Source organism: Acetobacterium sp., from assembly GCF_041752335.1.
Lineage (GTDB): Bacteria > Bacillota > Clostridia > Eubacteriales > Eubacteriaceae > Acetobacterium.
Genome location: NZ_JBGSHG010000079.1, coordinates 1 through 57,671, shown reverse-complemented (window position 1 = coordinate 57,671; position 57,671 = coordinate 1). Strand labels below are relative to the sequence as shown.

Genomic DNA, 57,671 nt, shown 5'->3' with positions numbered 1-57,671 from the left:
TGTCTTCAAAATGCGAGAAGGCATACCCGGCCTGATTTCCCTGAGAGATGGTAACCAGGGTTCCATAAGGATAATATCCCGATGGGGCGGCCTGGCCGCTGCCTTTGGGATTGACATTCAAGGTCAGGTAACAGGCCTCCGGCGAATAGTTAGCCTGGATCGGGGCTGCATCTACTCCCGGTGTTCCAGCTACCGTATAGACAAAGCTGGTTTTTTTACTCAGGGTCGTATTGCCCTGAGTCCAATTTTCAAAATTGTAATTTCCATCCACGGTGCTACTGATATTAAAGGATTCCCCAACATTTCGATAGCCGCTGCCGGACACCTCGCCGCCGTTTAAATCCACGCCGGGAATGGTTTGATCAGTAACGTAGGCATTTTCCACCAGAATTCCAATGTCTTTTAAATGCAGCCTGGCCACCAGCGGGGTAGTATCCAATAACTGATAGCTAAATGAGGGTTCGCTGCTGACTAAAACCGGGGTTTCCTCATCAGTATACCAGCCATCAAAAACCAGATTGGCGTCCACTGTTCCGTAGTTAAGGGGAATGGCGTCCTTAAAATTCCCACTCACCTGTTGGTTGGGAAATTGGGTTACCTGGGGAACCACGCCGGGCAGCAGATTCCGTTGATAATTATCTGTCCATTCGGCGGAAACAGGAACTGTTACCGTGTATTCCTGGACAAAGTCATACTGAATTGCCAGCGGCTCGGTGATGGCGTCAATGGTATAAACCGAATCATAGGAAATCAATGCGCCGGTGCCATCCAGATAATCTTTAAAAATCGCATTCGGCATGGTTTGATTGGCGGTGGCGGTTAAGACCACCTTGTCGCCATATTCCGGGATGGTTCCAGCCGCAGCCAGGACCCCATTTTCATAAACAGCCATGGCCACGCTGCCATAAACAGCCCGTCCTGGATCCACCGGGGTCAGGGTCACCGGGCATTGTAAGACATCAAAATTGGCCGTGTAAATGACATCATTTGCCACATTCACCTCCAGATCCGGAGTGGTGATAACTGTGTCATCCAGATTATTGGTCCAGTTAACAAATTCAAATCCGGTATTGGGGATAGCGGTGAGGGTTGTCTGAGTCTGATAGTTAAAGGTTCCCCCACCGGTGACGGTGCCCATGGTCGTCGGGTTGGCCACGGCACCAATGTTATTCTGGCTGGTATGGAATTGAGCGGTTAACGTATCATTTCCTGTCACCGTAACATCATAGGAGCTGTCCATTGAGACCACATCTCCGGCGGTATTGACCCAGCCATCAAAAACGTAATTGGGATCAGGCGTGGCTACGGCCGTGATCACCTCCCCATAAAAGGGACCAGTGGGCGGGTAATTGGCCCAGGCGGCGGTTCCGCCGCCGCTGGCAGCCACATTAATGCCCACGGTATAGGCAATCGGTGCAAAATTTGCCTGGAGTGACATGTTGGCATCCGGTTGCAAAATCCAGTTGGCGTCGGTACTTAAAACGGCTCCGGGCTGGGGATCTGCCAGGGCATCCGTCCAGTTCACAAAGGCATAGCCGCTATCCGGGGTTGCCGTTACCGTCAGCGATTGGCCGTAGAGTACCGAATCCTGGGATTGGCTCACGGTTCCGCCCGGGGTTTGGCCGGTCACTGCCACGGTATATGTTTTAGGAGTATAATTTGCTACATAGGTTTCCACCGGATCCGGTCCAAAGGTCACGTCAAAGGTGACATCAGGATAGACGGTTCCGGCAGCATCGGTCCAATTAACAAAATCATAATTAACCGAGGTTTCGGCCGAAATGGTTTTGGTCGTATTTTTGGGCCCCACCAGGATATCTGTCTTTTTCGCCGCCGCGGGATCACCTTTGGTAATAATCACGCCGTAATCCGTGACAAAAACAGCCACCAGACTGGTCGCTTTAGTTACCGTATAATTAAAATCTGCGGTTTTACTGATCAGTTTACCATCCTCAAACCAGCCAAGAAACAGAATTGCTGTATTGGTGGTATTGGCCGCCATATTAAGCACGGTTCCATAGCTGTAAATGTCCTTTGCGGGACTGACTGATACCTGATCTTCAATGGATTCCTGAGCGACCATCGAAATATTCACCAGATAAGTTTCCGGCTCAAAAATCGCCGTGTACTGTCCCTGGCTGGCTTCGCTGGCAGTAAAGGTATATTGGGGATTGGTACTCACGGCTAAATCCGAATCACCCTGGGTCCAACGAATAAAATTATAATTGGCATTGGGAATGGCCGTTAAGGTTACACTTGCGCCCTCCTCAAAGGAACCGCCGCCAGTGACGGTTCCGTCTGCTGCAGGAGAAGGCGTAACCGTAATGGGATATTGCACCACCGCAAAGTTGGCTGTCAACGCCATATTCCCGTTAATCGTGATGCTGGCATTGGGGCTGCTGGACACGGTGTTCCCTGATCCATCCACCCAACCCGTAAAAACATAGCCATCCGCCGGAGTGGCCTGGATATTTACCTGCTGACCGTAACTTAGGTTTGTTCCCCCGCTGCCCACGGTTCCGCCATTGGTTGGATTGGCTGTCAGACTCAGGCTATACGCTACCTGAGAAAAATTGGCAATCAGACGGGTATTCTTGCTGGGCTCAAAGGAGTAGGTTTGATCAGTACTGACGCTTTGACCGGTATCCCCATCGGTCCAGCCGGTAAAACTGTAGCCATTAGCTGGGGTCGCCACCACGGTGGCGGTTTTGCCATAGGTTATGGAAGTTGCCGAGGTTACCTGGGCGGTTCCTCCCGGAGTTGGGGTGGCTCCCACCGAGATGGTGAATGTTTTGGGGGTAACGTTGGCAATATAGGTCTGTAACCCTTTTTGCACTTGTACGGTTAGGTTCGGATTGGTACTCACCACCGTCCCGGCACTGTTGGTCCAATTCACAAAATCATAGGTATCTGATTGCCCGTTAAAACTCAGGGTGGTTCCAATCGGTTGCACTTCGATATCCACATCTCTTGATGAAAACGGATTTCCCAGAACAATCACCGAACCCCAATTAGTCCCAAAAACAGCGTTAATCAGTACCGGTTCTGTAACTGTATAGGCGAAGGTCGGCGATTTGGATAATAACACCCCATTTGCATACCAGCCTGAGAATGTCACGCCGGAATCAGTACTGCTGGCGTTCAAAGACAACACCGTTCCGCTGGCATAGGTTCCCGATACCGGGGTCACGGTAATGGTCTTAAGGGCTGCCGGTGAAGCAATGGTTGAAATTTTTACTGGCATCTGGGTCGCTTCAAACACCGCTGTATATTCCCCCGCGGCAGCATCGCTGGCGGTAAATGCATAGCTGGCATCATTACTGACAACCGCCTGGGATTCGGTATTGATCCAATTGACAAAGGTAAAACCCGCGGCCGGGGTGGCCGTAAGCGTCACCGCGTCACCACTGATATAGGTGCCAGCACCACTTACGGTGCCGCCACCGGTGGGAGTCGCTGAAACCTGAATCTCCACGGTATCCGGAACAAAACTGGCCGTATAGTTGACATTGTCCGTCACTGTGACATTCAGAGTTGCGCTGGTTCCCACCACCGCATTGTTTTGATCGGTCCATTGGCTGAACTTATAGCCGGCATTTGGCGTGGCCGTAAGCGTTACCTGTGTTCCATTGGCAACGTTACCGCCACCGCTGACGGTTCCGTTGCCGTCACTGGCCACGGCAACACTACACATGATCGGCTCAAACATCATTTGATAGGTGCCGGATTCCGTTACCATCACATTTACCGGCTGGGTATAGGCGGTGTATGAGCTGTGATTATTCGCATCGATAAAATAATAACCATTGCATTCATAGCCGGGATTTGGAGTGGCAACTAAATAGATACTATCAAGCAAACTATAGGAACCTGTTTCATCAAACACGGATCCTCTGGTTGGGTCGGAGCTTTCGACGATGATATTAATAGCCCCATCAAAAGTAAAGGTCAAACCGACATCATCATGTAAAATAAAATCAGCGGTAGCAGCATTGTTAGCTACCTGGGTGGTGCCATCCGCAAAGGTTGCTAAAATGCTGGTAACCTTATAACCATTAATGGGGGTTACATTAACACTGAGCGTTGATCCGGTGGGATAAGCGCCGTTACCCGTCTGTCCACCTGTTCCGCTAACAGCGACACTGCCAAAGATGGGATTGAGGTCTTCCACCTGAACCTGTACGGTACTGACCGGCGGTGGTGTCACCGCATAAAAGCTAACTGTAATCACGGTATCGGCAGTTAAGTTAAAAGTAGTGGGTGTCAGTGGGGTTTCGTAGATCAGTCCCCCCATTGATGCCGAAATCAGATAAACCGCATAGCCCGGGTTGGCCACGGCATTTACTTTCAGGGTGGAACCCTGGGGGTAGGCTCCCGGGCCGGTTTGACCGCTGCCACTGAGGGTAACCGTCCCGAAAGCCGGGTCAACATCGGCCAGGGTCACATTAACGGTGGACCCGTTAGTTTCTATACTGTTATTCGCCGCTTGCGCGAAAACCGCGGCCTGGGGTAGGATGGTATTTAATACCAATACCAATGCAAGCACGACTGCCAGGTTCTTAAATTTTTTCATTTGCTCTCCTCTGTTTCTGATCGACTGATTTGGGGGATAACAGGACTGACATTGAACCTTTCTTTTTTTTCTGCATTTTCTTTCTTTGTTAGCGACTTGGTCAAGACCGGTGTTGATCCTGCCAGATCAATTTAATTTGTAAATTTTTTTGCCCAGTTTCAAAAACTGGAAACACCTTTAATCAATAGACTTCATAAATCTGCAAAATATAGCTTATTTTTATTTCATCGACATAACGTTACCCTTACTTTAGTATTTTACAACCTGTTTTAAATAATATTGAATTTCTCCCTGTCCATAGCGATTCTTCTTCTCTGGATTGCAACACAGATAAACATTGTCATAAAAAAAGTTATAAATCAAACACAAATAGCCACCTCTCATTTTTGACAGGTGGCTATTTGTGTTTAAATTTATTTTTTTTACAATGCTGTCTGAATGATCTAGACTAATGGGGGTTCAATGATCACATTGGTATTATTAACACCCATTTCAGTTTTAGATCTTAAATTCATCTCATGAACATCTGCTGTTTCAAACAATGATATTTTTTTAATCACTTTTACCCAGATCACTGAGTAGGCAATCAATACGGCAAACAATCCAAAGAATATTTTATAGACCAGAATTCTGGTATCACCTTCGGCAATATGCCAGATCATATAGACGTTGCCAACAATACATAAAATCTGCGGTATCCCAAAGAAGGTCAACTTTTTATTGCGTCCCGGCATGTCCGGATATTTCTTTCGCAGCACCAGCACCGAAATATTAACCAGAATATACGAGGTTAACCAGAAACATGATGCCGCCAGCAGAATCGTCGCCAAACCTGAAGACTGGGTAAATCCGGTGATCAGCATCACCAGATCGCCACCAAAAATCAGCACCAGGCCAGCTACCGGGATATTGCTTTTATTTTTTTTGGTAAAAATCTTTGGCATCATATCATCCTGTGCCATGCCCGACAGTATTTTACTGACACTGCCCAGTACTGTATTGGCGGTACTGATCCCTGCCAGCAGGGTCACAATTCCCATCCAGTAAAGACCGAGATCTCCCAACAGATTTTCAGCAAATAGCATATGCGGCATCGGTGAACTTGCCAGTGCTTCCAGGGTGACATAATGGGTCATCCCAACGCCGAGCATAGCCTGAACACCAAACAACAAAATTAGACCAAGAATCATTGACAGGGTCACATCACGCTTGGGATTCCTCAAATCCTTAGCCATCGGAATAACAAATTCAATGCCAATAAATAACCAAAACGCTAAAGCAGCCAGTGAAGCATAACCGCTGATCCCGGTTACTGGCGGTGGCGTTTGCTGGGCAGCGGTAATCACTGTTCCTGTCCCCAGATTAAAGAAACTGATAATCCCCAGGGCAATTAATGAACCAATTAGTAACACGACCACCACATTCTGAACCTTGGCAAAAATATCCACCCCATTGAAATTAACTAAAAACAGAATGGCCAGTAACAAAACACTGAGAATGGGGGCCGGGATCATTGGCAGGAAGATCTGATTGATGACCATCCCACACATCGCCATTTCGACCGAAGATGCCAGAATCATGGTAATAACATAGGCTGATAAGTTTGAAATAATCGATGCCACTGGCCCAAGTCCTGCTAATGTATATTGACCAAGTCCGCCTTCTACATCTGGCATGATTGCATGAAGCTCTCCAAATGTCAGCGACAGCATCACATTTAAGAATAGTACAATCCCTAACGAAACGATAAATCCTGAACCTGCCAAACCCATTCCCTGCCCGAGTAACAGCAAACAGCTTGTTGCCACAATCAGACCAACACAGACTGATACTGCAGAACCTAATCCTAATTTTTTTTGATTCTCCATAATAATCTCCTTCTAATTTTTTTCTTTACACTTTCTTTCTTCATTGAATAAAGTGTCTGGGGATGTTTATTGCCTATAAAAAAGATGCCCAAATATCCCATCCGGATATCTGAGCATCTTTGCTCCCGCTATAATTTTGATAACAATTTGCTAAATATGAAGAGAAATACCATCGTATTTCTCTTCAATTCCCGGAAAACCACCGCCCACACGCAAGCTCAGTTTTCCGATGAAAATAAAAAGACAAAACAGTTGATTTCCCAACGGAAAATCAGACTGCTTTGTCTTTCTGACCTTACTATACTTTATTTCTTGCGGCTTTTATTGTAAAAATCGGAACACTTTAAAGATTCGCGCGTTTTTTATTCTATTGGAACGGTAATCTGAGCAATCGCTTTTCCTTTTCCTCGGATAAAGGTGACAGTGATATTTTTACTATCCGTTTCCAGGCCGTAGGCAAGGCTTGCCGAACAGCTGCCACCAATAGTTGTTTCCTGAATCATCCGGTTGGGGTCTTTGATATTATACGTCTCCAGAATATTCCCTTCCTCGTCTGTTACAACAAAGTCTCCTTGGGCTAAGAAGAACTCCATATTATTTCTTTTTTCATAACTGATGTTTTCGTAAGTAAAATCCAGAAACACCACCTGTTTAGGATCAGACTCTGAGTTTGCATTTCTTTCCGGGGTTGATCTTGCCCCGTTAATGGTGACACTATAATCGCCATTGACAGTGGTTACCAAAAAAGGTTCGTTTAAGACCATTTCCGGCAGTTTTTTTTCGGCAACCGTGGTCTCATTCCCTTTATTATTGAAGTACGCTTCTATTCCACAGCCGGTGAGTCCAAAAACCATTAAACCCAAAACTAAAAGCATTAAACCTATCTTTTTCATCCTCGACCTCCGTATGACTAAATTATAGCCCCGTTGAAAGCGGAAGGCAAGGAGAAAACAGCCATTGCCACTGCGTTGAAACTAAAATAACACCCTTGGCAACGATGATTTTTCGTTATCAAGGGTGTTTTTATTTTTATTCCATTAAGTGCTTCGTTACTGATCTTTTCTTACTTTGGCAACGATCCGATTTTTCCAGCCCGGTACGCTTTACTGTATTTGCGGCAATGTTTATCCCATCCTAGTAATGCTTCGATGGCAAAAATAGTTCCCATCATGTCGCGGTTCATGGGATCCATCACAGCCGAGTCCATCCCGGCCTGAATGGCAAAAGCCATGGCATTTTTATTAATCAGTGATCGAACCGGCAAGCCAAAAGAAATATTGCTGATGGCACCAGTGACATGAATGGTCGGGTACAGTGTTTTGATAGCGCGAATTTCCGCAACAAAATTCAACAGGGACTGATTATCAGTTGACAATGCCATCACACAGGGATCAATATGAATTCGATCCTGGGTAATGCCATATTTAGCCGCTTTTTCGACCATACTTGTGGTGATGTCCAGCTTTGTCTGCAAATCAGTGGGGATTCCGTTATTATCGCAGGTCAGTCCCACCACTTCCCAGCTATTGCCTTCCATCAACGGCAGTAATACTGCACACTTATCGCCTTCTTCGGAGATGGAATTAAGCATCCCCGGTTTGTTGGCATATTTGAAAACAGCCTCTATAACCCGGGGATTAGGGCTATCAATACACAAAGGTGTATCGGTAACATCCTGAACAACTTCCATCAGCCATTTGAGGGTTTCAATTTCATATTCCGGTGCCGTACTGGCGCATACGTCGATAAAATCAGCTCCAGCCTCGGTCTGTTTCACGGCCCGAGTGGCGATAAATGCCGCATCTCTTTTTTCGATGGCTTCCTTCACTGCTGGAATGGTGCCATTAATTTTTTCTCCAATAATAATCATCTGTGTCTCCTTGTCTTTGTTATCAAAATCTATCGTTACGCTAAAATCCTGGTTTTAAATACTCACCGGGGTGTCTTCAAAATACTTTTTCCAGCTTCTCAGCAAATCGCTGATCATCCGGATACCCACCGCAGAAATCAGGACAACTTCTGTTTGTTCAACGGGTTTGTTCCAGGGCTTCAGGACCGCCAACTCATTGACGCTGCTCACTTCAAAAACTCCCTGATCCGTTCTCACAAAACCTTTAATCCGATGAGTCGAACCTTTTATTTCATTCAGGAATTGCTCAAATGCGTTATAATTGAGTAATGCTTCGGTCCTTAAAATCCGGGCATGGGGACGACTTTCCCAGGTATTTTCCGAAGGCCTGGCTGCTAACTCTACGCTTTTCATCGTCTTAACCAGCTCAGCCAAGGGCACCTCGCAAAAAGAGGTCTGATAGATTTCCGCCGCTGAATTGATGCCGTTAATTTTATCTTCAATGGCTTGCAGGGTTTCGACGTTTTGCAGATCAGCCTTGTTGATAATGACCTTGCTGGCATAAATGATCTGTTTTTCCAGGGCGGCGATCACTTCAAACTGTTTGAGAAAATAGACCCCATCCACAATACAAATGGAACCGGCATAATCATAGGCTTTACCGGAAATTTTTGTCACCGTCTCGAGGATAACCCCCATATTGGAAGGATCGGCAACTCCGGAGGATTCTACAAACACCACTTCCAATTGATGGTTTAAAAATTCCGCCAGCCCTTTAATGAAATTTTCTTTCAGGCAGGCACAAAAAACCGATCCGTTATTTAATTCAATCAGATCAAAAGCTTCATTGTTGATCAATTTTCCATCAATTCCGGTCTCCCCAAATTCATTCATCAGCACACCGATTTTTCGGCCTTCATATTCGGTCAAAAGCTTTTTTAACATCGTGGTTTTTCCGGCGCCCAAAAATCCGGTCAATAGGATAAGCTTCATTCCATTTCTCCTTATATTCAGAAGGGCGGCATTGGCTGCCGCCACTTCAGGCAAGATTCAGCCTACAGATATTTACCAACGACTTCAATCAATTCCTGCTTGCTGGGGATAATCGATGACCATTGGAGTTTCCCATTGATATAGGTGGATGGCAAATGCTGAACTCCCATTTTTTTGGTCCGGGCAATATCAACTTTGTTGGTGTATTTATATTCTTTAATCTCGATCTGATCACCAAACTCTTCTTCGGCCAGGGTAATTCCCTTGACCATATAGGTACAGGCCGCACAGGTAGCTGAATCCAGGGTGAAGATTTCAATCAGTGGTTTTTCCAGTTTGTCATAATCCGGAAGATCGACGGGAATATCTTCATCGACGGCCTCATAGTTTTCGATCATTTTGCGAACCGTTTCCGTTTGTTTAATCGCCTGAACAGTAGCCACCGTATTATCAATGGGGACATTATAGGGCATATCACAGCCGGGGCTGACAATCAGATTATGATGGTCGATCTGATCCAACATCTCCACAACAAATTTCATATTGTCCTGCTGATTACCGAACAGCAAGGTAGTTGTCAGGGGGATATTCCCGCCAATGGTGATATTATATTGATCGGTGACTTTTTTTGCTTCGTAAATGTTGACATTCTCATCAATGGAGATCCCGTCAGGATTGGTTCGGCACATCACATCCATCTGAACCGTCGCATCACCACAGACAAAGAAACTGCTTAATGCTCCCCTGCTGCGGATAAAATCAAAGGCTGCCTGGAAGGGTTCCAAAAACAGGGCCTCAATTGATTTCGGTGAAATCTGGCTGATCAACGGATCAACCAGGGCAATCACATCCATCCCGGCATCAATGTAATAGGCTGACATGGCATTACAAACTTCCACGCAGAATCCCACCAGTTCTTTGACATACTCCGGATACATGACAATATCCATAAAAAACTCGCTGCCACGGATATGGGATGCCAGGGTCACCGGTCCGCAAATTAAACCGTAGAGAGCAGTGTCATCACCCACTGCCGCTTTGACCCGTTTCATCACATCCACCACCATCGGAATTCGACCATCGGTAGCTTTGGGAATCTTGCATTTACAGGGTACCGTCAATTCACCGGCATAGGGATGACTCATTACCGATGGCGGATTATCTTCCGCCCATAACAGCTCGCAGCCCAATATTTCTGCTTCAATTTGAAGATCGAAGATCACGGGCATCCCGTCAGGGGTATAAAGCTTATGGACTTCCATCAGTGAATCAAATAGTTTATCGCCGTCGGTTAATACTTCCCGGGCGGAATAGCCTTTTAGAAAACCGGCATGAACCCCGCTGAAAGGAACCCATGGCACCTCATTGACCGTTTCGTGTCTTAATGTCTTTAAAATTAGATCTTTTCCCATTTTTTACCTCATTTTGAATTTTTTAGTTTATTTTTAATTGACTTGCTTCGTTACTGCTGTTGCTTCATTTTAATAGTTTTACTGCTGCTACCAATCAGCCTCTCAATCTCGGACTGACAAAGAATCGGTATTAGCATTCCGACTGACCAGGATTACCGCAACCAGCATCAGTCCAGCCCCGGCAACCGTATTGCCATTCCATGGTTCGCCATATAATAAAATGCCCAGTATTAAGGTTACCACCGCCTCAAAGGCAATAATCAGTGAGGTTTGCGTTGATCCGATTTTCTTGATCGCGAAGGTGACCATCTGCAAAACAAAGATGGTAATTCCTCCCAACGCCAGAGTGAAGAGAATTCCTTTAGCCGGTAATGCTAAAAAGTCTGGATTTCCTGAAACAATCCAGCCCTGAATCCCGAAAATCGCGGCACTGATTCCTCCCAGATAAAATATAATGACCGCATTTTTAAGTTCTTTAAGGCTGCTTTTCTGGAGACTGACCAGATAAATACCATATGTCAGTCCTGACCCCAGCGCTAAGATGCTGCCCAAATTAACAAGATCAAAATTGAAATTCATCAGAAATAAGATCCCGGCAATGGCAATGATCAACGCAATGATCTTTGTCTGGTTGGGCTTTTCTTTGAAAACCAGGCCCATAATGACCACCACAAAAAGTGGGTAAGAGAAATACAACATGGTGGCCAATCCCATCGGCATGTAATTAAAGGACTGGGCCAATAAAAAGGTCGCTCCGCCATATCCGAACACCGAAAAAATAAAAAGTTCCAGCGCCTGTCTTGAGGTTACTCTGATCTTTTCTTTTTTTAAGATAAAGCTTATTCCCAAGCCGATAAAAACAAATGCATAGCGATAAAATAAAATGGTGGTGGCATCCAATCCATCCAGCATTAACGCCTTGGTGAATACCGGAATGAGACCTGCGGCTAATGCGGCTGCAACGGCAGCAATGATTCCCGTTGACATGGTTTGCCTCGTTTTCTAAATTTGTATTTTTAAAAAGCACTCCTGAGTCGGAGTGCTTTATCTGTCCTAATCTTTAATGTCTCTCCGTCTATTTTAACGCTTAGCTATGCTGTTAACGCTTTAGCGGTATCCACCGCTCCCGATGCATCGGCAGCGTAAATGGCTCCTAATTTTTCGCTGTATGCTGGTGATAACGGTGCTCCACCAACCAGATATTGAACGGTTAAGCCTTCGTCCTGACAGGCTTTGATGACTTCCTGCATATAGGTCATGGTCGTCGTCAGCATCGCTGACATCCCGACGATATCGGCATTATGTTCTTTGACAGCGGCTACGAATTGCTCTACTTTGGCATCAATCCCCAGATCGATGACCTTGAAACCAGCGCTTTCCAGCATCATCACCACCAGATTTTTACCTATATCATGCAAATCCCCTTTGACGGTTCCGATGACGATGGTTCCCAGGCTGGGCATGTCTTTATCGGCAATCAGTGGCTTGACAATATCCATTCCAGCATTCATGGCCCGGGCTGCCATCAGCACTTCGGGAACAAACATTTCCCCGCTTTTGAATTTTTCTCCGACCACATTCATCCCACTTAACAAACCGTCATTAATAATCGCAATCGGATCGGCTTTAGCTTCAACCAGAAGATTAACATTTTCAATAATCCCTGGTTCATTTCCATCAATTACAAATTGTCCTAAATCGGCTATATTCAACATATCTTTTCACCCTTTTCCGTTTTCTTTATTTAATTTCTGCTAGCAGTTTTTCCAGTTCAGCCGCTTCTTCATCGGCAATCACATAGGTGTGGACACCATCATCTGGAAATGCGCCATTTCGCACTTCTTCACAAAATGCGGTAAATCCTTTTAATAGCTCAGCACCCACATTAGCGTATTTTTTTACAAACTTTGGAGTAAAGTCATCATAATATCCCACCATATCGGCATAGATCAGTAATTGACCATCGGTAAAGGAACCGGCACCAATTCCCAGAACCGGAATATTAAGGCGTTCGGTAATGGCTTTGCCAACTACCGCCGGAACCCCTTCAACCAGGATAAAAGATGCGCCGGCAGCTTCAATAGCTAGAGCCTGTCGCAATAATTCCATCGCCGCCCCGGCACTTTTGCCCTGGGCCTTATAGCCACCCATTTGAGCGGCAAACTGAGGTGTCAGACCAATATGTCCCATTACCAGAATACCGACATCTGAGATTGCTTTAATCCGCTGACAAACCGATTCGGTTCCGCCTTCCAGTTTAATGGCGTCGACCAGCGATTCTTTGGTAAAACGTCCGGCATTGAAAACCGCTTCTTCATTGGAAATTTGATAGGACATGTAGGGCATATCGCCAACGATAAAGGTATTTGGCGCCCCACGTCTGACGGCTGATGAATGGGCAATCATATCATCCATCGTTACCGGGAAGGTCGTTTCGTAACCTAAGGTTACCATTCCCAGGGAATCCCCAACCAGGATCATATCCACGCCGGCCCGTTCTTCATATTTGGCTGTTAAATAATCGTAGCCGGTAATGTATACAATTTTCTCTTTCTTTTCTGCCATTTCTCTAAAATTAATAATACTTTTTTTCATCATACGCTCCTTAGTGTTTTTATTATTTTATCTTCAGACCAGTCTTCTTAAAAGACCATCCACCATCGCACGCTGTTAAAGCGTGCGAAAGGTTGAGGGTCTTGGTTTATATTATTTTAAGGGGTGTCTGAGGGATATAGATTAGATAACTATTTGAGTTTACCGGTTCTTAAATAATCATTGAGTTCTTCTTTGGTCATGTTATCAATACCAATGTATTCCAAGGTATAGCCATTTTCGGTCAGGTCTCTGCCGAGAATGGCACAGGCCAGACTGATCATTGAGTCAACAACCGGGGTCTTAACGCCATAGACATCACCCAGTTGCTGATACACATAACAACCAACGGGAATATCTTCGGTGATGTAGCGGTTTTCCATGGTAAATGGACCGGTACCGTATTGGATCGGATCCTGTTTGTCAAAAGGAATCAGGTAATCCAGTCCCATGTATTCCTGGCCCAGGACGTTTTCCCGGGAGAAGAAGTGTTCTTTTTCATAGGGTTGAATGCCTACTCCAATGGTATCTGCCAGGGTACATTCTTCCTGATAGAAGGTGTATTGAACCTGGGAAATCGAAGGACAGTAAGCATGGGAATAAATTGAGAATTTGAATTTATCTTCCCCGAAAATAGTCCCAAAGTTTTCCATGGTAGAAACCCCGAGGATTGCGCCCGGACAGTGGAGCACGGGATTAACATTTGAGAAACCGGTATCTAAGACAGTATCTCCGGCCACAGCGCCTTCGCCTTCAGTCACAGCATCCATTGATGGCAGGTATTTAGAGCTTTCGATAAAGGCTTCAGTATCAGTGGCTGGCATTGCTGCACCCCGCAGAGTAATAGCCCGGTAATAGACTCGGATTTTATGAGTAATCACGCCACCTGGCATTTCCACCCGGCTGCCATAGGTTGAGCTTGACCAGCCGCCGATGATAACATTCTTGGTACAGCCGGCTTCACGCATCATTTTACGCAGGATTAAGGTACCAAAATTGTCGGGGAAAATATGAATGACCTGTCCATCTTCCAGACAGGGAATCAGTTTTTCAAAAAAAGGTTTATGTCCAAAAGTGGGGGTGGCAATAACAATGATACCAGCGCCCTTAACTGCTTCAGCGACATCGGTGGTAACCTTGTCCATTTTGGCAAAGCCTTCCCGTTCAAAACCATATAGATTAACTTGTTCGCCAAAAAATTTGATCCCGACTTTTTCAACATTTTTTAATGTTTTTTCAGCGAAAGGTTCAAAGTCACAAATTCTGACCTTGGCTCCGCCCAATGCACAGTCTCCGGCGATCGCCTTGCCAACTGCACCAGCCCCTAGTACTGCAATGGGCTTGTCTTTTAAATAACTCATGTCTGCCATATTTTTTCTCCTTTTAATCATCTCAATTAGGAATAATTGATTGTTTATTTACTCACTGCTGATTTAAAGCAAAGAACGTGCCAACTTGCATCTAGGATTAGAATTGCTTTAATCACTCATTTATCCTTTAAAAAATTCTTACACAAAAAAACGCAGTGCAAAATTCTATAACACCTCCCTTTGTTTTCACTGTTCATTCAATCATTTTTTATCATTAAACCGTCTTCTATCGACATTCTTTCAATATGCTTCTTTTTTTTGCATGGTATCAATTTTTGCATATGAAATCGATTATTCAAGTATTTTTCAACCGCATCCAACTGGATAAGTTAAATACTCTTTAAAATTTGACTCCAGAACAACTGAGCAGAATATAACATGCAAAAAAAGAAAGTGGCGGCTTAAAACCACTCACTCTCTTTCCCATATTATGCTATTTATGCTTTGTCGTTTTTGTCCAGATTAAACCATTTTTTATGAATTTTGGGATCAGCCAGCTCTGCGGCGGCTTCCTCGGCAGCGGCAACTGCCTCCTGCTCCATAAAATCGGCATATTCAACTTCATCTCGTTTAAGCTTGCCTGAGAATAAATGATACAGGAAGCCGAGGATCATTGCCAATTCGATAAAGAGAATTGGGAAACCGGCAATGGTTTTAACAATCTTAATTCCGTCGATCCCACCGCTGATAACAAATACCAGGGAAATTAGACCGATGAAGATACCCCAAAATACTTTGATTGGTAGAGGTGCTTCTTTAACACCTTTGGATTGTTTTAATGACATGGTCGAAATCGTCGATGTCATTGAATCCGCCAGGGTAATAAATGATAAACCAATGGTTACCAACATGATGATTCGAATTAATTCAGTAAATGGCAGGAATTCAAAGATATACATCATAAACGCCTGAGCGCCATTGTCAGTCAGGAATCCTGACATATCAGCAACGCCTCGGAGTTGCAGGTCTAATGCCAATCCACCAAAAATACTGAACCACAGAATCCCGAACATCGCCGGCAAAATAATATTCACCGTAATAAACTGACGAATGGTTCGGCCATAGGATAATTTAACCAGGAATAAACCAACGATTGGTCCAAAGGATAACCAGTCAACCATCCAGTACATATCCCACCATTGCGGCCATAGATCACTGTCAATGAGTGGTTGGGTGAATAAACTTAAATCAATAAAATTATTAACAAAGAATCCAAATGATTGGGTAAACAGATTGAAAACATAGGCCGTTGGTCCGGTGATCAAGACAAAGATCATCAGGGCAATAAAGATCCAGGCATTCTTATCACTGAGCCAGGAAATCCCACGATCCAAACCGGTTGCACTGGAAATCGTATAGGATGCAATAATGACACAGGCGATCACCGTCCATACCACCGGCCCTGGTTCGATGCCAAAAACGAAATTCAGCCCGCTACCGATCTGGAGTAATCCGTAACCCAGAGAACCGGCAACACCACCACAGATAGCAAATAAGATAATCCCGTCGATAACGGTATTAATCTTGGAATTCAATTCTTTGCCATCATTTAAATAAACAAGACCGGCACTGGCGGTATAGCTTTTATTCATATTATAGTAAGCATAACCAATGGTGATTCCAGCTACTGCATAGATAGAGTAGGGTGAAAACGACCAATGCAAGAAGGACTTGCTCATCCCCCAGATAACGGCATCCAGACTTCCTGCTTCCAGACCAACGGATGGCGGCGGAGCAAAGGTGTGCATTAACGGTTCGGTAGCGCCCCAGAAAACGATTCCGGTTCCGATCCCGGCACAAAGTGAGATGGCCCACCAGATCCAGGTTTTATATTTGGGTTTGGCATTTGCTCCCCCAAATTTAATGCTGCCAAAGGGATGAATGAATAACAGAACCATACAACCGACAAAAATTAAAACCCCGATGGAAACCATCCAGCCGGCATTTTCCATTAATGCGATAAAGAAATCCGTCATAATGGTGGTAAACTGATCGGGAGCAATGAACCCGATAATGAGAATAATTCCCATTAGTACGATTGGAATCGCAATTGGAACAATACGTAATCTTTTTAACATAAATTCTCTCCTTCTAAATTTTTTCTGTTTTAAACCTGTAAACACTTAAGAATAATGATTTCCTGAAAATTACAGTTTTTGCCATAAAACTCATCTTTTTTTCTTGACACCTCCCACAGATATTTAGCCATTGTTATATATCAGGTATCTATAGCAAGCTTTATGCCAATTCGTAAAATGCAAAATTATTTAAATTTCCATGATTTTAAGCCTGTTTTAAGACGCCTTTTCTAGTATAGATTAAAAAAACTGCAAAACATTATGCACCCCATAGGATCAAATATTGAAAACCATTACAAAAATCTCTCTAAAACAGGGATTCTTGTTGACCGTCGTTTATTTTTGCATGACATTCTTTTTTGCATGTTATTTAGTATTTCTCTCAACATCGACCCATCGTTCTGTTGTTTTGTCTTTTTTTTCTTTTCTTTGTTTTTTTTATCTTCTATTATAATGGTAATTCAGCTTTTTTTTCATTAACATTCCTCGTGAAAAATCATGGTCGCTCAGGCCGGGAAAGTCCAGCTGTTGATCTTTTACCAGCGAAGGATAAAGATAATCATTTTTTTCTTTGCATAAAAAAACAGCTTATCTTGGCACAATACTTGCTTGATATAAAATAACAAATAGCAAAACTCTATTAAATAATTATTAAATATTCAGGAGGAAAAAATGCAAAGAGATTTAGGAATTAATTACATGACCACCCGGAAAAATCACACATGTTATGGAATGGGTATCGGAATTATGGTATTGGATGATGCCTATCCCGGTTTTCCTGGCGATGTCCGTAATGCCAGTGCCTGGGGTTTTCCAATCCAGTATGAAATCGCTCACGGGGTAGACAACTACACCCTGGTCTGGGAACAGGATAAAACCCCCTGCCGCGCCCCCATTGTCCAAGCTGCGAAAAACCTGGAGCGAATGGGTTGTAAGGCGATTGCTGCCGAATGTGGCTACTTCGCTTATTTCCAACAGGATGTGGCCGCTGCCGTTGATATCCCGGTTTTTATGTCCAGTCTGCTGCAGGTTCCCTTTATTCAGCAAACCATCGGACCTAATAACGCCGTTGGTATCATCTGTGCCCAAAAACGTTTCCTGACCGATACCCATCTGGAAAAGGTCGGTATTGACCTGAACAGTAATTTCCATATTGCTGGTGCCCAGGATGAATACGGCTGTCCACAGTTTGACACCCTGTGGGATCACGAAAAGCGACCTGAAATTCCGGAAAGCTATTATGACGAATCGGAAAAGGATATGATTCGCATTACCAAAGAATTTATCGCCAAGCATCCCGATATTAAAGCAATTATGTTAGAATGTACTGGTATGCAGCCATTTGCCCGGGCCATCCAACGGGCTGTTGATTTACCAGTATTCAGCTGGGGAACCTTGCTCGACTATGCTTACTCCTGTGTTTCTCATCGTGATTACTATGGTGATATCTAAACCTTGTCCGAAATGCTGAATCTGTAAAGAAAAAACTCAATTAAGGGGATTAAAACAATGAAACCATATGAAAAATATGTATCAAAAGAAGATGTCCAAATCATCCACGCCGAATCGCTAAGAATTCTCAATGAAATTGGCATTAAATTCGAGCACCCGGAAATTCTGGAAATCTTTAAAAATCACGGTGCCCGGATTGATGGCGATACCGTCTTTCTCGATGAAAAACTAATCATGGATGCTATTTCAACCATTCCGGAAACCTTTACCATTGAAAACTCCAAAGGTAACCATACCCTTGGCGGCGGCAGCCTGATTTTGATGCCTGGCGTCGGCAATATTTTCCGTCTGGATAATGGTCATTTGCATAAAATGACTAATGATGATGCCGTCGATCAGTTTAAGCTGTCCGACACCAGCGACGTCATCAATTGCAACTATTTCAATATCTTCCTGGATGACAAGAGCCTGTCCCTGGATGAACGGGTATTTAGTCCGATCGCCATGATTTTGAAATATTCCAATAAAACGGCCTTGCATTTACAGGCCAACACCTTCCCGTTAAAATCAAAGATGCGTGAATCCTTTAAAAAAGGTTTGGAACTGATCGAAAAATTTGAAGGCCGCAGTGGTGTTTACAATAATATTGTCCACGTCAATTCCTTGTCACCCTTATGTTTTGACCATGATCCACTGGAAAAATTCCTGATTGCCGCTGAAATGAATCAGCCGGTCTGGTTCAGTCCCTGCGCCATGCCGGTCCTCACCGGACCACCTTCAGTCGCCGGACTAATTGCGATGACAAATGCTGAAGTCCTGGCCGGGATGGTCATGTCACAGCTGGTCAAACCCGGTTTACCGGTGGTTTATGGACAGACCTCGGCCTCCACTAACCTGCGCACCGTCCAGCTGAGCATCGGTGCTCCTGAAACTGCTTTGATTTCTTATGCCACCCGGGGACTGGCTGATTTATATAAGCTGCCCTGCCGTACCGGCGGCGGTTTAAGTGACGCCAAAGATTTTGATATGCAGGCCGGGATTGAATCGGATATGATGATTCGCTCGACCCTTGAAGCAGCACCGGATCTGGTTCTGCACTCCTGTGGAATTATGGGCAGCTTTAACATCTTGAGTTTTGAAAAATTCCTGATGGATGAAGATACATATCGGATGAATCGCCGTCTGTTAAAAGGAATCAAAACCGAAGAAAGCTATCTCTGCCATGATCTCATTGCCAAAATCGGACCCCGGGGTAACTTCCTCCAGGGTCGAACCCCCAAAATGTTTAAAGAGGAATTCTTTGTTCCCAAATACTTTAACAAAGAAGATCCCAACCAATGGCAGGAAAACGGCAGTAAACCAGTTCTAACCGATGTTCAGGCCGCCGTTAAAGAACGTCTGGCTTCATATACGCCACCAGATATCACCAAAGAACAGGCCGACCTGCTGAACGATTATATCCCGGTTTGCTATCGCGAACGTATTTAATAGTTATCATTTATAGACTTAAGGAGACATTATGGAAACCACACAAAGAAATATTGAATTTAATGTATTAAATAAAAACAAAATCGAAACCATTCACGAAAAAAGCATGGACCTGCTGGAAAATTTCGGGATGCGAGTCGTTGGGGCACGAACCATCGAATTACTGAAAAAATATGGCTGTACCGTTGATGGCGATATGGTTAAATTTCCCAAAGCCGTTGTTGATAAGGCCCTGAACACCATTCCCAAAGAATTGACCTTGTACACCCGGGATGGCAAACCTAATATGGTCATCAACAGCAAAAACAATGTCTATTTCGGAACCCATTCCGATCAGCTGGAGATCCTTGATCACAAAACCAATATGGCCCGCCCCTACCTGAAATCGGACATTAAAAATATGTGTAAACTGGGCAGCTACCTATCCAATATCAGTTTTATTCTGTCGGTAGGCATGTGTGCTGATGTGGATCCGTTGGTCCAATCTCAGGTTACTTTTATTGAAACCCTTAAAAACTTTGACAAAACCATCAATTTTTCGACCAATGACATTGAATCGCTTCAGGAAATCATTGACATCGCCGCTGTTGTTGCCGGTGGACACAAAGAACTGGCTGAAAAACCCTTTATCTTTAACTACTGTGAGCCGATTCCGCCACTCACTCACCCGGTCGAAAGTACTGAAAAACTATTTATCAGTGCCACTAATAAAATCCCTGTGGTTTACATGCCTTACAGCATGATGGGCGGCACTTCGCCGATTACCATCGCCGGTGCTTTAACCCAGAACAACGCTGAAATTTTAGCCGGTGTGGTTATTACCCAGGCCGTTAATGAAGGCGCACCGCTGATTTACGGTTCGATGCCAACTGTCTTTGATATGCAAACCACCATCGGTTCCTATGGTGCACCGGAATTTCATAAGTCGGTGGCGGCCGCTTCTGAGCTGGCTGACTATTACAACCTGCCCTTCTACGGTACAGCTGGCTGCAGTGACGCCAAAACCGTCGATCCCCAATCCGTTGCTGAAGTCCAAATGGAACTTTTCTCTTCCATTTTAAGCAAGGCCAATATTGTTCACGATATCGGCGTATTGGATCATTGCAACTCAGTGGCACCCGCCATGGTGGTCCTGGCCAATGAAATGATCAATGAGCTGTCCGCCTACTCCAGTGGTGTCGAAGTTAATGAGGAAACCCTGGCCATGGATGTCATCAAAGGTGTCGGCCACGGCGGACACTATTTGAATGAAATGCACACTCTCAGCAATTTCAGAAGCATCTGGTATCCTGAATTCTTTAAACGCCGGATGGTCAATCCGGATCAGTCGGATATTCTTGAAATGGTCAATGCTAAAATTGATACCATTCTGGAAACCCATGAGGTTCCCGCACTGGAAGCTTCAATCCTGGCGGAGATTGAAAAGATCGAAAAAAATTATCAGTAAACTGTTGTCTAATCCCCTTCAATAATCAGACAGACAACCCTGCTTCAGGGTTGTCTCTATGATTTTTTTGGATTTCATGTTATCATACTGTTTTAGTCAGTAAACCCGAAACGGAGAATACAAGTGAAAGTAAAAGACCAACTCATTTTGGAGGCTTTTGGCGAAAGTTCTTTCCCTATTCAGGATGTTGAACGGATCGAAGATGTGTGTATTCATGTTGTTGATGCCAGTGGAAAAATTATCTGCTACTCCAAAGGCTGTGAAATAATCGAAAATATGAAACATGAAGACGTCATCGGCAAAAACATGTCGGATATTTATGATTATCTTGAAAACGAATCCATGGAATCCCTGGTATTAAAAACCGGAAAAAAAGTCCAGGATGTCCATGTCAAATATACATCCCCTTCCGGAAAGGTGGCGGATGTCATCAGCAGCACTTACCCGGTTTTTTCAAAAAATGATCCCAAAAAAGTTGATGCTGCCATTTGTATCTACCGGGATATTTCCGACTATATTCACATGGCCAATACCATCAATAAACTACAGAACGATTTAAAGTCTCAACAGCTGAAAAACAATGGTACGCAATTTACATTTAAGGATATTATTGGTACCAGCACCCATATGGCTGAATGCGTTCGCCATGCCGAAATCGCCGCTCAGACCACCGCACCGATCCTGATTGCCGGGCCGACGGGGACAGGAAAAGAAGTTTTTGCCCAAAGCATTCACAATGCCAGTCCCCAGGCCAATAAACTTTTCGTGGCCATCAATTGCAGTGCGATCCCTGAAAACCTTCTCGAGAGCACCTTGTTTGGCACCGTTAAAGGTTCTTTTACCGGTGCGGTGGATTCTGTAGGCCTTTTGGAAACGGCTGAAGGCGGCACCATTTTTCTGGATGAAATCAATTCCATGCACATGGGGCTGCAATCCAAACTGCTACGGGTACTGGAAACCGGCAAATATCGGAAGGTCGGCGGTCACAAAGAAATAACCGCCAATATCCGCTTGCTTAGCGCCTTAAACCAGGATCCCTTAAAAGCCATCGAAGAAAAACGGCTGCGGTCAGATTTATATTATCGGCTGGCAGTCTTCTCAATTCACTTGCCACCACTAAAAGACCGTAAACAGGATATTCTGGATCTGGTCCCGTCATTCCTTTCCACCGAAGGATCCGCCATGGGAAAGCAGCTGTTTAAAGTTTCTGATGAAGCCCAGGAAATTCTGCTCAGCCATGACTGGCCCGGAAATATTCGGGAGTTAAAACACGCTGTAACCCACGCCATTTATATTGCCCAATATCAGGATACGATTCTGACTCCGGATTTACTACCGGCTTATTTAAGGAAAAATATTGCCGATAAAAAAATCTATGAAAAATATTTATCTGCCAGTATGGATGATAAAAATCTAAAAAATACCCTGAATAAAATTGAGAAACAAATGATCATCGACGTTTTGCAGGCCAATGATCATAACATCTCAAAAAGCTCCCGTGACCTGGGCATATCACGCCAGAATTTACAGTATAAGATCCGGTTGCATGGTATTAAAAGTTCCGATGATGAACTGTAAAAAAAGGTTTCCGCCAAATTTCAGGCGGAAACCTTTTTTTATTTGATTTTTTATTTAATGAGCGGTTCCAATGCGGACAGCAGTTCTTCCCGGCTGGGAATAAGCGAAGACCATTTTAGTTCGCCATTGATATATAATGATGGCAAGTGCTCAACACCCATTTTCCTGGTTCTGGCAATATCCGCTTTGATGGTGTATTTGTATTCCCTTACGTCAACCTTATCCCCATATGCTTCTTTCGCCAGCATCGCACTCTTGACCATATAAGTACAGGCTGCACAGGTTGCTGAATCAAGGGTAAATGCTTCTACCAGGGGCCGTTCCAGATTACTGTAATCCGGTAAATCGACATCAATGGATTCATCAACGGCTTCATAATTTTTGATCATTTCCCGAACATCGTCGGTGTGTTTAACTGCCTGGACGCAGGCAATGGTGTTTTCAACTGGGACACTGTAGGGCATATCACAGCCCGGGCTGACAATTAAATGATCATGACTGATGTTATCCAGCATATCGACTACATATTTCATGTTATCCTGTTGATTTCCAAATAACATCACCGTTGTCAGGGGAATATTTCCACCTATCACAATGCCATATTTGTCGGTTATTTTTTTAGCTTCATAGATATTGACATTTTCATCCACTGAGATACTGTCGGTATGGGTTTTACACATCACTTCCAGTTGAATGGTGGCATCACCGCAAACAAAAAAAGAATTGAGGGCGCCTCGGCTCTTGATATGATCAAAAATTGCCGTAAAGGGGTTTAAGAATAATTTTTCGATGGCTTTGGGCGAAATCTGACTGATTATTGGATCCACCACCCCGATCACATCCATGCCCGCTTCAATATAATAGTCTGACATCGCCATACAAACCTCGGCACAAAATTCAACCAGCGCTGCAGCGTATTTCTGATCTTTGATGATGTCCATAAAAAACTCACTGCCGCGAATGTGGGATGCCAGGGTTACTGGACCGCAAACGAGTCCGTATAAGGCGACTTCCTCACCGATTTCAGTTTTTAACCGACGCATGACATCGAGGGTCATCGGGATCCGTCCATCGCTTTTCTTAGGAATTTTGGATTTGCCGGGAGTTACTTTTTCACCAGCGTAGGGATGGGCCACTACCGAGGGGGGATTATCCTCCGCCCACAACAATTCACAGCCCATAATTTCTGCTTCAATTTGCAGATCAAACATTACCGGCATTCCATCAGGGGTATACATTTTTTTAACTTCCATCAGGGATTCGTAGAGTTTGTCGCCATCAAGCAAGACCTCTTTGGCGGTATAACCTTTCAGAATACCGGCATGGGCCCCGGCAAATGGAACCCAGGGAATCCCCTCCACCGGTTCATGCTGCAATGTTTTTAAAATTAAATCTTTTCCCATCATTTAACCTCCATTAATTTTCATTGATTTATATTAATACCGTGCTGACAATAGCAGCTGTATCATTCTCATTATTTTATATTTTTCCTGCAAAATACTTATCGTTGGCGGCCATCATAAAAAACGGTTGTTGCATATTTTGACAGCTTCCATTCCGGAATCCCGCATTTAGGACAGGCCTTCTGATACCACCGGTTTCTCAGCCAGCGTGAACTGCGGCTGTTTTTTGAATCCCAAACGGTAAAAGTTTCTCCGCAAAAGGTTGTAATCACCACGATCTTTCCATTCCGCTCAACCGACTTGATACTATGAAGGGTCCCTGACCGTGATGGCCACAGTTTTATTTTATCAATCACCTTGAGCAAACTGTGATTTTTGGAAATATAACGTTTTGTCAGTTTTTCCCGATTGACTGAATTTTCTTTCAGCACCGGGTTAGCATTGATTAATCTTTCCATTTCGCCTCCTTTAAGAAATAGCACTTAGCATTGTTGCCACGCCAAGTTCCAGGAGATTGTGAATAATCTGATCAGCTTTCTTAGCTGCCGCCGGTGCTACCCCAAAGGGGACGCCTGGCGCCGCAATAATTGACTGGTCGGTAATATTTTTAGTTTTTATCAGATCAGCTATCGGTGTGGCTTCGACAATATAATGATACCGTCCAGCGGTCCAGTCCGCAGCAACTTTGATGTTCTGGTACTTTTCGCCACAGGCCCGGGCTTTATCCTGATCGATTTCTCCAAGAACAACCGAAATATTCTTTTCCAAAAGAAATTCAATCGCAGCCTGACCAACCGCTCCGGCTCCCAAAACAAGAACTTCCATTTGTGCTTGTGCCTTTGCGGCCAGGTAGAGCGCTGCGGCAAATCCTCTGCCGGTGGCATCGCCATTATCTGACCAACTACCATTTTTGAAATGAAAAGCACTGAATGTCTGATCATCTGCCATAAACACCACCTCAGCGCCTCTGGAAAAAGCTTCCTGGAGGCCCCTGACATCGGTTTTTTCCGTCGTAAAAGCATCGGCTCCTAAATAAACAAGAATGGCTGTAACTGTTTCGCTAAATCCCTGGATAATCCCTAATCCGGTGGTAATCGGCACAACTGCAATTCGCGTTGGTATCAATGGTAGTGCTTTCCCCATTGCAAAGGCACCAATTTCCAGCAACGATTTCCCGGTTACCGCTTCCAGCAGGCGATCCAGATGATTTAAATTTTTATCCATCGCAGCGATATCTTTTTTTACCAGCCGGGTCATTGTAACGCCTCCGTCAACAAATTATCCGCTGCGATCTGATTGGTAATATTAGTCAGCACCCGATCAAATTTTAAATAGGCGTTCTTTTCCGTCAGGGCCGTCACAATAATCGTCGCGACCCAGTCTTTTTTATCCTGATCATAATTTGTAATGGCTTCGTCGGCTCCAAATAAACCTTCAATCAATTCCAACGGGCCGCCGGTTCCCATGATTTTTTCGCCCAGAACGGTACACCCCTGAGCATTAACCGCAATCTGCTGGTAAAGACAGACCCGCTGACTGATGACCTCAACTTTTTTGACCTGCTGCAAAACGGCTTCGGCCATCAGCTCCAGCATATTGATTCCGGTCGAGTGGTAAACCGCAATCGGTGTCTGACTGGGTAGTCTGGCATCGATCTCCAGCACCTTAAACTGTCCATTATGAAGGATTACTTCAATGTCAAACATCCCCCTAATCTTAAGAATTTCGGCAATCTGTTGGGCAATGATACACAATTCATTTTCCAGGTTGTTGGAAATAGCAGCCGGAGCCACAACCCGTTTGCAGTCATAATCATCATCAATGATGATTTCGGTCACTTGTAAAATATTGTATTCCATACCATTGCCAACGACTTCAACGGAATAAGAACGCCCGTCCAGGTATTCCTGGATCACATAGGTCCCGTTAAAATATTCGGCTTTTTCTTCCAGTGCTTTTCGGGAATTGATTTTTACGACCCCCTCACTACCGCTGCGGTTGCTTGGTTTGACAATCACCGGGTAGTTGCAGGTAGGGTAATAGCGCGGCGCCGGAATTTTTTTTGTCCGGAAAATGCGATCCGACTTTATTTTCGATGAGGCAATATCATAGGCATTTTGGTCATAAACCAGGGGCGTTCCCGTTGTTTCTTTATAAGCCAACAGTTTTTCCAGAACTGCGCTATTTTCCATGGCGGGGATCACCAGATCAACCTTGTGAAAAAGCTGGATCATCAGCTCTTCATTGGTAGCATCCGTGCATAGAAATTTGTCGCATATCTTCGCTGCCGGAGCCTGGTCATTTTTGTCGACCAAGATACTGCTCCATCCCGCTTTTCGGGCTAAATAGGCGGCTTCAACACCCTGCAGCTTACCGCCCACGATTAGTATTTTCATGGCTATGCTCCTCGCTTTATTTTTTCTTTTTTGAGAAAATTCTCATAGTCAGCATTTGTGGCCAGGGTTAACCCCGCTGCTTCCAGGGTTGGGATAATCATCGGCAGCGAGCGGCTACCATCATCAATGTCCAGTGAGCTTTGAGATACTCCGGCCAGGCCCTCCCGGGGCGGGATAATCGATGTAATGACATTGGCCCCTGCCATCAAGCGCCCTTGAAGTCCGCTCAAACCTTCCACATCGAGGGATGCCGGAATCAGTTTATCGGGATAAAGAAGACGCATCACACTGATATTCAATAGCTCATTACCACAATCCTGAGGGGTGACATTTTCCAGCGGTGTTCCTTTTTGAGGCACAAAGGTCATGGTTCTGACCTGGGAAACACCCAGACTCCCCATGGCCAGCATCGCCTGAGCCCGGTCTTCAATGGTATCACCAATGCCGGTCAGCAAACCTTCTTCCAGCAGAAAGCCCTTGTCCCGGGCCTGTATTTTGGTGCTCATTCGCTGATCGTAATCCTGATCCAGCCGCATTTTGCGGTAAAGCTGACGATTATAGGTTTCCTGATACAACGCATACCAGTCAACACCTGATTTGATTAGCTTATCCAGCAGCGGCTCACTGACTTTTCCGGGGGAAATCATCAGCGCTAACCCGGTAGCTGCTTTGACGGCATCGACCAACTCGATCAGCCGCTCTTCATCTTCTAAAAAAACCGCGTCTTCACCCATAGTCAGATCGATGAGATGCACCCCGGAAGCTGCCAGCGCCTTCGACAAGTCGACAATCTCATCGCGATTTTTTCGATATCGCAATGACTGATCATTCGACTTTCGATAAAAGCAAAACGAACATTCATTGTGGCAGTAAGTTGAAAAATACACAAAGCCATAGGCGAAAATTTTATTCCCAAAGTATTCGGTTCTGGTATTTCTGGCCGCTTCATAAATCCTGTTCAGCGTTGCTTCTTCGCGTTGAGATAACAGAAAAATAACCTCATCATGATTTAATTTGACGCCATTTTGCGCCTTATCTAGAATATCTGTTGTTTTTTTCATTTACTTCCTCCCGCCTCTCCTATTTGATATTGAGTCGGACACCGTCAAGATAGGCAATGCTCCTGGCCAGCGCCTGAATATTGTTTTTCTTTTCCCGAATCATCAACAGCCGTTCCAATCCAAAACCGATCCCAACCCAGGAATCCGTAATACCCCAGGCCGGGTCCAGGGGATGAGGGCCTTTTGAACTTGAACCCAGTTCAAGTCCATCTTTGACAACATCAATGGTTGTGCCATAGACCACCGATTCTTCTGCTTCAAATTGATATGCCGTGAGGCCCGTGGCATTCATGACCAGATCCGCTAATTCCCGGATCCGCTGATCCCGCTCGCCGATGGGCGTGCCCCATTCGACCAGGTTCAGCATGGTGAATTCATTAAGATGGCAATGCCCCTGAGATTCCTTTCTAAAACATGAGCCAATTTCAAAAATCCGCACTGGTTTTTCCCAAATCTTAAGTAGCTCTCTGGAAACCGAATACAGGTTGGGAGCCAGCATCGGTCTCAGGCATTTGTTTTTATCCACCCAGAAAACCTGGGCATAAAGATCATGGCTCTCATCAATCGTCATTTGTTCCAGAAATTTTTTTGAAATAATCGTCGGCGTTACCACCTGGACAAAACCTTCCTGGGTTAATCGATTAACCAAAGATTCTTGCACCCTCGCAAGCAGCGGTTTTCTTTCGTCCTGGCGTAATTTATTTAAATGCTTTTTGGCGTTTAAAACCAATGTTTTCTCCAACTCTTTAAATTGGCTCTCTCTTTGCGCCGTCGTTTCAAAACACATCTCCCGACTTAAATCACTTCCCAATGATTTTAAGCGGTCAATTTGGCTTGAGGTGAATTCAATTTTCATTATTCTTACCTCTTTCATTGATGCATAGGTGATTTGCTGTATAATCGATCTGCTACAAAAACGGCCAATAGAAATGGCTATTTTGAAGGCGTAATCGATCTAGTGGCGATGCTTTGCTTTTTTTGGCGGAGAGTTCGGGAGTTGCACCCGACTGCACGGATTTAGAGTCCACGTAATCACTCCGATTCACCCTCCATAATTGCTGCGTCTTCAGCCGATTGGCAGACTGGAAGTTCATCTTGTCTGCCAATCCGGCTTTGATGCATGTCTAATTTTTTAGCTCCAGTAGGTTAAGCCCAAATCCGTCAGGATCTTAACAGCTTCATCATAAATGTCCAAGTACTCCTGGGTTGGTTCAATTTTTAAGGTGTCATAACATTCCGAAAATGATTTTCCAGCGGGTGCTGTTTTATAATCTTTTTCATAAAGACTGATCAACTTATCGAGTAAAGTATTGACCTCTGCAACAGCCATTCCGGCTACGGCGTGGGCTGCTTCACCCATCATCCGGGCTTCCAGTCCGGTGAAGAAGTCAGTTGATACACCTTTGGCGGCAGCAACCCCTGACAGCACTTCGCGACCACTGACGGTATCCGTAATGGCCTGGGCTGCTGTTTCCAGCAGACACATAACCGTACAAGGACCGGCGGCGGTATAGTATTGATTACCTAACATCAAGTGAGAATTTGCTTCCACTGCCATGGCTGCATGGGCGGCAACGGCAAGGGTTTCTCTGGCTGTTGTGATGCCCCAACGGACATGGACCGGACCATCCAGATGCCAGGTCGCTTGCATCATTACGAAAGAATTAATGGTGGTTGCTACGTCAACAATGGCCGTCTCTTCAAGACCACCGGCGTATCCACCGAATATCGGCATCTGTTCAACCATAACCGTATCACCAGCTAATGCATAGTGAGCAGCAACAACCAACGCACCTACGTCGATTTTGAGCTCGTTTAGCTGGGATACTTCATGGCTGTCAGATGGCCTCATCCCGCCTGGAAAATCTGCTGCGATTACTCCTGCGGGGGACAAAGAAGTTTCGTTGCCCTATAAACCCATCCCTGGACGTCCTGCTCTCATTTGAGCATCGCGTACAAAAACTGCTTCTGACTTTACCGCCATAATTTCCCAGGGACTGTTGGGAACCGGATCTTTACCCATGATGGTTTGCAATACGCCATCAACAATGGTATCGACAATCGGTTCCTGGGCATAGGATTGATGAATTGTGACAAACAACTGTTCCGAACAGGGTGCCCCGGTTGGTCCGCCTTGAATGATCGGCGCCTTTGCCTCACTGTATCGTCGTGGTGTCAACATCACAGCATCTTTTCCCTCTCCATAAGGAACGTCCCGTGGCGCATTCTTGATCGCGATCATGACCTCATCTTCTGTATATTTAATGACTCGGCCGGTGTCGATACAATAGATACCGCACTCAACTAACATTTCGACGCCTGCTTTAAAGAGATTATTCATCATTTCAGGATCGTCGGGGATAATCTTGGTTTTATCAATTTTTATTCCGTATTTCTTTTTGAGCTTTGTTGCTGTTGTTGGTATCAGTTTATAATCCCAGTCATTCTCAGCCATTTTAGGGCCGATCTTGGCACGGTCATAAACATCAAAAACAGTCACTCTTTTTGGAATTGCTCCCATTTGTGGTACCACCTTTCTTTAATTTCTTTGACCAACTAAGGGATTAGCTGACCTTTTGAGCTAATAATTTTTTTGCGACTTCAACGGCTCCGGCAGCGGTATCGGCATAACCATCGGCCCCAATTTTGTCACACCAGTCCTGAAAAACAGGTGCTCCGCCATACATGACAATGTAGTTTTCGCGAATACCTTCTTCTTCAAGCAGGCGCAGAATATCTTTTTGCGCTGGCATGGTTGTTGTCATCAATGCCGAACCGGCAATGATATCAACCTCATATTCTTTGGCTTTTTCCACCACCAGTTCAACCTGAACATCGCGACCTAAATCAAAAACCTGAAAATTATTTGCTTCAAACATTGTTTTAACAATGTTTTTGCCGATGTCATGAACATCGCCCTGAACCGTATGAATCAGAACCTTGCCAGCTTTTGAGGCTTGTTTTTCATCCTCGGATAAACCGCTGGTTAAAATCACGACAGCCTTTTCAAAGGCCTCTGCGGCAACCATCAATTGCGGCACAAAGGCTTCCCCAATGTCAAACAGATCACTGACAACCAGCATTCCTTCAGATAGTCCGTCGGTAATCGCAATCAGCGGATCCACTCCAAATTCCAATGCTTCTTGCGCCGCTTCTTCAGCTAAATCAGAATCCATTTCTACGATCGATTCTTTTAATTTGGCCAAAATCTCTTCTCGTGTCATTCTTCCCTCCATTATTTTATTTATATTAAATTTGTTACTTGAACAAATTAATATCAAAAACAAAAAAAAGACGACACAGTAAAATACCGTTATCGTCTTTGATAATCTTAAACTATTTTCGTCTTTTTTTGTCTTACTATTGTTTAAAGCAATTATCGTGCCAAAATTAAAATTTACCAGTCCTTTCTGAATAATTCAATGTTATCGGGGTTTTGAGACTTCCCCGCAGCAAGCCACCTCTCTACCGCTTACTAAACGATGCAAATTTCTGGTCATTTTTTCTCAATTAATCAACGCTTTGTTTCTAAAAAAGATTGAGATTGCCTTGTTTTCCGTTCCATATACTGATTATTATATCTTTTTTGCATGATGTCTTTTTTTGCATGCTTTACTTTTCGCTTTAGCATTTGACCTCGAAAATCTGCTGACGAACGGAAGAATGGTTTCCACCTGAAATTTGGCGAAAACCATTCTTTTGATAATATAACACTTGCAGATACAGCAATCAGAATTTGCCGATTATCCTATACTCAGTCCTTCAAATTCTTTCTGATAAATTGGCAGACCTCTTCCAGAGCCACAGTGGCCTCCGGAAACATTGGAGCCAACAAAGGAAAACAGTGAAACATTCCCTTCCAGACTTTCAGTTGCACATCAACACCCGCATTTTTTGCTTTTTCGCTAAAGCGAGTTGAATCATCCCTTAATGTTTCGTTTTCGCCAACCTGAATAATCGTTGGCGGCAAACCACTTAAATCGCCAAACAATGGCGATGCATAAGGATGTTTCCGATCTCCGCCTCCAACGTAATAGCCAAGATAGGTCTCATTCGCTCCTTTGGGTGTACAGGGATCCGCCTTTGCCCTTGTTTTATGGGACTCACCTGAAATCGTCATATCTGTACATGGTGAAAATACCGCACAGGCCCCCGGCAACGGTATGCCATTATCCTTGCATTTTAGCAGCGTGGCCAAAGCAATCCCACCGCCGGCCGAATCCCCGGCAAAAGCAATATTTTCTGGTTGATACCCTTGTTCAAGAAGCCAGCAGTAAACTGCTGCCGAATCATTGACTGCGGCCGGTGCCGGATGTTCCGGCGCCAGCCGATAGTCAAAAACCAGGGCTTTGATGCCCAGATGTTTGACAAAATTTCCCACAATATTTCTGTGCGATCTGGCATTCCCCATGACAAAACCGCCGCCATGAAAGTACAAAACTGCCTTTTCTTCAGGAGCGTCTTCACTTTCAACCCATTCCGCATAAAAAGTCGGGTAATCACTGGGTTTAAAACTGATTCCCGGGATTGGTTTAAAAAAACGTGCGGCAGTTTCATCACAGTCCCGACGTATTTTTTCGATTGAAGTGTTTTTATCAATTACTTCCGGACGCAACTGCCCTTTAAAGAGATGACGATATTTCATGGTGTAGTGCATCATTTTTGCTTTTGTACTCATGGTAAACTATTCCTTTTCTTTATTTCTCCAATACTTGCTGCCATCCGACAATCGACATAAAAAACCGGCTTCAATTAATCCACGTCTTAAAAAAATACAATCCTCGAAGGTGTGCCAGGAATTAATTAACTGATTGACCGACTTTTCTGAATACTCTTGATCATCGTCAAACTTTTCTGCCAGGTATTCGTAGACGAGCAGTTTTTTTGATTGCTTAGCAGGAATCTGCTTGATTTTCCCTTCTTCATTTAAAAACGGTTTGATCTTTTGGATCATTTTTCTTCCTCTTCTTCCCTTAGATTCTCAATCAAAAACATCGCTGCAATCACATGATAGTCCAGTTTCACCTCCCGATTATTATTCGTGGAATAATATACTGCCAGACCATTAATGCTGGTCCAGAAAAAAATGGACAGCATTTTGGGATCACCCGCTACCACAGATCCTTCTTTTTGTCCTGCTTCCATAATCTTTTCAATAACCTGATAGGGGATATTCCTTTTTTCCTGGATAAGATCCTGAGCCTGCTGAGGAATTGCCGTTGAATTGCTAGCCTGGGTAATCAAGCGACAGGTGTCTAAAAATGTTTGACTGTGCTCGATGGTCTCAACAAGTCTCTGTAGGGCAAAGCGAATTTTTTCTCCTGGGCCTGTTTCCATATCCCGTACCGAATAGGATGCTTCAATGGTCTTATTCAGTGCATCATTGATGAGATCAACAAAAATTTCTTCTTTGGATGGATAATAATGATATAACAGTCCCTGGGCGATTCCAGCCTCTGTGGCGATATCTTGGATACGGGTGGCAAAAAGACCTTGTTTGACAAATTGTAATAGCGCAGCGTTACGAATTTTTTCTTTACGTGATTCCCTCATTCTTTCATTTTGTTCCTTTGATCGTGCCATGATCCCTCCCGGATGATATATTGAATTTATATTCAATATATCATCCGGGTTATCTTTTGTCAAGTCTCAAGTTCTATTTTCATCTCAAAATCCGATACCGCGCTGCCTGGATTTTTCTTAGGTAATGCGTCTAATCTCAGGTTTTTCTTAAGGAACCGTTTATTTGCCGTTTTATGTGGTATGATTAAAAGAGTGCATATCGAACTACCTTTATTCTCAAACACATTAAGAAAATTTAATTAAATCGTTTGTCTTGTAAAGAACTTGTTCTTGTCACGCGAAAGGAGTGCTAAACTCTATGAAAGAAAAAGCTTTACTCTACTGTGAAGGTCAATTTGGTGAATCCGATGGAAAGACTGCCAATGGTTTAATCCGACGTTCTCAAAAATACCAGATCACATGTGTGATAGACAGCACCAAAACAGGCCTGGATGCCGGAAAAGTATTGGAGGGGGTTGATAATGGGATCCCTATTTACCGTGATTTATCCGAAGCCATGGATCAATTAACCGAGGTTCCCAAATATTTTATTTATGGCATCGCCCCAAAGGACGCCATCTTATCGATTAAAGAACGGCGTATTTTTCTCAATGCGATGTCTTTGGGAATGGATATCGTCAATGGTCTCCATGAATTTATTTCTGAAGATTCTGAATTTAAACAACAGGCAAAACGCTACCGGGTTAAACTCTATGATATCCGAAAACCCCTTGCCAATCGCTATCTCCATCTTTTTACTGGCGATATTTTAAATGTCAAAACCCCGAAGATCGCCATCCTCGGTACCGATTGTGCCGTCGGTAAACGAACCACTGCGATGTTGCTGATCGCCGCTCTGAAAGAACGGGGACTTCGGGCCAGCTTTATCGGTACTGGTCAGACCTCCTTGATTCAGGGTGAAAAATACGGAATCGCCCTGGATGCCATTCCCTCTGAATTTATGACTGGCGAATTGGAAAATGCGGTGGTGGAAGCAAATATTCACGAAAAACCGGATGTGATCATTCTAGAAGGACAGGGCGCCCTTAGTCATCCGGCATTTATCAGCTCCTGTGCCATCATCCGGGGCGGAAAGCCGGATGGCATCATTGTCCAGCATCCTCCCAAGCGAGAAAACCGGGTGGATTTTGATTATCTGCAAATGCCCACCCTCTCCAGTGAAATTGAACTTATTGAACGCTTCGCGCAGTCCAAGGTTATTGCGATCACAATTAATCATGATAATATGAACGAGAATGAAGTGGCTGATACCATTAAGGCTTATGAGCAGGACTATCAGCTGCCCACCACTGACACCCTGTTCCATGGTTGCAACAAACTAGTTAAAGCTGTTTTAGACGCTTTTCCTGAATTAAAAGAAAAAACCACCAACTAAAAAAAAGCCCATGTGATTTTCACATGGGCTTTTTTTCATTATCGGGTGGCGTGATAGTAAGCGTAGGTCATTGGTTCGTCTTTGCTGAACCCGTCCCCGTCAACAACCTTGCCAATGAACATATAGTGGGTGCCCAAATCGATGGTCTGCTCCACTTCGCATTCTACAAAACAAAGGGTTTCCAGTAAACCGGGACAGCCGGTTTTTCCAGCAATATAGCTGAGGGATTTAAATTTATCAACATCTCTGCCACTCTGATAACCAAAATGCTTGATCAGATTGAGATTGTCTTTTCCCAGAATGGAGACCCCGAAAACTCCGGATTCTCTGATATATTCAGATGTCAAGGTTCCTTTTCCCAAACAGACACTGGCTTTTAAAGGGGTGCTGGTAACCTGAATAAAGGTATTGGAAACCATTCCGTTCAGTTTTTCATCTTTAATGGATGAAACAATATATAAGCCATAACTGACATTGAATAATAAGGTCTGCAAGGCCTCTCTTTTTTTATCGGTTAAACCATCCTCAACGTCTTCAACCAGAACAAATTTTTCCGGTCCCACGCCACAAACCGGGCAAATATCGGGAGGGGTTTCACCAACATGTATATAATTACAAACGGTACAACGCCATTTTTTTTCTTTAATGACTTCCGTATCATCGATTAAAACAAACTTATCCGGTCCCACTCCACAAATCGGGCATTTGTCTGGAGGGGTATCACCTTCATGTACATAATTGCATACTGTACAGCGCCATTTTTTCATTTCGTTCACCACTTTCTTAGAATTACCATCTACTTTGTAATTATTATAATTTATAAGCAAATTGAAGTACAGGAATAAATTGATGTTCTAATTGTCATTATAACCTTTTTTTGAAAAGATTCATATAAAAATTGCTTTTTTTTGTAAAAAAGGGAATGTATCAGGTTATAATAATTTATCACCCCATGCAAAATTGCTAACCGTAGATAGGATGGAATATGAAAAAATATAAAGAAATACTCAAAAAAAACATTGCCGTTGCCAACGGTTTTGAAAAAGCCGATCTTGTTTTAAAAAACGCCAGGATTGTTAACGTCTTTTCAGAAGAAATCTGTTTGGGTGATCTGGCTATTTCCAACGGCACCATTGCCGGGATCGGATCTTACGAGGGTCTTGAAGAAGTGGATCTGAAGGGGAAATATATTGTTCCCGGATTCATTGATGCCCATATGCACATCGAATCCACAATGGTTACGCCCTTTGAGCTGGCCCGGGCGATCGTCCCCACCGGTACCACAACGATTATTGCCGATCCCCATGAGCTGGTGAATGCGGCGGGAAAAACCGGACTGAACTATCTGTTAAATGCTACTGAGCAGATCCCCTTAAACGTTTTTGTGATGCTGCCTTCTTCGGTGCCAGCCACCCCCTTCGAAACAAATGGTGCCGGACCTTTTTTGACTGCCGATATGCAACCGTATCTGGATCATCCCCGGATTCTGGGCCTGGGGGAAATCATGTGTTTTCCGGATGTCCTGGCTGGTGATCCGGTGATTCTTGATAAGCTGACCCTGTGCCGACATAAGGTTTCTGATGGCCATGCGCCGGGACTTTCGGGAAAACCGCTCCAGGCTTATGCTTGCGCCGGGATCAACAGCGAACACGAATCTACCACCTGGTCTGAAGCTCTGGAAAAACTGCGGGCGGGGTTTTATATTCTTGTTCGGGAAGGTTCTGCTGCCAAAAATCTTCATGCCATTATCAGCGGATTATTAGCAACGGAGTTACCCATCGACCGGTTCCTCTTCTGTACTGACGACAAACATTTACAAGACATCCATCATGACGGACATATCCGCTGGAATATTAAGCAAGCCATTGATCTGGGTCTATGTCCAATCAAGGCGATCAAGATGGCCACCATTAACACTGCCCAGGCTTATGGGCTAAAAAAACTGGGGGCCATCGCTCCCGGTTTCCGAGCCGATCTGGTGATCGTATCCGATCTCGGCACCATGGCTGTGGAGCAGGTTTATCAGCATGGCCGCCCGGTGGACGACCACCTCTGGGAACATAAACCCCATCACGAGATTGATCCCCGGCTCCTTAATTCAGTTCATATCCAGACCCTCACCCCGGAAAAACTGCAGCTCCCCATTAGAAAAAAAAATCATGTCATCGAAATTGTGAAGAATCAAATCGAAACCCATCATCTGCTTGAATCCTTGCCGGGGAAAGATGGCTTTTTTGCTCCCAATGAAAGCTATGCTAAGCTTTGCGTTATTGAACGCCATCGCTATACTGGTAATGTCGGTGTGGCGGCGATCAAGGGCTTTGGAATCCGCAACGGTGCCATTGCCACCAGCGTTGCCCATGACTCCCACAATATTATTGTTGTTGGCGATAATGACCAGGATATTCTGCTGGCAGTCAATCATCTCGCTGAAATTGGCGGCGGCTATGTGGTGGCTGGCAATCACAATATAATCGGCGCTGTACCACTGACCCTGGCCGGTCTGATCAGTCTTGATTCGGGGGAAGTGGTTCAAGAAAAGGTGGCTTCACTCCTCGCAAGTGCCCACAAATTAGGGGTCGCCCCTGGCGTCGATCCCTTTATCACCCTTTCCTTTATGGCGCTGCCAGTAATCCCTTCGCTACGCCTGACCGATCTGGGGCTTTTTGATGTGGATGCCTTTCAATTGATATTGGAGTGATTTAGTTTTCTATTGGACATCCTTAATACCGATATACTAACTGATGAATCAATAATATAGGTATAATAATCATGCAAACCAATCTCGAAGGAGAACCACAAAGAAGCTTCCTAACTTTATTTACACTATCCCTAAATCAACCCAATCGGGATAATCAGATTCTCACTGTCAAAGGCACTTAGTTTTTCGGCCATGCAAAGCACAGCGCCTGCTCCACGCTGAAAGGGCGATTTATCAATAACTGAAAAATTTTGAGTCATTTTTTTCACTGGTGTGGCTGTTTTTTTAATTTCGATCGGATAAAGTTTGCCGTCACCTTCCATAATCAGATCAATTTCTTTAGCGTCTTTGTCCCGATAATAATACAAAAATGATTCCTGTCCCTCATTTTGAAAGCTCTTCTGAATTTCGCTAACGGCATAGTTTTCCAGGAGAGCGCCATTACTCGCACCGTTCATAGCCGTTTCGGCACTGCTCCATTTTGTCAGATAGCAGACTAACCCGGTGTCATAAAAATACAGCTTTGGCGTTTTTACCGTTCGTTTTAAAACATTATTTGAATAAGGGTGCAGATAAAAAATAATCCCCAGGGTTTCTAAGATCCGTAGCCAGTTTTTTGCCGTTATCTGGTCAATGTCACAATCATCAGAAATCCCCTTATAATTCACCATTTGAGAGGATCGAGCTGCCACTGCGGTGATAAATCTCAGAAATTTAAGCGAATCGATGGAACCCGATAAATCTCTTACGTCCCTTTCCAGATAGGTATTGATGTAGCTGGAATAAAAAATATTGCGATCCTCATATCGCTTACTGACCAAGCCCGGCATCCCGCCTCGAAATATCCGGTTAAAAATTTGCGGGGTACTGACTGAGCCAATACGCTTCTGCCGTTCGTACAAAACCTCAAAATCAAGGGTAAACGCCCCTTCTGGCTGATTATAAATTTCCTGTTGCGAAAGGGTTGAAAGATGAAGCAACGCCACCCGCCCTGCCAAGGATTCTTGAACCCCACTCATCAGCTTAAAAAGCTGGGAGCCAGTCATCCAAAAATCACCGGCCTTATGATTTTGATCAATACTCATTTTTATATAGGTGAAAAGCTCCGGCGCATACTGAACCTCATCAATGAAAACAGGCGGTTTGTGAAGTTGAAAGAACATCGCCGGATCTGACTTGGCCAATGATCTTTCATTAAGATCATCCAATGAGACATAATGTCTGCTTCGACCTTCAATCTTCATTAGTTCTTGCAGCATGGTTGTTTTTCCAACCTGACGGGGACCGGTAATCAAAATGGCCGGATATTGCTGATTTAATGCCAAAAACACATGCTCCATATTTCTTTTAATATACATTGTTATATTACCCCTTTCGGCTAAAATATATTACACTCCTATTTTAGCCGAAAATCTGGCAATAATCAAGCATGCAAGCCTAATATTACTATGTATTAAAAACGGCTGAACCAAAATAATGGTTCAGCCGTTCATGTTTTTTATTTTTATTCAAATACTCTTTTGGCAATGCTGGCGCCTTCCCGGGCATCTTTGCCGTAATAATCGGCACCGATGGTCTGGGCGTATTCGGGGTTTAGAACCGCCCCGCCGACCATGATGGTGGTGGCCGGGCAGTCGGCCTTGATTGCGGTGATTATTTTTTGCATATTTTTAACGGTTGTTGTCATCAGGGCACTGAGACCCACCAGTTTAATGTCTTCGGTCTGAATGGTCTGGATAATGGTTTCGGCCTTGACATCCTTGCCGAGATCGAGAATCTCGTAACCGTAGTTCTCAAGAATTACTTTAAGAATATTTTTCCCAATATCGTGGACATCCCCCTCAACGGTGGCTAACACAATTTTTCCTTTGGCCACCTGAGCCTGACCATCCCTGGCCATGGTTTCTTTGATAACTTCAAAGGCTTTTTGAGCAGTCTCCGCCGCAAAAATCAAATGGGGCAGGAAACATTCCCCGGTTTCAAAGGCATCTCCCACTGCATCAAGGGCGGGAACGATCTCATTGTTGACAATATCCAACGGTTCTCTGGTTTTTAAAAGAATGGCGGTGGCTTCGGCCGCCCGGTCAGTAAGACCCTCTTCAATGATTTCCTTCAAGCCCAGGGCAGCTCGCTCCGTTTCCGACTTAGATTCGCCAAAGCTGCTGTCTTTATAGGCATTGGCGTAAGCGATGCATTGACCATCCAAGCCCCAGAGCGCCCGGAATGCTTTGATGGTGTCCATCATTTCTTGATCACTGGGGTTCATAATCGGGGTGGTCAGTCCAGCTTCCAGAGCCATTGCTAAAAAGGTCCGGTTTAACAGTTCACGGTTGGGCAATCCAAAGGAAATATTGGAAACCCCCAGCACCGTTGGCACTTCCAGTTCCGCCCGGAGTTTTTCCAGGGTTCTGATGGTTTCCCGCACTTCGGCCTGTTGGGCCGAGGCCGTTAAAACCAGGGCATCAATGAGAATATTTTTTTTGCTGATGCCGTAGGATTCCGCCGTTTTGATGATTTTCTCGGCAATGGCAAAACGATCAGCCGCCAGACTGGGAATTCCGGTTTCGTCCATCGTCAGCCCCAGAACAAGAGCACCGTATTTCTTAGCAATGGGGAAAATCTTATCCATTGATGATTTTTTTCCATTTACTGAATTAATGATCGCCTTGCCGGGATAGCCTCGCAGCACCGCTTCGATAACTTCCGGGTTGGATGAATCAATCTGCAGGGGACAGTCCACCAGTCGGCTGACCGTGTCCACCGCCTTTTGCATCATTGTTAATTCATCAATATCCGGCAAACCTAAATTGATGTCCAGAATATGCGCCCCGTCTTTTTTCTGTTCACTGGCCAATTGGTTTACGACTGTCAGTTCGCCCTGGCGCAGCGATGCCTTAAGCACCGGATTAGTGGTAGGATTGATGCATTCGCCAATGATATTGATATCTTCTCCCAAAATAATCGTCTTGGTGCTTGAGGATACGGCGGTAAAACTTTTTTGTGTTATCGGATAAAGGGGCAGCTCTTTGGTTGCCCGTTTCAATTTATCGATATAGGCCGGGGTTGTGCCACAGCAACCGCCCAGAATCAATGCCCCCATTTCGGCAATTTGCACCATATAATCGGCAAACTGATCGATGGTGATGTCATAGACGGTTTTGCCATCTTTCATGTGCGGCAAGCCGGCGTTGGGTTCCACCATAATTGGCACCGAGGCATAGTGAATCAATTCTTTGATAATCGGCAGCATTGCATCGGGACCAGTGGAACAATTAATCCCGATTACGTCGGCTCCAAGTCCTTCCAGGATGGCAACCGCCGTTAAGGCATCACTGCCCGTGAGAGTTCGGCTATTTTCCTCATAGGTCATCGAAACAATGACCGGCAACTCCGACACTTCCTTGGCAGCAATCAGGGCCGCCCGGGCCTCGCAGATATCGGTCATCGTTTCAATGACGATTAAATCAGCACCGGCCTGATCACCGGCTTTAATAATTTCCTTAAAATAATCAACAGCTTGATCAAAGGTCACTTCTCCGAGGGCGCCAATCAGCGTTCCCAGCGGTCCGACATCGAGAGCTGTATAATCGGGATTCAATGATTTTACATTCTTGACTCCCGCCGTGACCAGTTGTTCCACCGTGTAACCGCTATCTTTTAATTTATAACCATTGACGCCAAAGGTATTGGAAAGAATAATGTTGGCACCGGCATCAATGTATAGTTGATGGATCTCTTTGATCAGTTCCGGTTGGCTCAGATTTAAAGCTTCCGGCACCGGTCCGATCGTTTCAATGCGATTCTGAAGCAGGCTGCCCATTGCTCCGTCCAGATAAAGCCGTTTCTTTTTCAGTATTTCTTTTATATTCAATGGCATATTCTCCTTTAATCGTATTAGCTTCTATATTCTATTTACCCAATTAATTCCAAATGCAGACTGATTTTAAAATAGTTTTAAGAGAAGTTTAAAACTAAGAAAACCCTCGTCCCTGACGAGGTAAATGATACCATTAAATCCCATCAATATTTTTTTGGCAAGCACAAAATTTCAATCGTATTTATGATTGTTCCGTTTTCCTGCGGCTAATTTTCGATCAGCACAATTCAATTTCGCCCCAGGCGCCCAGTTGATCTTCGATGATGATTAATACTCCCAGTATTTCCGGGATATTTCTCGCCCAGGCCAGTCCTCTTTCGACATCTTCCGGTTTTTTAATACGATTACCAAGCGCAGTGGCTACCGCATCGGCCAGGGGAATATTTTGACTGATAATAGTCACCGCATCGGCTTTTCCAAAACTCAGGGAATGTCCCATCAACCCTGATGAGGTGCAGACCCCCAACGGTTTTGCTCCTGGTTTTATTTTCAATCCTAAATCAGCAAAGCGGGGATTACCAGTACGGATCGCAATGCGCCGTTCTTTTAGGGTTTTAATCAATAAATCGCCGCCATTTTCGACGATAATTTCCGCGGCGGATGCTTCCAGCAAGCTGCCGATATATTTAGAGACCGCTCCGGCTACTGCTGCCATCGGGCCCACCCCGGCTATTTTACCAGCTTCCAGCATATCGCCAATAATCGGCTCGACATGTGGATCGAATTCCAGCGGAATCAGGGATTCAATAAAATCGGGATGGGTGTGATTGTAGTCAACAATTGCTTGCCGCAATTTTTTTAATTCAGCCGTTACGATTTTGGGGAGCTTGGGTGACATCGCCTGATGCTCGACTCCAATAAAAAGGTCGGATTCGAATTCGAGGACCTGGAAATAATCCAGATCCTCGGCTTTCATTACTTTTCGATAGGTTCGCGGTTCATATAACATCCTCAGATCAGGGCGTGAATGGCTCGCATCGGACAGGCTTTGACGCACAGCATGCACTCCAGACACTTATCATCATGATGAACCAAAGACCAGTCCGCGGTCATTTCCAGCGCTCCGACCGCACAGACCGCGGTACAGGCGCCACAGGAAACACATTTGTCCGGATCAACCTCGACCACTGATTCAATGTCTCTAACACCAATCTGATGTTCTCTTAAATAGACAATTCCAGCTTCAATATCCGCTTCTTCGCCTGTTATTTCAAGCAACAGGGTTCCTTTAATATTGTCATCGATAAATGCTTTAAGAATATTAAAATCAAGATGGTAGGTTTTGATCAGTTCCATCGCCATCGGCTGACCCGCTGACTTCTGCGGGAAGGACAATAAGATTTTTTTTGTTATCATCGAGATTCTCCTTCCTTGATTTCGAGACCCTTAATGGTATTTCCCATCGGGAAGCTCTGAATCGGTTCCTGCAGGAAAAACTCGCCTTTTTTGATCCAGTTATTCAGTTCCTCGGCAATTTCTCTGGCCATTTTCAGACTGGAAAGTGGTGAGGTTTTGATGCTTTTGCCATTAATATCCACGGACCCGCTTCTGAGCTCGGCATAGCTGACTTTTTTCAGATTTGGTTTCGCTTTTTTAGGCACGCTATAGTCAATCACATTGGTGTAAAGATCCTTATTTTCGACTGCGACAAAGGCCATAATTTCCTCGTTGAGAATCGGAATCGGGATGCCTACGCCGACAAACATCGAGGTACCGTAGCCTTCATAAACCGCACCGCGGATATATTTGGGATCCATTTCTTTCATGTTTCCGATTAACGCCAGTGTCGCACCGGGAGTCTGGGGATAGCCCTTGTCATCCCGGGGACAGGCGCTATTAAACTGAGTTCCCATCCAGGATACATGACCCTGGGCGCCGCCAAAAAAGATCCGCGTTCCCATACCAATGGTCTTAAGTAAGGGATCATTGAGGAGGGGGCTTAATTCACCGGCGGTACTATAGGTGATATTGCCCATATTCGGTTGTAATATCCCCATATAGGTGTAAATACGTTTACTGGAGGCATTGATGGCGGCATTGTAATTCTGATAAACATTTCTGGGATTAAACAGATAGGCTTCGTTTAAATCTGCCAGCTTCACCCAGGTATTCAGTTCTTTTCTGGGGTAACAATCAGTTCCCTGAGATTTTGCCACCAGATGAACTTCTTTTCCGGCAATGAGATCGTGAATCACGTGGGCACCGCCATATTCGATGCCTTTATCTTTGGACGGCTGGGTTGCCCCCAGATAGGTATCGACGGCGGCCAGACCGCCGTAGGCTTCAACCCCATTGATGGTGATCTCACCCATCCGGATCGGTGGATCCGAGTGTCCAAAATTCAGAAAGGCGCCAGATGAGCACATCGGTCCGAAGGTGGCGGTTGTGACCACGTCCACATATTCGGCGGCTTCTTTAACGCCCCGTTCTTTTACAATCTCGATGACTTCTTCGGCGGTAACCACCACCGCCTCGCCGCGGGCGATTTTTTCGTTAATTTCCTGATAGCTCTTTGCCATTTTCCCCTCCAACAATTATTCTGATTTATTCTTCTTAACTATTCACTGATTTTGACGTGTCAATTTACACCATGGTATTGAGATAGGCGTTCATAAAGCCGTCCAGATCACCATCCATGACGCTGCCGACGTTACCCACTTCGACATTGGTACGGTGGTCTTTGACCATGTTGTAAGGATGAAAGACGTAGGAACGGATTTGGCTGCCCCAGGCAATCTGGCTGTAGTCGCCTTTGATGTCTTCAATGTGATCCATCTTTTCCTGTTCCATGATTTCCACCAGCTTACCTTTAAGCATGTTCATCGCCACCTCTTTGTTCTGATGCTGGGACCGTTCGTTTTGACACTGAACCACTATCCCGGTTTTTAAATGGGTAATCCGGATGGCGGAGTCGGTCGTGTTGACGTGCTGGCCTCCGGCGCCGCTGGAGCGGAAGGTATCGACCCGGATATCTTCCGGCAATATTTCAATTTCTACCGATTCATCCACCTCGGGCATCACATCCAGGGATGCAAAAGAGGTATGCCGGCGGCCAGATGAATCAAAAGGCGAGATCCGCACCAGCCGGTGCACCCCCCGTTCGGTTTTTAAATAGCCGTAAGCGTTGATCCCTTCAATCAATAGGGTGACGCTTTTGATGCCGGCGACATCGCCGGGCTGAAGATCCAGGGTTTTAACCTTGAATTTTTTCTTCTCTGCCCATCTTGTATACATTCGCAGCAGCATTGAGGCCCAATCCTGAGATTCGGTTCCGCCAGCCCCGGGATGCAATGAAATGATCGCATTGTTGCTGTCAAATTCGCCGGAAAGCAGGGTCTCTGTCCGGAAATTGTCGAGCTTTTCGTCAAGTTCCCGGATCGAGGCACTGAACCCTTCCAGCAACTCCCCTTCTTCCGCCAGCTCCAGCATCACCATAATATCATCCAATGCTTCGGCCAGCTCATTATAATGATCGACCTTGAGTTTAATCAGCTTCTGCTCTTTTAAAACAATTTGCGCACTTTTTTGATCATTCCAGAATTCGGGATTCTCAGTTTTCTTCTCTAACGCTTCCAATTCTTTAACAAGCCGTGGCAAGTCAAAGTGAATTCCCCATTTCCTTCAGTTTCGTCGCCATTGCATTGATGATCTGTTTTTCTTCATACAAATCTATCATACTATCACACCCCTTCTATTTAACTTTATTATTAAGCGCCACAGCATTTCTTGTATTTTTTCCCGCTGCCACAGGGACAAAGATCGTTTCGGCCGACCTTATTCTGAGCGCTGGCCGGTCCTGTCGGTTTTCCCTCGATTTCATTTTCATTGGTCTTCAGCTGACTGAAATCCACTGATATTACCTGTTCTTCCTGCGCTGGAACCACCTGAATATTCAGGTTAAAAAGGTATTTGACGGTGTCTTCCTGAATCCGCATGATCATGTCGTCAAACATGTCAAAGCCCTCTTTGGTGTATTCTTTTACGGGATCATTCTGGCCATAGGCGCGCAGTCCGATCCCCTGTTTCAGCTGTTCCATATTATCAATATGTTCCATCCAGGCGGCATCGACACTTCTTAGCAGAATCATCCGTTCAATATTCTGAAGCTGTTCCAGACCCAGTTTTTCTTTTTTATCTTCCAGCACTTTGCGGCATTCGCCCAGAATCGCTTCCACCAATACTTCCGTCGTTTCCGGTTTTTCCGGCAGGGTTAAGCTTTCCTTCGGCAGGACGTTGGCCTCCAGATGCTTGTGCAAACCTTCCAGATCCCAATCGTCGTAGTATTGACCATCGCCGGTATACATACTGACATAAGCATTGATCAGGGTTTCGGTCATGCTCCAGATTTCATTTTCCATGTCTTTTCCGTCAATAACCTGTTGCCGTTGTTCATAAATCAGCTCACGCTGACGGTTCATGACATTATCATATTGAAGCACGTGCTTCCGGATATCAAAGTTACGGCCTTCCACCCGTTTCTGGGAGTTCTCGATGCCGCGGGTGAGCATTTTATTTTCAATCGGCGTTTCTTCATCCAGACCAATGGATTCAACCAGGCCCTGGATTTTTTCGGATCCGAATACCCGCATCAGATCATCTTCCAGCGAGACAAAGAATTGCGATGAACCGGGATCGCCCTGACGACCGGCCCGACCTCGCAGCTGGTTATCAATCCGCCGACTCTCATGGCGTTCGGTCCCAAGAATATGAAGACCGCCCCGTTCGATGACCCCTTCGCCAAGAACAATATCGGTCCCACGACCGGCCATGTTGGTGGAAATGGTAACGGCATCTTTTTGACCGGCATTGGCGACTATTTCAGCTTCTTTTTCCAGGAACTTGGCATTTAAAACATTGTGCTTAACCCCAGATCGTTTCAGATAGGTGCTGAGCAGCTCTGACTTTTCAATCGAAATGGTCCCGATCAGAATTGGCTGGCCGGTGGCATGGCGACGTTTGACCTCTTCGGTCACAGCCAGATACTTCCCTTGCTCACTTTTATAAATCAAGTCATTGAGGTCTTGACGAATCAGCGGCTTATTGGTGGGGATGGTTAAAACATTGAGGTTGTAGATGGTCTGAAACTCGTCTTCTTCGGTTTTGGCCGTCCCGGTCATCCCCGATAATTTATTAAACATTCTAAAATAGTTCTGGAAGGTGACGGTTGCCAGAGTTTTGGATTCCCGATTGACTTTGACATTTTCTTTGGCTTCAATGGCCTGGTGAAGGCCATTGGAATAACGTCGTCCCGGCATTAAACGTCCGGTGAACTCATCGACAATAATGATTTCACCATCTTTAATGACATAATCCCGATCTTTAAACATCAGGGTATTGGCATGGAGCGCCTGGTTGATATGATGGGAAATTTCCATATTTTCCATATCGGCCAGATTGGTGAGGTTGAAATATTTTTCTGCCTTGATGACACCTTCGTCTGACAACATCACTGATTTTGCTTTTTCGTCTTTAATATAATCATCGGCTTTCAGACTTTTGGCAAAGCTGTTGGCTAAAGCGTAGAGCTTTGTGCTTTTGTCGCCGCTGCCGGAAATAATCAATGGGGTTCTGGCTTCATCCACCAATACGCTATCCACTTCATCGATGATGGCATAATTAAGCTCCCGCTGTACCTGCTGTACCTTGACGGATGCCATGTTATCTCTCAGGTAGTCAAAACCAAACTCATTATTGGTTCCGTAGGTAATATCACAGGCATAAGCATTCTGCTTTTCCTGAAAGGATAAGCCATGGACAACCAAACCCACTTTTAGTCCCAGGAACTCATGAATTTTTCCCATCCACTCACTGTCACGTCGGGCCAGATAATCATTGACCGTAACGATATAGACACCACGGCCGTCCAGAGCATTTAAATAAGCTGGCAGCGTCGATACCAGGGTTTTACCTTCCCCGGTTTTCATCTCGGCAATATTGCCTTCGTGGAGGGCCATCCCCCCCAGCAGCTGAACCGGGAAATGTTTCATTCCCAGAACCCGGGCGCCGGTTTCCCGAACAGTGGCAAATGCATCCACCAATAAATCATCAAGGGTTTCCCCTTGAGCGAGTCGTTCTTTTAATATCAGGGTTTGACCTTTTAATTCATTGTCGCTCATCGCCGCGAAACGGCTCTCCAATTCCAGAATCTGATCCACCTTTTTCTGCATCCGTTTTAATTCTTTTCTATTACTATCAAATATCTGATCTAAAATTCCCAATCTATTCACTCCTTTGTAACTTTTTTGCTGTAATTATACACTAAACTTTATTATAGCATACTCTCTTTAATGAAACTTTATATAATTTTAAAGGGACTGTATTTTTTTATACAGTCCCTCATCCATCCAGATTTTTTATTTTTTCTTTCGCCAAAAGGCCACATCTTTGCCATCCAGTTTCAGTTCAACCAGTTCATAGCCGGCCCGTTTTCTTTCATCGACGGTTTCCTGAAAGTTTTTTCGTTCATCATCATCCATATTTGCCAGCATTTTTTCCTTGTCTGCATTGGTACTTTCGTATACCCGCCCCACAACCGGTTCAGTAACTTCTTCTATTTCCTTTAAGGGAATGCCTACCTCATCTCGGGGTGTTCCATTGATCAGGGTTTCGGCTTCTTTACTGGTCTCTCTCATCAGTTGTTTGCGTCGATTGGCTTTGCGTTTTTCGTCTTCCAGATTCAGTCGCTGCCAGACATTGAGCATCTCGTCTTCTGAAAACTCCACATCTTCCTCATCTTTACTTTTGACGCCGCTATCATAGCTGTTGGTTTCACTGCGTAAAACAAAGGGCTGGTCAAGGTCAGTCAGTTTAAAACTTTCAACAATTCTTAAATCCGATTCCGGCACCGGATGGGGTTCGCCATCGGGATCGCTAAGAGATTTAGCCACCTTGTTCAGTTCCATTTCCCGCATTTGCAGAATCAGCCGCTCTTTTTCAACTGCCAGTTTTTCCTCATAATATTTCTTGGTAAAAAATCCGGCATCATCACTGTTGAGAATCTCTTCCATGTCAGCAGCTTCCAGTTCTTTATCACCCTTGACATAGGTTCCAACTTCCTGGATATTGCTGATGATCTTGGTACTACCATCATCAACCGATTCCATAATTCGGGTTTCCTGACTGTCATTATTACTGATAATAATTTCTTCGGTTTCGGTTCCAATTTCTGAACCCACCCCATCCAGGTCTGCTGGAATCAATCTGGTTCCATAATTATCTTTTATTTCTGTCATTTCGCTGGATTTAAATCCTTCTGCCGGTAAAATAATGGTGGCATTTTCAACCCGATCGCCGCGAATGCCGCCAGTTGTCGCCATGTCACGATAGTAATCTTCAATATCTTCCGGTTCGTCATACCCTTCCTGATAACTGTTCTGGATCGATACACCATCGAATCCGTTATCTTCATCATCACCAAAAATCCCCTCATCTTCACCAAGATCGTTTCGTTCGTCATGCATAATCGAGGCCTTTTTATTCATCACATATTGAATAAAACCAATAAAACCGATGAGGGTTACAATGGTACCAACCGTAACACCGGCTACCGATCCGTAAAGACTCATGACCAGAGGCACATAGGGAACTGGAATAGGCAGATTAATCCCTAAAAACCATAACAGCGTATTAGGCTGTATCAATGAATATAGGGGACTCAACCCCTGGATGATCTGTTCCCCGAAGGCCGTCGGCAAAATATCAATGACCGCCTGGGAAACCGGCATGTGACCGCCATTAATAAAGATCACCACAAAATTCGAAGTAATCCCGACCGCCATCAAAATAACCCAGAAGTCATCCAGATTAAAGACCAGCATGACCAGGATCAGGATATAACTGGCAAAGTTTACAATCTCCAGATAGGGTTCAATCAGGGCAATGCCGCCGGTGTAGATGTATAGATGTAAGGCAATTTGCATCACCACCCCTACAATCCCTACCGGTAACAAGGAAATTTTTCTGACTCTGAAGCCATGTAGACTTCCTCTTCGAATTTTTCCAATTAAAAAACCTAAAATAATCGCAATTAGTATTAACATATTTATTTTAACCCCACTATTTATTTATAATCATTTCTTTGGTATTCTCATCTATATAAATGCTTAGATAATAATGCATATAGATCTATTTTAAAACAAAAGAAAAGTTCTGTCAAAACTTTATGCCTAAATAATGTATAAATTTGAAAATAAATTAAATTTATAAAACAACATCATCAAAAACACCCCTTAAAACTATTATTCAAGGGGTGTCTGTCGTTCTTTTCAGTTTTTCTTAAGAGCGTTTTAGAAAGTAGGCTCGATCAAACCATAATTTCCGTCTTTTCTCATGTAAACAACATTGACATCATCGGTATCTCCGTTGAGAAAGACAAAGAAATCATGTCCCAGCAATTCCATTTGCAAGGTTGCTTCGTCAACATTCATGGGTTTGACCGCAAATTTTTTGGTACGGACTACCTTAGGCTGGAACACATCGTCTTCGATCCCTTCGATCCCTTCCAGGTTGAACTTGGCTGTTTCATCCTGATTGCGTTTCTGTAATTTTGTTTTATGTTTTCTGAGCTGACCTTCAAGTTTATTAACAACATCTTCAATCGATGTCACCATATCTTCAGATCTTTCTTCTGCTCTTAAAATTGTTTTTCCAACCGGAATGGTTACTTCGAGCATCTGGTAATTCTTTTCTTTGCTGAAGGTGGCATATACTTCTGTTTCCTGACCAAAGTAACGATCAAATTTTCCCAGTTTCTTTTTCAATGTTTCTTTTAAACCTTCTGATACATGCATATTTTTTCCGTAAATTGTGAATCTCATAACGACAACTCCTTTCAAAAGGTCAACCTTACTCGTTTACACTCATAATGAAGTGCTTTCAAGTATATTCTTATTATACCCAATACAATCCCCTTTAGTCAAAATCATTGGTGTCAAATTCTTGTCACAAATTATCATCTAAAAAGGGATCCTCATTTTTAAAAGCTGTCTCAGTTGACCTGGTCTTTTCCCCCACACTCGCCAGCTGGAAGTTTAGCTCAGTGTTCGCATCACAACTCCTTCTCTCGGTATACCCGGCTGGACTTACTTCTAAGACGCACCATGATCAACAATTCTCTATTAAATTGTCTTACGTGGATCGCTTCGCCTGCATCTGGCATCGACTTTCAACCACAAACCTGAGACAACGTCTATTATAAGATCACGATCCGGAAAATGTCAAGTGAAATCATACCATCCTGGATCAGGACTATTCCATTCATTACCTTTTATGTTATAATAGATGAAATAAACTTCCGGAGGTTTTTATGTTATTGGGTATTGCCGCAATCTTAACAACGATTATTTTCATCATCAATATTACGCTGACCTTCACCATTATTTTCCTGGAACGAAAAAACCCTCAAAGCACCTATGCCTGGTTATTATTCCTATGGATGGTACCCATATGGGGATTTTTATTTTATATCCTCTTCTCTCAAAATTTAACCAAACGGAAAATTTTCCGGTATAATACCCCTGAGAACATTCAGTATCACCATTTATTAAGACAGCAGCAACGGTCACTTTCCCGGATCATCTCAATCGATCCGGACAGTCCCATCGAAAAATATCGTCATTCCATTGAATTCCATTTAAATGTCAGTGAATCTCTTTATACCAGCAATAACACGGTGGATATTTTCACCGATGGCTATCAAAAATTTGATGCTCTTTTTCACGCCATGGAAGGAGCACATTCATCCATTCATCTGGAATACTATATTATTAAGAACGATACCCTTACCGCTAAACTATTTGATATTCTGACCCGAAAAGCATTGGAAGGGTTGGAAGTCAGGCTTCTTTTTGATGCCATGGGGGGCCGCTATCTGCCGCGGTCAATATTGGACAGCTTTGAGTCTGCCGGGGGAAAAATCGGGATTTTTTTTCCATCCCGATTTAAGATGCTAAATCTCCGGGTTAACTACCGCAACCACCGTAAAATTGTGATCATCGACGGTATCACCGGTTTTGTGGGTGGGTTTAACATCGGTAACGAATATCTGGGTCTGGAGAAAAGAATGGGATATTGGCGGGATACTCATTTGAAAATAGTTGGTTCTGCTGCCTATGAACTCCAACATCGTTTTCTGCTGGACTGGCGTGCCAGTTCCAATGAAGAACTCCTTATTGATGATACCAAACTGAACCAGTACTTCCCAACTATCTCCCAAAAATCCGGGGCTGGCATCCAGATTGTGTCCAGCGGACCGGACAATATCAACCAGCAGATTAAGCAGGGATTCTTACGAATGATTAATACTGCCGAGGATTATATTCTGATCCAGTCACCCTATTTTGTGCCCGATGAAAGTATTCAGGAAGCCCTGAAAATTGCACTTCTTTCTGGCATTGATGTGCGGATTATGATTCCCAACAAACCGGATCATATTTTTATTTACTGGGTCACCCTGGCCTATGTGGGTGAGCTGATTGATTACGGAGCCAAGATTTTTATTTATGAAAATGGCTTTCTTCACGCCAAAACTATCGTCGTAGACGATTCGGTCTGTTCGGTGGGATCCTGTAATTTTGACATCCGTAGCTTCCGGCTTAATTTTGAAACCAACGCCTTTATTTATGATCGCAAGGTTGCCACTAAGCTCAAAAAAATCTTTGTTGAGGATATTAAAAAATGTACCTATTATAACAAAGAACTCTATCGCAACCGAAGCCGAAGGGTCAAGATCAAAGAATCCATTTCCCGGCTATTTTCTCCGCTGCTGTAATTTAATAACGCATTCCAATAGAACCTGGATACAATCAATTTGTAATTATCTTGATTGTATCCAGGCTTTTTTTGATTATTTGAAAAAAAGATTGACCGGCACATACTATGTGTTGTATAGTATTATGCGAGGGGAGGTATTAAAATGGACATACAATTAAAACGTGGGCTGCTGGAGATCTGTGTATTGACCGTTCTCAATCGTGGCGATTCATATGGTTATCAGATCATCAAGGATGTGAGTCCGTATATCGAAATTTCCGAATCCACACTTTATCCGATCTTAAAAAGATTGGAGACAAACCAGTGTGTGGTTGTGAACTCGGTGGAGCATAACGGCAGACTTCGAAAATATTACAAAATAACCGCAACCGGTCGTCATCGAATTGTTGATTTCCTTGACAATTGGAAAGAGGTTATGACGGTTTATAATTTTATAACAGAAGAAATGAGGTGTTATACAGATGAATAAAACAGAATTTTTATTAAGTCTGGAGAAAAAACTTGTTGCGCTGCCCCCCAATGAAATTGAAGTAACCCAGGGGTTTTATTCAGAAATGATTGATGACCGGATCGAAGATGGCATGAGTGAAGAAGATGCAGTAGCCGCCATTGGCGATATTGACACCATCGTCCAGAATACCCTCCTGGAACTGCCGCTGCCGACTCTGATGAAAGCCAAGATCCAACCAAAAACCGGATTAAAGCTGTGGGAAATCGTCCTGATTGTGCTTGGATTCCCGCTCTGGTTTCCACTATTAGCGGCCTTCTTTGTGGTCATTCTTGCTGTTTACGTGTCCGTTTGGGCGATTATTATTTCCCTCTATGCGTCGGTTGCCGCTTTTGTGATCAGCGGTGTGGCCGGAATTATCAGTCTCTTATTTGCCCAAAGCTTTTTCGCTGGTTTGTTTATCTTTGGATTATCGCTGATCTGCATCGGAATCGGTGTGCTTGCTTTTTTCGGGGTCACGAAATTGTCAATATGGCTGATCAGTCTGACCAGGAGATTTCTCCGGTGGGTTAAATCATTATTTATCAAGAAGGAGATCGTTTAAATGCAATCAATCAAAAAAATAATAATGCTGGTCGCCGGTGGGCTGATTATCCTTGGTTTTGTCATTGCCTTACTGGCGTTTGCTCTGGCAGGTTTTAACTGGAATTCGTTTAACACCAGTCTTCCCGATGAGGAAACGAGCTACAGCTATGATCTGGCAAGTGTTTCTGGCTTGACTGTCAGTGATTTAGATGCTGATGTCATCATTGTCGGAACTGATGCGGACATCATCAAAATAACTTGCTATGAAAATGAAAAAGATGCCTACACCATCCAACTACAGGCCAACGGTAATCTGAATATCGAGCGTTTCCTTTACAAACACTGGTATGAATACTTTGGTTTTAATATCAGCAATAAAAAAAGAACATTAACTGTGGCTGTTCCCAAAAAATTCGCCGGTGAAGTGGAAGCTGCCACCATGAGCGGCAATCTTAATCTGACCGACTTCGATGGGTTGGCTGCTGTTAGCAGCAGTACTGCCAGCGGACAGATCACCCTAAAAAATGTGATGGCCACTAATCATATTAGTGCTTCTACCTTGAGTGGCAACTTAGATCTTGACAATCTTCGTGCCGGCAAAGACCTGGAAATTGGAACATCCAGCGGCGAAATACAATTAAGTAACGGAAAAATTGATGGAAATATGTCAATTTCTTCACTCAGCAGCAATATTGACTTAGTTGATACCAGTATCAATGGCGATGGCTCTATTGGAAACAGTAGTGGTGATGTGAGCTTCGATAAACTTACCGCCAATAATCTTTCCATCTCTACCCTCAGCGGTGATGTCCTGGGAAGCATTCTCGGAGATCCCGCTAATTATACGATCACTGCCAACAGTCTCAGTGGTAAAATTAACATCCCCAACTCCGGAAACGGGAAAAATACTTTTGAAATATCAACAAGCAGCGGCAATATTGATATTTCGTTTGCAACTCCTAACTAAGCTTGCAGATTGATTCAATTCATATTATAAAGGGACTCATGCCAATTAAAATCATTGGCATGAGTCCCTTTATTGTATTCAGAATCTAAACTCTCATTTTCCGGGATTTAGCTCCGTTAAATTATGAAAAAATATTGCACCCATTCTCTGGCATGCGTTATTTTATCTGTTTTGAACCCGAATAAATTTATTTTCTTCCTAATTATTCAAGATTATGAATAAACAATCCACTTCTTAATTTTGGTTCAAACCAGGTGGATTTTGGCGGCATCACCATATCGGCATCGGCAATGTTCATCAGCTCTTCAATCGAGGTTGGATACATCGAGATCGCCAGAGCCATATCTTCACTGACTCGGCGTTCCAGTTCTTTTAAGCCCCGGATACCACCGACAAAGTCGATCCGTTTATCAGTACGGATATCGCCGATTCCCAGGATTGGTATCAGAATGTTGTTCTGCAAAATTGCCACATCCAGAGAATTAACCGGATCAGCAGGATCATAAACCCCTTCTTTGACGGTCAGCAGATACCATTTTTTATCCACAAATATACCAAAGCTGCCTTTTTGTGGTGGCGTCACCGGCTCGGCATCCTTAGGTGTCACTTCAAATTTTTCTGACAGTGCCGTTAATAACTCATCAACACTGAGTCCGTTGAGATCCTTGACAACCCGGTTGTAGTCCATGATATAGAGCTGTTCGTCCGGAAATAATACCGACAGGAAATAATTAAACTCCTCTTCGCCGGTAAACTCCGGATTTGCTTCGCGACGCATCAGACCAACTTTAACAGCAGACGCCGAACGGTGATGTCCGTCAGCGATGTACAGACTTTCGACATGACCGAATTTTTCAACTAAACCATTAATCACGGTCTCATCGTCAACAACCCAGGCCCGGTGAGTAATCCCATCTTCGGCGACAAAATCATAAACAGGTTGATGCGCTTTGCGCCAGCTGTCGACCATCTGATTGATGGCATCCTGGGCCCGGTAGGTCAGAAAAATCGGTCCGGTATTGGCATTACAGGCGTTCACATGGTTAATCCGGTCTTCTTCTTTATCAGCCCGGGTCAGTTCATGTTTTTTGATCGTATTATCGAGATACTCATCAATGGCGGTGCAGACGACCAGCCCGATCTGACTGCGGCCATCCATGATCAGCTCATAAACATATAAGCAGTCTTTAGTATCCTGGGTCAAGGCATTTCGATGAAACAGTTTTTCAAGATTTTTTCTGGCTGTTTCATAAACAAAGGGATCATTAATTTTCATCCGCGGATCTAGCGTCGTTTCCGGTCGGTCGACCCGTAAAAAAGAATCCAGTTTACCCCGGGCGGCAATTGCTGCTTCTTCCCGGTTATAGACATCATAAGGCAGGGCTGCGACATCCTGAGCTTTTTCAGGAAAGGGACGAACCGCTTTAAAAGGTTTGATAGTTGCCATTTTTTTCCTCCTGTTTTAATAAAGAAGTGGTCTCCGTTAATCCGAAGCCACTTCTTTGTATAGTTGTACTTATTTGAGAATACGGACGCGGGTAACACCTTTGATGCCTTTTAACGCCGTTTTCACGTCTTCACCGACATTGCTGTCAACGTCGATCATGGTATAAGCCCAGGCACCTCTGTTTTTATTGGTCATCACCGCGATATTAAGATCGTGGTCAGCCAGAATTTTGGTGATCTGTCCCAACATGTTTGGCACATTGGCGTGGTTCACAGTAATTCGGTTTTCAGCTTCGCAAACACCCATGATGCAATCCGGATAATTAACGGAATTAATAATATTGCCGTTTTCCAGATATTCTTTTAACGAATGAATGGCCATTTCAGCGCAGTTTTCTTCGCTTTCTGGGGTTGACGCACCGAGATGAGGAATGTTAATCACATTTTTCATTTTAAGCAAGCGTTCATTGGGAAAATCGGTGATATAGGTAGCCACTGTACCTTCTTCGATGGCATCTTCCAGGGCATCGTAGTTAACCAGTCCGCCTCGGGCAAAGTTAAGAAGTCGCAGCCCTTCTTTGGTCTCTTTTAAAAGATCGGCATTGACGTAGTCTTTTGTTTCATCCATATAAGGAATATGAAGTGAAATGTAGTCGCAGTTTTTAAAGATTTCTTCTTTGCTGACAGCACGTCTAACTTTTCGGCTTAATCCCCAGGCATTGTCGATGGAAATAAAGGGGTCAAAGCCATAAACCTTCATGCCGAAATCAACGGCCATATTGGCAACCAGCACCCCAATCGCACCTAAACCGATAACGCCCATTTTTTTGCCGTATAGTTCCGGGCCACCAAATGCGCCCTTACCCTTTTCAACCAGCGCGGGTACTTCGTCACCCTTATCAGCCAGCGTGCCTGACCATGCAATCCCATCGACCACCTTACGTGAAGAGATGAGCATCCCGGCGATGACCAGTTCTTTTACTGCATTGGCATTGGCTCCCGGCGAGTTGCAGACAACAATGCCCTGTTCTGAACATTTATCGAGCGGAATATTGTTGACCCCGGCACCAGCCCGACCAACAAATTTAACCGACTCGGGGATATCCATATCATGCATTTTATAGCTTCTTAATAAAATCGCATCCGGATTTTCCGGCTGATCTAAAACCGTGTAATTTTCACCTAATAATTTTAACCCTTTTTTAGAAATATTATTCAGGGTCTGAACTTTATAATTCAATGTCGTAATTCCTTTCTTAGCGAAAACGCCTAGGCGTTTTCTTTTTCAAATTTCTGCATAAAATCAATCAGGGTATCAATACCCGCCATTGGCATGGCATTGTAAATGCTTGCTCGCATTCCGCCAACGCTACGGTGACCTTTAAGATTTTCCATTCCAGCTTTTTTGCTTTCTTTAACGAATAGCGCATCTAATTCGTCAGATCCGGTGATAAAAGGCACGTTCATCAATGAACGGTCTTCGGGAACAACAGTGCCTTGATAAAGCTTGCTGTTATCAATAAAATCGTAAAGCTTTTGAGCCTTTTCTTTGTTGGCTTTTTCCATCCCGGCGACGCCACCGTTAGCTTTTACCCATTCATAAACAAGCTTGCAAATATAAATGCTGTAGCATGGTGGGGTATTGTAGCAAGAATCATTATCGAGATGGGTCTTATAATCCAGCATGGTCGGCGTGAAGTCTTTGGCATGACCCAGTAAGTCATTACGAATGATCACCGCGGTGACGCCTGCAGGTCCCATGTTTTTCTGAGCTCCGGCATAAATCAGGCCAAATTTTTTAACATCATAGACTTCCGATAAGATATTAGAAGACATGTCTCCAACTAATGGCACATTTCCCGTATCGGGAATATTTTCAGGTTTGAATCGCGTTCCGTAAATGGTGTTATTAACGCAAATATGGAAGAAATCAGCATCGGGTGTAAAATCCTTAGGATCCACCTTAGGGATGTAGGAAAAGGTTTTATCCTGGGATGATGCAATAACCTTTGCTTCTCCATAACGGGCTGACTCTTGATAAGCTTTTTTAGCCCAACTGCCGGTAATCATAAAATCGGCTTTATTGGTTTTTGAAAAAAGATTGAGTGGAATCATGGCAAACTGAGTTGATGCTCCACCTTGTAAAAACAGAATCTCATAATTGTCGGGAACATTCATCAGTTCTCGGTAAAGACTTTTTGCTGCTTGAAGAATGTCATCAAAATAGGATGATCGATGACTCATCTCCATCACGGACATGCCGGCATCTCCATAGGATACCATTTCAGACCCAGCTTTTTCCAGGACTTCTAGTGGTAAACAAGATGGTCCAGCTGAAAAATTATAAACTCTTTTCACT

At 44.2% G+C, this 57,671-nt stretch carries 44 protein-coding genes and 1 pseudogene (1 of these 45 running past the window's edge); 10 read left to right on the top strand and 35 right to left on the bottom strand.

Annotated elements, in window-relative coordinates; all coding sequences use genetic code 11:
- The 11 genes from ACEW8F_RS10280 to ACEW8F_RS10230 form a co-directional block, all read right to left on the bottom strand.
- On the bottom strand, positions 1-4,573 hold part of the coding region annotated (locus ACEW8F_RS10280; RefSeq protein ID WP_373483379.1) for a beta strand repeat-containing protein (this coding region is incomplete at its 3' end). The annotated region extends 500 nt beyond the left edge of the window; 4,573 of 5,073 annotated nt are visible.
- A gap of 443 nt (positions 4,574-5,016) precedes the next feature.
- Positions 5,017-6,441 carry an APC family permease gene (locus ACEW8F_RS10275; protein ID WP_373483378.1) on the bottom strand — a complete coding sequence of 475 codons (1,425 nt, stop codon included), beginning with the start codon at positions 6,439-6,441 and terminating at the stop codon, positions 5,017-5,019.
- Between the two features lie 362 nt (positions 6,442-6,803).
- Entirely contained in the window at positions 6,804-7,334 is a 531-nt protein-coding gene (locus ACEW8F_RS10270; protein ID WP_373483377.1) for a hypothetical protein, read from the bottom strand.
- Between the two features lie 170 nt (positions 7,335-7,504).
- Positions 7,505-8,311 (bottom strand): methyltetrahydrofolate cobalamin methyltransferase, encoded by an 807-nt coding sequence (locus ACEW8F_RS10265; protein WP_373483376.1) that lies wholly within the window; start codon positions 8,309-8,311, stop codon positions 7,505-7,507.
- A gap of 54 nt (positions 8,312-8,365) precedes the next feature.
- Positions 8,366-9,283 carry a GTP-binding protein gene (locus tag ACEW8F_RS10260; RefSeq protein WP_373483375.1) on the bottom strand — a complete coding sequence of 306 codons (918 nt, stop codon included), beginning with the start codon at positions 9,281-9,283 and terminating at the stop codon, positions 8,366-8,368.
- Positions 9,284-9,345: 62 nt separating this feature from the next.
- Positions 9,346-10,695, bottom strand: coding sequence for a uroporphyrinogen decarboxylase family protein (locus ACEW8F_RS10255; protein ID WP_373483374.1), 1,350 nt, complete (start codon positions 10,693-10,695; stop codon positions 9,346-9,348).
- Positions 10,696-10,797: 102 nt separating this feature from the next.
- On the bottom strand, positions 10,798-11,682 hold the full coding sequence (locus tag ACEW8F_RS10250) for a DMT family transporter (protein ID WP_373483373.1): 885 nt from the start codon (positions 11,680-11,682) through the stop codon (positions 10,798-10,800).
- Positions 11,683-11,786: 104 nt separating this feature from the next.
- Positions 11,787-12,410 carry a corrinoid protein gene (locus ACEW8F_RS10245; protein WP_373483372.1) on the bottom strand — a complete coding sequence of 208 codons (624 nt, stop codon included), beginning with the start codon at positions 12,408-12,410 and terminating at the stop codon, positions 11,787-11,789.
- A 25-nt stretch (positions 12,411-12,435) separates the two neighbouring features.
- Positions 12,436-13,290, bottom strand: a complete 855-nt coding sequence (panB, locus tag ACEW8F_RS10240) for a 3-methyl-2-oxobutanoate hydroxymethyltransferase (protein WP_373483371.1) — start codon at positions 13,288-13,290, stop codon at positions 12,436-12,438.
- Between the two features lie 149 nt (positions 13,291-13,439).
- Positions 13,440-14,657, bottom strand: a complete 1,218-nt coding sequence (locus tag ACEW8F_RS10235) for an NAD/NADP octopine/nopaline dehydrogenase family protein (protein ID WP_373483370.1) — start codon at positions 14,655-14,657, stop codon at positions 13,440-13,442.
- Positions 14,658-15,094: 437 nt separating this feature from the next.
- Positions 15,095-16,735, bottom strand: a complete 1,641-nt coding sequence (locus ACEW8F_RS10230) for a BCCT family transporter (protein ID WP_373483369.1) — start codon at positions 16,733-16,735, stop codon at positions 15,095-15,097.
- 672 nt (positions 16,736-17,407) lie between these two features.
- Here ACEW8F_RS10230 and ACEW8F_RS10225 point away from each other — a divergent pair.
- From ACEW8F_RS10225 to ACEW8F_RS10210, 4 genes are all read left to right on the top strand, one after another.
- A complete protein-coding gene (locus ACEW8F_RS10225) occupies positions 17,408-18,187 on the top strand; it encodes an aspartate/glutamate racemase family protein (RefSeq protein ID WP_373483368.1) in 780 nt (259 codons plus the stop codon).
- Positions 18,188-18,226: 39 nt separating this feature from the next.
- The gene (locus ACEW8F_RS10220) at positions 18,227-19,675 is read left to right on the top strand and encodes a trimethylamine methyltransferase family protein (protein ID WP_373483380.1); all 1,449 of its coding nucleotides are present in this window, start codon (positions 18,227-18,229) and stop codon (positions 19,673-19,675) included.
- 31 nt (positions 19,676-19,706) lie between these two features.
- Positions 19,707-21,122, top strand: a complete 1,416-nt coding sequence (locus tag ACEW8F_RS10215) for a trimethylamine methyltransferase family protein (RefSeq protein ID WP_373483367.1) — start codon at positions 19,707-19,709, stop codon at positions 21,120-21,122.
- A gap of 123 nt (positions 21,123-21,245) precedes the next feature.
- Positions 21,246-22,700 (top strand): sigma-54 interaction domain-containing protein, encoded by a 1,455-nt coding sequence (locus ACEW8F_RS10210; protein WP_373483366.1) that lies wholly within the window; start codon positions 21,246-21,248, stop codon positions 22,698-22,700.
- A 50-nt stretch (positions 22,701-22,750) separates the two neighbouring features.
- On the opposite strand, the gene ACEW8F_RS10205 is transcribed toward ACEW8F_RS10210, so the two are convergent.
- From ACEW8F_RS10205 to ACEW8F_RS10155, 11 genes and pseudogenes are all read right to left on the bottom strand, one after another.
- Positions 22,751-24,106, bottom strand: a complete 1,356-nt coding sequence (locus ACEW8F_RS10205; protein ID WP_373483365.1) for a uroporphyrinogen decarboxylase family protein — start codon at positions 24,104-24,106, stop codon at positions 22,751-22,753.
- A gap of 95 nt (positions 24,107-24,201) precedes the next feature.
- Positions 24,202-24,561: a pyrrolysine--tRNA(Pyl) ligase small subunit gene (pylSn, locus tag ACEW8F_RS10200; protein WP_373483364.1), complete on the bottom strand. Its 360-nt coding sequence runs from the start codon at positions 24,559-24,561 to the stop codon at positions 24,202-24,204.
- 10 nt (positions 24,562-24,571) lie between these two features.
- Positions 24,572-25,360 carry a 3-methylornithyl-N6-L-lysine dehydrogenase PylD gene (gene pylD / locus ACEW8F_RS10195; RefSeq protein ID WP_373483363.1) on the bottom strand — a complete coding sequence of 263 codons (789 nt, stop codon included), beginning with the start codon at positions 25,358-25,360 and terminating at the stop codon, positions 24,572-24,574.
- On the bottom strand, positions 25,357-26,499 hold the full coding sequence (gene pylC / locus ACEW8F_RS10190; protein WP_373483362.1) for a 3-methylornithine--L-lysine ligase PylC: 1,143 nt from the start codon (positions 26,497-26,499) through the stop codon (positions 25,357-25,359). Before pylC ends, pylD begins: the two co-directional genes overlap by 4 nt.
- A gap of 2 nt (positions 26,500-26,501) precedes the next feature.
- Complete coding sequence (gene pylB, locus ACEW8F_RS10185) at positions 26,502-27,560, bottom strand: methylornithine synthase PylB (RefSeq protein ID WP_373483361.1); 1,059 nt, start codon at positions 27,558-27,560, stop codon at positions 26,502-26,504.
- A gap of 19 nt (positions 27,561-27,579) precedes the next feature.
- Positions 27,580-28,416: a pyrrolysine--tRNA(Pyl) ligase large subunit gene (pylSc, locus tag ACEW8F_RS10180; RefSeq protein WP_373483360.1), complete on the bottom strand. Its 837-nt coding sequence runs from the start codon at positions 28,414-28,416 to the stop codon at positions 27,580-27,582.
- 276 nt (positions 28,417-28,692) lie between these two features.
- Positions 28,693-30,081: pseudogene (locus tag ACEW8F_RS10175) on the bottom strand (monomethylamine:corrinoid methyltransferase).
- A 43-nt stretch (positions 30,082-30,124) separates the two neighbouring features.
- Positions 30,125-30,784, bottom strand: coding sequence for a corrinoid protein (locus ACEW8F_RS10170; RefSeq protein ID WP_373483359.1), 660 nt, complete (start codon positions 30,782-30,784; stop codon positions 30,125-30,127).
- Positions 30,785-31,314: 530 nt separating this feature from the next.
- Positions 31,315-32,238, bottom strand: a complete 924-nt coding sequence (locus tag ACEW8F_RS10165; RefSeq protein WP_373483358.1) for an alpha/beta hydrolase — start codon at positions 32,236-32,238, stop codon at positions 31,315-31,317.
- Between the two features lie 6 nt (positions 32,239-32,244).
- Entirely contained in the window at positions 32,245-32,514 is a 270-nt protein-coding gene (locus ACEW8F_RS10160; protein ID WP_373483357.1) for a DUF2087 domain-containing protein, read from the bottom strand.
- Positions 32,511-33,143 (bottom strand): TetR/AcrR family transcriptional regulator, encoded by a 633-nt coding sequence (locus tag ACEW8F_RS10155; protein ID WP_373483356.1) that lies wholly within the window; start codon positions 33,141-33,143, stop codon positions 32,511-32,513. Before ACEW8F_RS10155 ends, ACEW8F_RS10160 begins: the two co-directional genes overlap by 4 nt.
- A 298-nt stretch (positions 33,144-33,441) precedes the next feature.
- Here ACEW8F_RS10155 and ACEW8F_RS10150 point away from each other — a divergent pair, with 298 nt between their 5' ends.
- Complete coding sequence (locus ACEW8F_RS10150) at positions 33,442-34,518, top strand: DUF1611 domain-containing protein (protein WP_373483355.1); 1,077 nt, start codon at positions 33,442-33,444, stop codon at positions 34,516-34,518.
- Positions 34,519-34,556: 38 nt separating this feature from the next.
- Here the strand turns inward: ACEW8F_RS10150 and ACEW8F_RS10145 are convergent, their stop codons facing one another.
- Positions 34,557-35,285, bottom strand: a complete 729-nt coding sequence (locus ACEW8F_RS10145; protein ID WP_373483354.1) for a flavin reductase — start codon at positions 35,283-35,285, stop codon at positions 34,557-34,559.
- Positions 35,286-35,503: 218 nt separating this feature from the next.
- Here ACEW8F_RS10145 and ade point away from each other — a divergent pair, with 218 nt between their 5' ends.
- Positions 35,504-37,219, top strand: coding sequence for an adenine deaminase (ade, locus tag ACEW8F_RS10140; protein WP_373483353.1), 1,716 nt, complete (start codon positions 35,504-35,506; stop codon positions 37,217-37,219).
- 131 nt (positions 37,220-37,350) lie between these two features.
- Here ade and ACEW8F_RS10135 read toward each other — a convergent pair whose 3' ends face one another.
- The 9 genes from ACEW8F_RS10135 to hpf form a co-directional block, all read right to left on the bottom strand.
- The gene (locus ACEW8F_RS10135; protein ID WP_373483352.1) at positions 37,351-38,577 is read right to left on the bottom strand and encodes an ATP-binding protein; all 1,227 of its coding nucleotides are present in this window, start codon (positions 38,575-38,577) and stop codon (positions 37,351-37,353) included.
- 146 nt (positions 38,578-38,723) lie between these two features.
- A complete protein-coding gene (locus ACEW8F_RS10130) occupies positions 38,724-41,096 on the bottom strand; it encodes a homocysteine S-methyltransferase family protein (RefSeq protein WP_373483351.1) in 2,373 nt (790 codons plus the stop codon).
- Between the two features lie 217 nt (positions 41,097-41,313).
- A complete protein-coding gene (locus tag ACEW8F_RS10125) occupies positions 41,314-42,045 on the bottom strand; it encodes a UPF0280 family protein (protein WP_373483350.1) in 732 nt (243 codons plus the stop codon).
- Between the two features lie 2 nt (positions 42,046-42,047).
- A complete protein-coding gene (locus tag ACEW8F_RS10120) occupies positions 42,048-42,452 on the bottom strand; it encodes an NIL domain-containing protein (protein WP_373483349.1) in 405 nt (134 codons plus the stop codon).
- Positions 42,449-43,615 carry a homocysteine biosynthesis protein gene (locus ACEW8F_RS10115; RefSeq protein WP_373483348.1) on the bottom strand — a complete coding sequence of 389 codons (1,167 nt, stop codon included), beginning with the start codon at positions 43,613-43,615 and terminating at the stop codon, positions 42,449-42,451. Before ACEW8F_RS10115 ends, ACEW8F_RS10120 begins: the two co-directional genes overlap by 4 nt.
- A 64-nt stretch (positions 43,616-43,679) precedes the next feature.
- Positions 43,680-44,772 (bottom strand): peptide chain release factor 2 gene (gene prfB, locus ACEW8F_RS10110; RefSeq protein WP_373483347.1). Its coding sequence is split into 2 segments (ribosomal slippage): positions 43,680-44,696 and positions 44,698-44,772, totalling 1,092 coding nucleotides; the frame shifts between segments, so codons are not numbered across the junction.
- Between the two features lie 31 nt (positions 44,773-44,803).
- A complete protein-coding gene (gene secA / locus ACEW8F_RS10105; RefSeq protein ID WP_373483346.1) occupies positions 44,804-47,314 on the bottom strand; it encodes a preprotein translocase subunit SecA in 2,511 nt (836 codons plus the stop codon).
- 135 nt (positions 47,315-47,449) lie between these two features.
- Entirely contained in the window at positions 47,450-49,135 is a 1,686-nt protein-coding gene (locus ACEW8F_RS10100) for a DUF5317 family protein (RefSeq protein WP_373483345.1), read from the bottom strand.
- 246 nt (positions 49,136-49,381) lie between these two features.
- Positions 49,382-49,912 carry a ribosome hibernation-promoting factor, HPF/YfiA family gene (gene hpf / locus ACEW8F_RS10095; protein WP_373483344.1) on the bottom strand — a complete coding sequence of 177 codons (531 nt, stop codon included), beginning with the start codon at positions 49,910-49,912 and terminating at the stop codon, positions 49,382-49,384.
- Between the two features lie 488 nt (positions 49,913-50,400).
- Here hpf and cls point away from each other — a divergent pair, with 488 nt between their 5' ends.
- The 4 genes from cls to ACEW8F_RS10075 all read left to right on the top strand — a co-directional run bounded on the left by cls (position 50,401) and on the right by ACEW8F_RS10075 (position 53,866).
- A complete protein-coding gene (gene cls, locus ACEW8F_RS10090; RefSeq protein WP_373483343.1) occupies positions 50,401-51,864 on the top strand; it encodes a cardiolipin synthase in 1,464 nt (487 codons plus the stop codon).
- A gap of 144 nt (positions 51,865-52,008) precedes the next feature.
- A complete protein-coding gene (locus tag ACEW8F_RS10085; protein WP_373483342.1) occupies positions 52,009-52,335 on the top strand; it encodes a PadR family transcriptional regulator in 327 nt (108 codons plus the stop codon).
- The gene (locus ACEW8F_RS10080; RefSeq protein ID WP_373483341.1) at positions 52,328-52,918 is read left to right on the top strand and encodes a DUF1700 domain-containing protein; all 591 of its coding nucleotides are present in this window, start codon (positions 52,328-52,330) and stop codon (positions 52,916-52,918) included. Before ACEW8F_RS10085 ends, ACEW8F_RS10080 begins: the two co-directional genes overlap by 8 nt.
- Complete coding sequence (locus ACEW8F_RS10075) at positions 52,919-53,866, top strand: DUF4097 family beta strand repeat-containing protein (RefSeq protein ID WP_373483340.1); 948 nt, start codon at positions 52,919-52,921, stop codon at positions 53,864-53,866. It begins immediately after the preceding gene.
- A 202-nt stretch (positions 53,867-54,068) separates the two neighbouring features.
- Here ACEW8F_RS10075 and ACEW8F_RS10070 read toward each other — a convergent pair whose 3' ends face one another.
- The 3 genes from ACEW8F_RS10070 to serC form a co-directional block, all read right to left on the bottom strand.
- A complete protein-coding gene (locus ACEW8F_RS10070) occupies positions 54,069-55,313 on the bottom strand; it encodes a DUF1015 domain-containing protein (RefSeq protein WP_373483339.1) in 1,245 nt (414 codons plus the stop codon).
- 69 nt (positions 55,314-55,382) lie between these two features.
- The gene (locus ACEW8F_RS10065) at positions 55,383-56,552 is read right to left on the bottom strand and encodes a phosphoglycerate dehydrogenase (RefSeq protein WP_373483338.1); all 1,170 of its coding nucleotides are present in this window, start codon (positions 56,550-56,552) and stop codon (positions 55,383-55,385) included.
- A 29-nt stretch (positions 56,553-56,581) separates the two neighbouring features.
- On the bottom strand, positions 56,582-57,670 hold the full coding sequence (gene serC / locus ACEW8F_RS10060; RefSeq protein ID WP_373483337.1) for a 3-phosphoserine/phosphohydroxythreonine transaminase: 1,089 nt from the start codon (positions 57,668-57,670) through the stop codon (positions 56,582-56,584).
- Position 57,671: the final 1 nt, after the last annotated feature.

Bases quoted from the DNA above. Each gene is read 5' to 3' on its own strand.
- ACEW8F_RS10275 (WP_373483378.1), bottom strand. From the start codon at position 6,441: ATGGAGAATCAAAAAAAATTAGGATTAGGTTCTGCAGTATCAGTCTGT.
- ACEW8F_RS10270 (WP_373483377.1), bottom strand. From the start codon at position 7,334: ATGAAAAAGATAGGTTTAATGCTTTTAGTTTTGGGTTTAATGGTTTTT.
- ACEW8F_RS10265 (WP_373483376.1), bottom strand. From the start codon at position 8,311: ATGATTATTATTGGAGAAAAAATTAATGGCACCATTCCAGCAGTGAAG.
- ACEW8F_RS10260 (WP_373483375.1), bottom strand. From the start codon at position 9,283: ATGAAGCTTATCCTATTGACCGGATTTTTGGGCGCCGGAAAAACCACG.
- ACEW8F_RS10255 (WP_373483374.1), bottom strand. From the start codon at position 10,695: ATGGGAAAAGATCTAATTTTAAAGACATTAAGACACGAAACGGTCAAT.
- ACEW8F_RS10250 (WP_373483373.1), bottom strand. From the start codon at position 11,682: ATGTCAACGGGAATCATTGCTGCCGTTGCAGCCGCATTAGCCGCAGGT.
- ACEW8F_RS10245 (WP_373483372.1), bottom strand. From the start codon at position 12,410: ATGTTGAATATAGCCGATTTAGGACAATTTGTAATTGATGGAAATGAA.
- panB (WP_373483371.1), bottom strand. From the start codon at position 13,290: ATGAAAAAAAGTATTATTAATTTTAGAGAAATGGCAGAAAAGAAAGAG.
- ACEW8F_RS10235 (WP_373483370.1), bottom strand. From the start codon at position 14,657: ATGGCAGACATGAGTTATTTAAAAGACAAGCCCATTGCAGTACTAGGG.
- ACEW8F_RS10230 (WP_373483369.1), bottom strand. From the start codon at position 16,735: ATGTTAAAAAGATTACGTATTGTTCCAATTGCGATTCCAATCGTACTA.
- ACEW8F_RS10225 (WP_373483368.1), top strand. From the start codon at position 17,408: ATGCAAAGAGATTTAGGAATTAATTACATGACCACCCGGAAAAATCAC.
- ACEW8F_RS10215 (WP_373483367.1), top strand. From the start codon at position 19,707: ATGGAAACCACACAAAGAAATATTGAATTTAATGTATTAAATAAAAAC.
- ACEW8F_RS10205 (WP_373483365.1), bottom strand. From the start codon at position 24,106: ATGATGGGAAAAGATTTAATTTTAAAAACATTGCAGCATGAACCGGTG.
- pylSn (WP_373483364.1), bottom strand. From the start codon at position 24,561: ATGGAAAGATTAATCAATGCTAACCCGGTGCTGAAAGAAAATTCAGTC.
- pylD (WP_373483363.1), bottom strand. From the start codon at position 25,360: ATGACCCGGCTGGTAAAAAAAGATATCGCTGCGATGGATAAAAATTTA.
- pylC (WP_373483362.1), bottom strand. From the start codon at position 26,499: ATGAAAATACTAATCGTGGGCGGTAAGCTGCAGGGTGTTGAAGCCGCC.
- pylB (WP_373483361.1), bottom strand. From the start codon at position 27,560: ATGAAAAAAACAACAGATATTCTAGATAAGGCGCAAAATGGCGTCAAA.
- pylSc (WP_373483360.1), bottom strand. From the start codon at position 28,416: ATGAAAATTGAATTCACCTCAAGCCAAATTGACCGCTTAAAATCATTG.
- ACEW8F_RS10170 (WP_373483359.1), bottom strand. From the start codon at position 30,784: ATGACACGAGAAGAGATTTTGGCCAAATTAAAAGAATCGATCGTAGAA.
- ACEW8F_RS10165 (WP_373483358.1), bottom strand. From the start codon at position 32,238: ATGAGTACAAAAGCAAAAATGATGCACTACACCATGAAATATCGTCAT.
- ACEW8F_RS10160 (WP_373483357.1), bottom strand. From the start codon at position 32,514: ATGATCCAAAAGATCAAACCGTTTTTAAATGAAGAAGGGAAAATCAAG.
- ACEW8F_RS10155 (WP_373483356.1), bottom strand. From the start codon at position 33,143: ATGGCACGATCAAAGGAACAAAATGAAAGAATGAGGGAATCACGTAAA.
- ACEW8F_RS10150 (WP_373483355.1), top strand. From the start codon at position 33,442: ATGAAAGAAAAAGCTTTACTCTACTGTGAAGGTCAATTTGGTGAATCC.
- ACEW8F_RS10145 (WP_373483354.1), bottom strand. From the start codon at position 35,285: ATGAAAAAATGGCGCTGTACAGTATGCAATTATGTACATGAAGGTGAT.
- ade (WP_373483353.1), top strand. From the start codon at position 35,504: ATGAAAAAATATAAAGAAATACTCAAAAAAAACATTGCCGTTGCCAAC.
- ACEW8F_RS10135 (WP_373483352.1), bottom strand. From the start codon at position 38,577: ATGTATATTAAAAGAAATATGGAGCATGTGTTTTTGGCATTAAATCAG.
- ACEW8F_RS10130 (WP_373483351.1), bottom strand. From the start codon at position 41,096: ATGCCATTGAATATAAAAGAAATACTGAAAAAGAAACGGCTTTATCTG.
- ACEW8F_RS10125 (WP_373483350.1), bottom strand. From the start codon at position 42,045: ATGTTATATGAACCGCGAACCTATCGAAAAGTAATGAAAGCCGAGGAT.
- ACEW8F_RS10120 (WP_373483349.1), bottom strand. From the start codon at position 42,452: ATGATAACAAAAAAAATCTTATTGTCCTTCCCGCAGAAGTCAGCGGGT.
- ACEW8F_RS10115 (WP_373483348.1), bottom strand. From the start codon at position 43,615: ATGGCAAAGAGCTATCAGGAAATTAACGAAAAAATCGCCCGCGGCGAG.
- ACEW8F_RS10100 (WP_373483345.1), bottom strand. From the start codon at position 49,135: ATGTTAATACTAATTGCGATTATTTTAGGTTTTTTAATTGGAAAAATT.
- hpf (WP_373483344.1), bottom strand. From the start codon at position 49,912: ATGAGATTCACAATTTACGGAAAAAATATGCATGTATCAGAAGGTTTA.
- cls (WP_373483343.1), top strand. From the start codon at position 50,401: ATGTTATTGGGTATTGCCGCAATCTTAACAACGATTATTTTCATCATC.
- ACEW8F_RS10085 (WP_373483342.1), top strand. From the start codon at position 52,009: ATGGACATACAATTAAAACGTGGGCTGCTGGAGATCTGTGTATTGACC.
- ACEW8F_RS10080 (WP_373483341.1), top strand. From the start codon at position 52,328: ATGAATAAAACAGAATTTTTATTAAGTCTGGAGAAAAAACTTGTTGCG.
- ACEW8F_RS10075 (WP_373483340.1), top strand. From the start codon at position 52,919: ATGCAATCAATCAAAAAAATAATAATGCTGGTCGCCGGTGGGCTGATT.
- ACEW8F_RS10070 (WP_373483339.1), bottom strand. From the start codon at position 55,313: ATGGCAACTATCAAACCTTTTAAAGCGGTTCGTCCCTTTCCTGAAAAA.